Origin of the sequence: Salirhabdus salicampi, assembly GCF_024259515.1 — a bacterium.
GTDB classification, from domain to species: Bacteria; Bacillota; Bacilli; order Bacillales; family Alkalibacillaceae; genus Salirhabdus_A; species Salirhabdus_A salicampi.
Genome location: NZ_JANBWE010000008.1, coordinates 1 through 49464, shown reverse-complemented (window position 1 = coordinate 49464; position 49464 = coordinate 1). Strand labels below are relative to the sequence as shown.

Genomic DNA, 49464 nt, shown 5'->3' with positions numbered 1-49464 from the left:
GCTCGTTCCACAATCGTCACTCCGAAGAGATCAAATTGCTTCCCGCGCTCGACTTGCATGTATTAGGCACGCCGCCAGCGTTCGTCCTGAGCCAGGATCAAACTCTCCATAAAAGTTGGAAAACTTGTTCTCTAGCTAAATAATAAAAAATCGAAATTGACATTACTGGTCGTTTTGTTCAGTTTTCAAGGTTCGAAATCATTCGAAATAAGTTGTTTGTCGCTTCAAAATGGCGACTTTATTAATATAACATTTTCGATGTCTTTCGTCAACATCTTTTTGAAAAAAATGTTTTTTGTTGCCGCGTTGTTTTGTTTCGCTATCAGCAACGTTTAATAATTTATCATGGATTCTATCATTAATCAAGTATCTTTTTTAAAGTAAGTATATTCAGAAATATTTATGACTATCGACAGTGAATTGTGTCGAATTTTATATTACTCTCTTCTATAAAAAGAACCTTGTCACGTTCCCGCAACAAGGTTCACATTGTAATATTATTTGTTTTTCATTTGCGGGAATAGAAGTACGTCTCGGATAGACGGTGAATTTGTTAATAACATAACGAGACGATCAATCCCTATACCTAAACCACCTGTTGGAGGCATGCCGTACTCGAGTGATTCAATGAAGTCTTCATCCATTAAGTGCGCTTCATCGTTTCCTTCTTCTCTTTCTTTTAACTGCGCTTCAAAACGTTCTTTTTGATCAACTGGATCATTTAACTCTGAAAAGGCATTTGCATGTTCCCGGCCCACAATAAATAGCTCAAAACGATCAGTAAACCGTGAATCTTCTTCATTCTTCTTTGCAAGTGGGGATATTTCGACTGGGTGACCATATACGAAAGTTGGTTGGATTAATGTGTCCTCTACTTTCTGCTCAAAGAACTCATTTAAAATATGCCCATAGGTCATTGTTTCCTTAATTTCAACACCATGTTCTTTTGCTAGTTCGCGAGCACGATCATCACTCATACGTTCCCAGAAGTCAACTCCCGTTTGTTCCTTAACTGCATCTACCATATGAAGGCGACGCCATTTTGGTTCTAAGTTAACCTCTTCTTCTCCATACAATACAGTAGTCGACCCTAGCACTTCTTTTGCAACATGGGCAATAACGTTTTCCGTAAGTTCCATAATATCATGGAAATCTGCATACGCTTCGTAAAGTTCAATCATCGTAAATTCAGGGTTATGTCTTGTAGAAACACCTTCATTACGGAATACACGTCCAATTTCATATACTTTTTCAAGACCACCGACGATTAGTCTTTTTAGATGTAATTCGATAGCTATTCGCATGTATAAAGGTATGTCGAGTGCATTGTGGTGTGTTATGAAAGGTCTCGCAGATGCTCCACCAGGGATGGAGTGCATCATCGGTGTTTCTACCTCTAAAAAGCCCTGATTATCTAAGTATCTTCTCATTGATTGAATGATTTTACTTCTCGTAATAAATGTATCCCGGCTATCAGGACTCATAATTAAATCAAGATAACGTTGACGGTACCTTTGTTCAATATCCTTTAAGCCGTGGAACTTTTCTGGAAGCGGTCGTAAAGATTTCGTTAAAATAATAAATTCATCCGCTTTTACAGAAAGTTCCCCTACTTTTGTTTTAAACATTGTTCCCGAAACACCGACAATGTCACCTAAATCGACCGTATTAAAAATCTCGTAAGCATCTTCGCCCACTTTATCTTTACGAACATACAACTGGATTTGTCCAGTTAAATCTTGCATATGAGCAAAGCCCGCTTTTCCTTTCCCACGCTTTGTCATTATACGTCCAGCTATCGTTACGCGAATTTCTTTTTCTTCTAATTCTTCTTTTGAATACTGATCATATTGTTCTTTTAGTTCGTTGGATAAATGTGTTCGCTCAAACTTATCACCGAAAGGATTGATACCTTTCTCCTTATAAGTATCAAGTTTTTCTAATCTCGCGCGCATTAAGTCATTCATTTCATCGGTCAATTCCACCACTCCAATTCAAAGTTCAATTCCATAAATAAAAGGACCACCAGCAATAACTGGCAGCCCTTAATTCGATAAAATAATCAAATATGTCAATTATGCCAGCATTCTTTCTTTCTCTTCTGCTTCATTAACAAAATCCGTTAATATCTTCACCAATTCAACTCTTGTTTCACATTCGTTTATACGTTTCCTTACTTTACCATTACCACGTATGCCTTTCAAGTACCAAGCGGCATGCTTACGCATTTCTAGTAGTGCTACTTTTTCACCTTTAAGTTGAATTAATCGTTCCATATGAAGTAAACACACGTCAATTTTTTCTCTTACAGATGGTTCGCCAATAAGCTCACCTGTTTCTAAATATTTAACTGTACTATAAATAATCCAAGGATTTCCTAAAGCAGCTCGACCAATCATCACTGCATCTACGCCCGTTTCTTCTAAACGACGCTTCGCATCTTGTGGTGTACTAATATCACCATTCCCTATAACAGGTATGTTTACACTTTCTTTTACTGTCTTTACGATGCTCCAGTCCGCTTCACCTTCATACATTTGGACACGGGTTCTTCCGTGTAACGCGACCGCCTTGGCACCTGCAGCTTCAATTGCTTGTGCATTTTCTACTGCCAGAATATGATCCTCGTCCCAACCAGTACGCATTTTTACTGTAACCGGCTTCTCTACAGATTCAACAACAGCTGATACCATTTCATGTATCTTCTCAGGATCCAGCAACCATTTTGCCCCTGCATCAACTTTTGTAATTTTCGGAACTGGGCAACCCATATTAATGTCAATAATATCAGCGTTTGTGTTTTGATCTACAAATGAAGCAGCTTCCACTAATGTTTTCTTTTCTCCACCGAAGATTTGTAAACTTAATGGTTTCTCTTCTTCATCTATATAAAGCATGTTCATCGACTTCTCGTTTTTGTTGACAATTCCTTTATCACTAACCATTTCCGCACATACTAAGCCTGCCCCAAATTCTTTCACCGTTAACCGAAAGGCCGAGTTACATACACCTGCCATCGGTGCTAGCACTACCTGATTCGGTATTTCGATGTTTCCGATCTTAAACATATTTATTCCTCCTTAATTATTGTCTTCTGGTGCTAGTTCCTCCAAAGGAATATCAAGTACTTCAGACACTTTACGAAGAAGTTTTTCATCAGGTTGTCTAGATCCTCGTTCTACTTCTCCGATAATAGAGGTTGAATATCCAAGTGCATTGGCAAATCCAACTTGTGTGAATCCCTTTAACTTTCGATATGCCCGAATTCTTCTTCCCCACTTATCTGTCCCCATATTGATACTCCTTTTCGTTCTTCCTCACTTAAATCCTTTATATATAACGATAGTCGCCTACCATTGATGACAAGATCGTCCGCTAGTTCAATGAGCGGTATAAGAACAAACGCTCGCTCCCACATACGAGGGTGGGGAATTTGCAGATGCTCTGTAACAATATTCTCTTGATTATACAGTAAAATGTCAAGGTCTATTGTTCTTGGCCCCCATTTTATTTCCCGTTTTCGGCCTAACTTCATTTCAACTTGTTGGCAAACGGTAAGCAATTCATCAGGCGTGAGATGAGTTTTAACCTTAACCACCATATTTAAAAAGGCATCCTGTTCTGTGTAGCCTACCGGTTCTGTTTCATAAACAGAGGACATCTTCTCTACCCTAACACCCTGCGCATGATTTAAAAGGTGAACAGCTTTTTGTAAATAGTTTTGTTTAGGGTTAATATTAGACCCTAATCCTATTATAGCTTCATTCATTATGAACGCTCCCTACGTATTTCAATTCCAACTGTATCAAAATAACCTTTTATTGGTGCTCCCGGCTTTGATATTTTTACGGTTACAGCTTTCAATCGTTTAAATTCGGTTAGCAGTTTATCACATACATCCTCAGCAACTGCCTCAAGAAGCTTTCTCGGTTTCCCTTCTACAATACTACGGGTTACCATATAAGCTTCCCCATAATCTACACTGTTTTCTATATTATCATGTAACCCTGCATCCTTTAATGGGAGTTCTAAAATTAAGTCAACGAAAAACTTCTGCCCTAATTTGTTTTCCTCTGGAAATACACCGTGAAAACCGAAAAACTCCATTCCACTTAAAAATATTTTATCCATACTGATTATTCCCCTTTGCCAATCATGGCATCTGTCATTTTTGCTATTCGGGCCATTGACTTCACATCGTGAACCCGTACAATATGTGCACCCTTTTCAATTCCAATACATACAGTTGCACCTGTACCTTCAACACGTTCATCCACACCCGCATTTAATACATGACCGATAAACGATTTTCTTGATGTACCTAACAAAATTGGATACCCCATTATTTGCAGTTCATGTAAACGTCGTATAACAAGTAAGTTCTGCTTCATTGTCTTGGCAAATCCTATCCCTGGGTCGAGTATAATATTATGATCAGGTACTCCTGCTTTTTTCGCAATGTTGATACTTTCATACAAATCCCTTTTCATATCTTCCATAAGATCATCGTAATGTTTGTTTTCACGGTTGTGCATTAATACAATTGGAGCATTATGATTAGCAGCAACATCGGCGATATCGGGATCCTTTTTCGCTCCCCATACATCGTTAATTATATCCGCACCGTGCTTCAGCGCCGCCTCCGCCGTTTTGGCTTTATATGTATCAACGGAAAGAGGGACTTGGACCTTATTTGATAAGGCTTGAAAAACCGGAACAATTCTCTCCGTTTCTTCCTCAGCAGAAACCGGTTTGTGTCCTGGCCTCGTTGATTCTCCACCGATGTCAATGATATGTGCACCATTTTGAACCATTGACTCTGCTTGTTTTACCGCATTCCCTTCCCGCAAAAACTTTCCTCCATCTGAAAATGAATCCGGGGTAATATTTAATATCCCCATTACAAGTGTTTCTTTCAAAAGGTCGTATTTTTTCTTGTCCGTATGTAGCAACATATAGAACCATCTCCTTTCTGACGTACTATTTCTCCTCAATCCATTTTACACAATGTCCTGTACAATTTCATTTTAGGCATAAAAAAGCCATACACGCTTTTCCGTGTATGGCTCTTTGATTTGTTTTTTTATTAGTCATCAAAATTGTAAAGTGGTGTTGATAAGTAACGTTCCCCATTACTCGGGAGAATTGCGAGTACTTTTTTCCCTTTACCTAAGTTAGCCGCGACTTGTCTCGCTGCGTGAATTGCAGCGCCGGAGGAAATACCTCCCAGGATTCCTTCGTTTTTTGCCGTTTCTCTTGCAGATTCAAAAGCTTCATCATTTGATACTGTAATTACTTCATCATATATTTCAGTATTTAAAATTGAAGGAACAAATCCTGCACCGATTCCCTGAATTTTGTGTGGACCTGGATCTCCTCCGGATAAGATAGGAGAAGCCTCTGGTTCTACGGCATAAATCTTTATGTTGTCGTAGTTTTCTTTCAACACTTTTCCAGCTCCTGTGATTGTACCACCTGTTCCAATCCCAGAAACAAAAGCGTCAAGTTGTTCCCCCATTTGGGCAACTATCTCTTTTCCTGTTGTTTGTTCATGTATTTTTGGATTGGCTTCATTGTCGAATTGTTGAGGCATAAAATAGCCGTTTTCTTTTTGAAGTTCTTCTGCTTTTCGGATTGCACCTTTCATACCTTCACTACCTGGGGTTAACACTAGTTCCGCACCGTACGCACGTAGCAAATTCCGACGCTCTTGACTCATTGTGTCAGGCATGACTAGAACCGCTTTATAACCTTTTGCGGCAGCAACCATTGCTAAACCAATTCCTGTGTTCCCACTCGTAGGTTCAATAATCGTATCACCTTGCTTTAATAATCCATTTTCTTCAGCGTCTGTAATCATTGAATAAGCGATACGGTCTTTTACAGAACTGCCCGGATTCATGTATTCAAGCTTCACATAAACATCAGCACTGTTGTCATCAACTTTCTTCAATTTTACAATTGGTGTATTTCCGATAACTTCTGCAATGTTCTCAAATACTTTCATCATGCTCACCTCTAATTCCCAGTATTTTGATTGGTATTATCAATTTAATACTACTTTATGTAATTTATTCCAATCTGTCAATGAAAATGCTTTCTTTATGAATATTTTGAATGTAGACCAATGTTAATCGTTATAGTTCCATTCAACACCAACTTCATCCCAAAGCACTCTGGGTGACATAGGGTTGTTTCCCATCTTGTTTTTGGCAATCCGCCGACGAATCTCTCCTCTAACCTCGTTTAACGAAAAGCTAATTTCCGGCAGAGTGGTATGCAAGTATAAGATAGCGTACCTGTTCCCAGTTTGAAATGGTTCACTGTATGTATCACTTTCTAAAGAACTTGCTATATCATAATACTGTTCCGGTAAGTACAAGTTTCCGTCAGCCAAGTAACCTAGGTATCCACCTTGATCATTCGTATTGTCATCAATAGAATATTCTGCGGCTAGTGATGGAAAAGATGCACCTTCTTCTAAGTCCGTTATAACTTCATTTGCTGTAGCATAATCTTTTACTTCTATATGTGATAATTGATACGTCCTTGGGAAGGTAAGTCTGCCACGATTTTCGTTGTAATATTGCTCGATTTCTCGATCTGACACAACAACGTCTCTTGTTAATAAATCTTCCAAATAATGTTGATAACGCACCTTGTCGTCCCATATGTTGCGTTGCTCTATACGCTCCGTACTGTTTAGAAGAGTGGAAGCCGTTTCAATGACAGATACTTCTCGTTGTACCCATTTTTCGTTAAGGGATAAATTATTTTGCTCAGCAAGTTCCATCACAACTATCTCATTGATTAAGTCTTCTAAAACTTTTTGCCCATACTGATCGTGTAAAACTGTGTTTAACTTTGCAGCAGTAATCGGTTCGGTGCCGACAATTGCCGGATGTTCCTCTTCACTTACATCTTGATTACTATTCCCTTTTATAATAAATGTTACAGTTGCGATATTGGTAATAAGTAAAACGAGTACCATACCTAATAGCAAGCGTTTCGACAATGTCGGTCACCTCTCGACTGCTAACTTTTTAATTGTTCTAATTCCTCAGCAGAAAACTGATATATTTCATTACAGAAATGACATGTAGCTTCTGCTCCTTTGTCTTCATCAATCATACTTTGAATTTCTTCATTACCGAGTCCCGTAATAGCATTGGATATTCTTTCTCTTGAGCAACGACATTTAAATTCAATTGGCATCTTTTCTAATATGTTCATATCTCCGCCAGCTAGAAGTTTTTCTAATATTACTTCCGGACTATGACCTTCTCTGATTAACGTAGAGATAGGAGGGATATTTGCAATATGCTTTTCTAATCGAGAAATTGTTTCCTCAGTTGCCCCTGGCATCATTTGTATGATAAATCCACCTGCTGCCAAAATGGATAAATCAGGGTTTACAAGTACTCCAGCACCAACGGCTGATGGAACCTGCTCGGAATTTACAAAGTAATACGTAAAGTCTTCACTGATTTCTCCTGATACAATCGGTACTTGTCCTGTGAAATGATCACGCATTCCCAGGTCCTTTACAACACTAATTGTACCTTCCGTTCCTACAGCACGACGAACATCTAATTTCCCTTTTTCATTTAGGTCAAAATCAACATGTGGATTTTTTACATAGCCACGGACTTCTCCTTTAGCGTTACTATCCGCTATAATAGCCCCAATGGGTCCATTTCCTTCCACTTTAACCGTAATTTTATCTTCACCTTTTACCATTGCCCCCATCATGGCAGCTACTGTAATCGTTCTTCCTAATGCTGCAGAAGCAGTTGCCCATGTATCTTGTCTTTTACACGCTTCATTTACAGTCTCTGTTGATGTAATCGCGTATGCACGTACCGTATGATTAAAAGCGGTTGCTTTAATTAAATAGTCACTCATCATTATCTATCTCCTTTGTTATTCTCGTTGCGCTTATAAATACAATAAAGACCCTTTAGTGTAAGGTAGGGATCTACAATATCAATAGCAGGGGATTCCTTAGCTATTAATGATGCTAATCCTCCCGTTGCTACTACTTTAGGCGCTTGTTTAGCTTTCGTTTTCATTCTTGAAACAATTTCGTTTACTTGACCAACGTACCCATAATATAAGCCTGTTTGCATCGCTCCAACAGTTGAAGTTCCGACAACCTCAGATGGTTTTGTAATCTCTATTCGTGGTAACTTAGCCGCCTTAGCATATAGCGCTTCTGTAGCAATGTTAATTCCAGGAGAGATTGCTCCACCCTCATATTCTTTATCTTCATTGACAAAGCAATACGTTGTGGCAGTACCAAAATCAATAATTATTAATGGTGCCCCGTATTCTCGAATTGCTCCGACAGCATTTACAACCCGGTCCGCTCCAATTTCATGAGGATTCGGATAGGCCATCTTCAATCCTAAGTTCACGGAAGATTGACCGACAATTAACGGCTTTACATGGAAATAGATTTCGCACATGCGTTCTAATGCATACATGATTGGGGGAACTACAGAGGAGATAATCACTCCCTTAACATCGTTTATCTCTATCTCATTATGATCAAATAAACTTTTAATAAGCATCCCATATTCATCTTCTGTCTTATATCGATCAGTAGCAATTCTCCATTGATATACTAACTCATCGTTTTCAAAAACACCTAATACAGTGTTTGTATTACCTACATCTAAAACAAATATCATAGAAATCACATCGCTCTCTTCTCTTTCACTTTTACATCATATCATATTTACCAAAGATTACACACAACTGCAAGTTTCACAAACAAAAAGCTTCAGCCAACTTATTCTGGCTGAAGCTCTATCTTTAAATAATAACTATTTTTTTGGTTCATCATCATTTTTCGAATCATTATCTGTTTTCGTTTCATCAAGGTTTGGTTCGTGTTCGTCTTTTGACTTAATGTTAACCTTCACGTCACCATCATCCTTTGATTGGGCATTGCCTTTTTCTGAAACTTCAACGTTGCTTTCCTTTGGTGCATCGATAGCGGCTGTCGTTCCCTCAGGCATTTTCCCTTCTTCAAACAATGACTTAATTTGTGAAGCGTCTAATGTCTCTCTTTCGAGTAATGTTTGTGCAATCAATTCAAGTTTATCCTGGTTCTCCGTAAGAATTGTTTTAGCACGCTCGTAACACTCTTTAATGAAACGTTGTACCTCTTGATCAATATCATATGCAATTTGGTCACTATAGTTTTGTTCGTTTTGAATGTCACGGCCTAAGAATACTTGACCACCTGAGGTACTACCAAACTGTAGTGGCCCGAGTTTTTCACTCATGCCGTATTCTGTAACCATTTTTCTCGCGATACCTGTTGCTCGTTGGAAGTCATTATGGGCACCTGTACTTACTTCACCAAAAATAATCTCTTCTGCAACCCGGCCTCCGAGAAGACCCGTAATTTTATCCAATAATTCAGGTTTTGTCATAAAGTAGCGATCTTCCTTAGGTAACATCACTGCGTATCCTCCAGCTTGACCACGAGGAACAATTGTTACTTTATGAACCATATCGGCTTCATCTAATACCATACCAATGACCGTGTGACCACTTTCATGGTAGGCAACAATATTTCGCTCTTTATCGGATATAACACGACTTTTCTTCGCTGGACCAGCAATTACCCGGTCAATCGCCTCATCGACGTCGTCCATATCCACTTCTGCTTTATCCGCACGAGCCGCTACAAGCGCAGCCTCATTTAATAAGTTCTCAAGATCTGCACCAGAAAATCCAGGTGTACGTAATGCAATCGTTTTTACATCAACAGAATCACTTAACGGTTTATTCCTCGCATGTACTCTCAGGACGGCTTCACGTCCCTTTACATCTGGACGGTTAACTGTAATTTGACGGTCAAAACGTCCCGGACGCAGTAATGCAGGGTCTAATATATCAGGTCGGTTTGTTGCAGCAATGATAATAATTCCTTCATTGGCATCAAATCCGTCCATTTCAACTAACAACTGGTTTAAGGTTTGCTCACGTTCGTCATGGCCTCCACCTAAACCTGCGCCACGTTGACGACCAACCGCATCAATCTCATCAATGAAGATGATACAAGGAGCGTTTTTCTTAGCGTTTTCGAACAAGTCACGTACCCTTGATGCACCAACACCTACAAACATTTCCACAAAATCAGAACCACTAATTGTGAAGAATGGTGTTCCTGCTTCACCTGCAACTGCTCTCGCTAATAATGTTTTACCAGTACCCGGAGGTCCAACTAATAAGACACCTTTCGGGATCCGTGCTCCCAATTGTGAAAACTTACGAGGGTCTTTTAAGAAATCAACAACTTCAACAAGCTCTTGTTTCTCTTCATCCGCCCCGGCAACATCTTTAAATTTCACTTTCTTTTTCTCTTCGCTGTACATTTTCGCCTTACTCTTACCAAAATTCATTACACGGCTTCCGCCACCTTGCATTTGGTTAAGCAAGAAGAAGAATAGGATGAAGAGAATAATGAAAGGGATAATGGAAGTGAAAAACCTCACCCATCCATTGGGTTCCTCTGCTTCTTCAATGTGTAAAATAACACCTTGATCTTCAGCAATGGTTATTACGCGGTTATACACTTCATTGTTTTCCGGTATTTGTGTAAAAAACGGTGTTGTTGAATCGTCATTGACCAATTCACCCGTCACGGCGTGGGCAAAGTTTGTATATTGAATGGTCATTTCCTCGATTTGACCATTATCCAACGCGATTATGAACTCATTGTAGCTTAAGTCTTTCGTTTCTTGGTTCGGGCCCTTAAAAAGTCCAACGATTCCAATGACAACTAAAAAGATAATTAAATAAAAGATTGTATTACGAAAAACACGATTCATTGCTTACCTCCTCCCAAGCGACAAAAACTAAATTAAATACTACCATAATAAAAAGCTTCTACTCAACTAAAAGCCCTTATGAATAATGAATGGAATAAATCCAAAAAAAACGTGTTTAAAACCTTATTCTTGGCCGGAATACACCTCAGGTTTTAAGATGCCGATATACGGAAGATTACGGTACCTTTCCTGGTAATCTAAACCGTAACCAACTACAAATTCATCTGGAACTTCAAAACCAACTACGTCAGCTTCTACACCTGCTTGTCTTCCTGCTGGTTTGTCCAACAGGGTTACAATTTTAATTGAGTTTGCTTTGCGGTACTTAAAAAGGTCAACTAAATAGCTTAAAGTTAGTCCGCTATCAATTATATCTTCAATAATTAACAGGTCTCTTCCTTCTACTTTCGTATCTAAATCTTTCACAATTTTTACTTCACCAGATGATTTCATTCCGCCTCCATAACTGGAAACATCCATGAAATCCATCTCAATAAACGTATCCATGCGTTTTACTAAGTCGGCCATAAAAGGCATAGCCCCTTTTAACACGCCGATAGCCAGAGGAAATTTACCATCGTATTCTTCCGTTAATCGTGTAGCAATTTCCTCAGTCTTTGCAAGTATTTGTTCCTCAGATATTAAAACTTCCTTAATGTCGTTCTGCATTGTTGCATCCTCCTATGTATGATCATTTTGGCTTAATGTAATTCGAACCCACTTTCTAGACGCGTTGTTCTCTATAGGTTCACCTTTTTTTAAGCCGGCAACCCAAAGCACTTGATCCTCCTGATCACATACAATTGGCCACTCATCCCTTAAGTGTTTTGGTACTTTTTGATCAATAAATATATCTTTTACTTTTTTATGACCATTAAGTCCCCTTACCTTCATTTTATCTCCTTTTTTTCTCGTTCGCACAATTAATGGGAAAGTTAATGATTGTGCACCACATACAAATTGGTCATCCCCTAATTCATTAGGAAACGTTTCTTCCTCAATATATTCCAAAGTAAGTCTTGATCCATTTGGAAGTTGTACTGGCTTATGAGGATTAAGTTCAATATGATATGGTTTGAAATGGGAGTGGGAAAAACGAAATACCAATTCGTTATATGCCTTGTTAACACTTAAACCATTCGGGAAATGAAGTGTACTATTCGGCTTATCCATTTCAAGCAAAGAAAAAATGTCATCAATATGAAGAGAAGTTACGTTTTTTACCATGTTATTGTAAAGATAGTTTAATATTAGATGAAACACCCTCCTTTGTAAAGGTCGTGGATAAGTGGTAAAATGATTAATTTTCACCTTAGCCTCTTTCGGATTAGACGAAAATTCAACAACATCCGTCATAACCTTCTTTGCTTCCTCTAACAGAAAACGTTCATCTTCTTGTTTTGATAGACTGACCTGTAATAAATTTTCACTTATGGAAGGGTTTAGGTCCTTCAAAAACGGAAGTACGGTTTTCCTTATTGCATTTCTCGTGTATGTTGTTTCTTCATTTGATTCATCTCGCCTTGGAACAATGTCGTTTTCGACACAATAATGTTCAATTTCATCTTTTTCCAGGCATAACAGTGGGCGGATGATCCAACCGTTAGCAAACGTTCTTTTCACTGGAATTCCCTTAGGACTCATCCCTCTGCCTAATTGCATAAACATTGTCTCCACTAAATCATCACCATGGTGACCCATAGCAAGCTTTGGTAATTCGCTTTTCTCCATCATTTGTTGAAAAAACGCATAACGTAATTCCCTAGCTGCTAACTGTGTACCCTTCTTCATTTGTTCCTTATAAGAAGCAACGTCTAAACTCGTTCCTTTAAAAGGAATATCCCATTGATTACACATCGCTTCTACATACTGCAAATCATCTTTCGAACTTTGACCACGTAATTGATGATCAATGGATAACACAATAATATGTAATGAGTACTGTTGTTTAATCGTTGTTAACCAATGTAACAATGCCATTGAGTCAGGTCCACCTGACACAGCTACAAAAATTGTATCCCCTTTTTCGATTAATGTATGCTTTTGAGCGAATCGTAGAACTTTATCTTTCAGCATTAGGGACACCCCGATTTCTCTATCACCTTTAACCTATATCCTACCATGATTTAAAGGGGTACTCAAAATGATAATAACGATATTATTTTACTGTAACAGAACAAATATCATGTAGAAAATAAACATAATAATCCCGATTCCGGTAGTTTCCATAAATCTTAACTTAAGATCACTTCTGTTTCCGTTTGTCACATTTGTTCCAACTGAATTGTTTACGGGTATTTTTTGCTCTTTTCTTTTCTTTCTAGAGAGTAATAAACGTGAAATATCGTCTTTCATTTCTTTTCCAGATGTATATTTCCCTAGTAGTGCTTTTTCCAAACAAGAAGAATATAATCTCAGTCCCGGTGCTCGATTGATATAATAACGCAAGGTTCTTAATGGGTCTTTCCCTTTTAAGAAGTAATTAGGATAAAAAATTTGAATCACAACCATAGCTAATGCAAATAAATCATAACTAGGGTCGGCCTTGCGACTCCCAAGCCCCCAGTATCCTCGATCATAAAATTCTGTATATTCTTTAACAGCTCTTCCGATTTTCGTCGTGCCACCTACATCTATCCACCTTAATCGAGGAGGAGATTGGGTGACAATTAAATTTTCCCTTTTTAAGTCTCCAAAAATCCAACCTTCACGATGTAAACGATCGAGGTCATCCAATATTTGTAATAATAATATTCCAATCCACTCATAACCCCGCTTTTTCAGAAACGTATTTAAACCTGTACCGTCTAAATACTCCATAACGTAAAACGAAATTTGCTTTCCATTTCTCAACTGCCAATCATCTACATCTAACAAAGAAGGCCCAAGGCGTTTTCCCTGGACCTTCTGTAAAGCCTTTAACACATTAACCTCTGTCGTTATGGAGGCTTGTTGTTCACTCATCTTAATCGCTACTAGCTGATTTTCCTTTTTTGCTAGAAATACTGTTCCAATAGCCCCATAACCTAATGTTTTTACAACCTCGTAATGATTATGATGCCACTTCCCACTTACGGTTGTACCAGGGCGAACTTTAAGACCCTGACTCTTCAATGAATTCTTCATCTTGCGGACTCCATTCTTTCAATCGTGGTACTACCTTAAAACGGTTCATAACTGCTTTAAGTGCTGGGCCAGTTGGTGTAATACCTCCACTTGTTAGCTTTGGAAAAATGGATGCAATCTTTTTCATATCAGGTGTCCAAGACATAACTTCGGTTACATCTTGTTTTTTTCCTGGAAAGGTGTAAATGGAAAAACGATTTTTTCCAGTTCGGGCGCCCATACTTAGTGACAAGTCTTCTAATGACTCTCTAACCGTCGGTAACTTATCACTCATACTTGCACTTGTATCTACTAATACGAGTACTTCTAAATCGCTTGTCTCTCCTAAATCCTCGACGACTTCCATCACTTCCCCACGTTTCTCTGGAGGTAGGTCTTCCATTGTTTGTTTATCACCTAATATTTGTTTCAGCTCTTGATTTACAACACCTTGAAGCGTTTGCGTCATGGCTTGCTTGGTTACCATTTGTACAGTTTGCGGCAACGTTTCAGCATAAACAATTCGACTCACTCCACCACCCGCTGAAGCAATTTCTTCTACTTCTTTTAGTCCTTCTGGATCCTCAGAATGGTCATCATCTAATATGCCAATTACATTTACTGTAATACCTTGTTGATAGATTAATTCACTTACGGCTACTGGATCTTCTCCTTGGTTGGAACATCCGTCCGTAATTAAGAGAATTTGTTTAAGCGTACCTTTTTTCATTAATACCCCTCCTTATGAACCTATCACCATTGTTGCCGATTTGCCTGGCTCTTATACCTTTTTCATAGAATCGATATGAAATCTATTGGGCCTTATGAACAGCAAAGGACGCCCATGGAGGGTTATGATTTTCTATTTTAGCTACTAAAACCGTCATATCGTCATCGATATCACCTGATTTTGTCCGAATCACCTCTTCTAAAATTAAATCAGCGATATCCTGCGGATCTTCAGTTTCAATTTCCTTTATTTTACGTTTCATCCAAACATCTACATTTTCAATATGCTTCGGACCTTCAAATATACCATCACTCATCATAATGAGTAAGTCATTCGCCTTTAATGTATCACTAACGACGTCTACATCAAATTCTTGTATTATACCTATTGGTAGATTACTTGCTTCTACTTTATTGATTTGTTCCCCGCGTTTAATAAAACTTGGCGTAGACCCGATTTTCAAAAATTTTACTCCTCCGTTTTGTGTATCAACCACTGCTAAATCTAACGTGGAAAATACTTCATCCGTTGTGCGTAGCGATAATATCGAATTAATGGATTTTATCGCTACCTTTTCGTCAATTCCCGACTGTAAAATTTGTTGTAATAAATTTAGCGTTTCGGTACTCTCCATATACGCTCTTTCCCCGTTACCCATACCATCACTTATAGCTAAAGCATACTTTCCACTACCTAACTCTTTTACTAAATAACTATCTCCCGATATAAATCCGCCACCTTTTGCAGCGTGTGCTACGCCTGTTTTTACAATGTATTGATGCGCAGAAGCAAAAGAGAAATATCCATACCCATTCGGAAATGGTGATACCTCTTCATTTTTGACAACAATTGTCTCATCCAAGATATCCGACAGAACAGGAGCAATGATCTTTTGTGCTTCCCCATGGTAATCATACAATGATAGATTCATTTCAATGTCTACATTTCCAGCTTCTAAGCTATAGATGTCTAGTTGCTCAATCTCAAACCCTAATTCCTGCAAGGCTTGTATGATATCCATTTCTTGTTGTTCATGAATCTCCCGTTCCTTCACAATTTCTTTCGCGAAATCTTCCATCACTTCAGAAACACCTTTTAATTGTTCAGCTACAAATCGTCTGCTTTCTTTCACTTGCATTTTTAATCGTTGGTTCGCTTTGTAGTATGACAACTCATAATTCATCGTGTCGAACATTTTTTTCGATTTTACACAATATTTCTCAAAGTCCCGAATCACTTTTTTCCGATGATTCACTTCCCCTGTTTCCATTTCTTCCATAACATTTTTCATGTAATCATACGTTTGATCAAATTGTTTCACCCAACATCTTTCTTTCATGAAGCAGGACTGACAAGTTTTTTCAGTAACATTGCTTAAAAAATAATCTGTTTCCCGATTGTCTTCTTTCTCTATATGTAAAGCATCTACCTTTGTAAAGCTTTTCGATAATGCCTGGAACATATCGGAAAACTGCTCTACTCGATTTGCTGTTACATCTCGAACTTTTTGTAAATATTGTTCTTGTTCCATGGAATGTTCACTTGTTCCCGGAATATATCTGGCAATTTTCCTTATCCACTTTTCTGGTGTAATGAGGAAAAGCGCAACTGCTAATGTCGATTCAATTAACGTCTCCCGAAATAAGGACCCGCCTTCTCCATATATACCAATTAAAACTGTGGCTACCATAAGTCCTAGTCCTACTCCAATTTTCTTTCCATCTTTTAGCAAGCCGCCTAACAAACCCGCAAAAGCTAATAAACTCATTTGATGTAAGCTTGCAACATCTGCCAAACTTAACACTAGTCCTGTAACAACACCAACTGTTGAACCTATAGCGGCACCTGCAACGAATGCCAACCATAATACAAAGTACCGTGATAACACTTGCTCCATTGAAGCATCTAGGAAGACCCAACCAATGGTCCCAGTTAAAATCGATGCCAACAAGATAATCATACAAACGATTTCTTCATTTTTTAACTCTTTTCTCACTTTATTAGGTGATATTAACGGAACACTTTGCATAAAAATTAAAACGAGGACAACGCTTAGTCCTGATTCAACGATTGTAAAAATCCATTGGTAAGGCTCTATCGTCCCTAAGTACATATAGCCGGTTAAACGGGGCGTTAAGCAAGCGATAAAAACATATATAGGGATCATTTTTTGTTGCCTTTTAATATGACTAAATAAAGCCGAAAGAATACAAAAAATTAAAATTGCACTCAATTGAAAGGTTGTATGTGACCATGAAACGGTCATGGCTCCGGCAAGTACAGCCAATCCTGCTTTGTGAAATAACTTTCTTCTGAGTACCCAAATAGATGCAAAGAAAGCTATAGCAAATGGAGAAACGGATGTTAAGATGATTGCTCGTCCAAGAAGAAAACCCGCAATAAACACCATCCACCCTTTATCCATCAATAACTTTCTCGTTCGATCTTTTATCACTCTTTTCGAAGCTAAAAAAGAATAGGGTAAAGTTTTCGAATGACTCTTTGGATATGACTCCATCATTGCCTCTCACTCCTTCTATGTTTTATTGAAGCATAGATAGAGTATGTAATTTGTCAAAACAAGTGGACGAACGATAAAAAGTGTTCGACGGATTTCTAACTATGAACAGTTATTTTTACAATTCACAATGATATGATTCGATAAAAGAACGGGAGGATGTCAAAATTGAAAACATTCTCCCGTTCTTTGCTTACATCATTTGTAATAAAAAATAAAATTCTTTCGCAAAAAATGTTGACACTTATGACATCCTGTTATATTATATTTCTTGTGACTTTCAACAAATACAACGTGGCGGTGTAGCTCAGCTGGCGAGAGCGTACGGTTCATACCCGTGAGGTCGGGGGTTCGATCCCCTCCGCCGCTACCATTTTATGTTGGCCCGTTGGTCAAGTGGTTAAGACACCGCCCTTTCACGGCGGTAACACGGGTTCGAATCCCGTACGGGTCACTTAACTTAACCTTGTCCTGTCCGCACCTTATGGTGTGGGCTTTTTTATTATTATCGCATTTTTTGTAGTTATAAAAAGAAGGCATCCTCAACGGATACCTTCTTTTTTTCTATATATTTGAATTTTTTACGAATGGTCATCCTGCGAATAGACAGCAAGTTATCCCTTCCGTGCGCCTCGACCTCCACGCTTGGACTCTGTTTGTTTCCTTAAGGACGCTAAACGGTCCTCGCTTTCCTTTAGGAAGCGATTCATTTTTTGTTCGAAAGATTCCCCACGCTTTTTTGGGCGTTGGTTTTTTTTCTGAACGTTTTCTTTTGCTTTTTTAATGGAAAGTCCAATTTTTCCATCTTTCTCTACATTAATAACCTTGACTTCGACTTGGTCACCGACTGTTAAGTGTTCATTAATGTCTTTTACATATTTATCTGCTACTTCACTAATGTGGACTAATCCTGTAGATCCCTCGGGTAATTCTACAAAAGCCCCAAAATTCGTGATGCCGGTTACCTTGCCTTGCAACTTGCTGCCTACTTCAACTGACATAAAAAAAATGCTCCTCCTTAAAATTATTAAAAAAGATTATATACTTATATATTATATATAAGGCTTCAAAAAAGTGTCAATAAGACGTCTCTTCATCTGGTACTTTGAAGATAATTTCTCCTTCTTTTGAAAGAAAATAATCTTTTCGGGCAATCTGTAAAACGTAGTCGGTATCCTTCAACAGTTCGATTTCCTCAGTTAATTTTTTCTCTTCTGATTGAAGTTTATCCATTTCTGCTTGCAGATTTTCATAAATTTCCTTTTTTTCTTCATATAATGCTCTTTGTTTCATATGGTATGAAGTTAATGACCAAAAAACAGCAATGAGGATAATCGCAAAAAAGGTTAACCGGCGAAACAATCTTTTTTTCTTTTTTAACTGCCGCTCCTTATATGCATGATGTTCTTTTACGTAGCTTGAGTTAATTTTGGTTACCCGTTTTTGCTGAGATTCCATCCTCCGATTACCTCCTTTTTTGCAACATTGACTTGTACCATTTTTGAACCATATATATCATTTTACTACAATATTGCCATAAGGAAAGAATATATTTTTTTATTATCTTTGGGACCATACCCCAAAGTAGTTTCCCTAAAACTTGAATTGGTCTTTTTATTAAACGCCATGGAAGGATAATTAACCATATGACCACTCCCCACAAAAGAAGGAGGATAGATTTCAAAACCATTAGCATCCAACGTAACGGGGCAAAAATAAAGGTATTACACAATTGTTTACAAAAACGATAAATTGTAGCGGCCCAACGAATACTGATTTCTAGTATTTTTAAAAATGTTGTTCGAAACATAGATTGATAAGCTGCATATCCACATATTACCGCCAGCAATATATAAAATCGTATTTCTCCGTAATTCACTAAATATAAAATGTAGAAAAGTATTAATCCTTGAAGGACCCAAAACAGTCCTTCGTTTATATATCGAAAAATTTGCTGATATCTTTTCCGGTTGTAGAAGCGATAAAATGTCTCAACAGCCATTCCTAAGTAAAAACCGCTACCAATCATCGTAACGATGGTGACAAATTGTACGGTTAAACTCATTTAAAGAGCTTGCTAAAGAATCCTTTAGCTTTCTCTCCTTGATGATCATCTATATAGGAGATTTCGTATATTCGCCCCTTAATGGATACTATTCCTTGCTCTACATCTAAATTTTTCATATGCAAGTTTTCTCCTCGTATGACCAAGTACCCCATCGATGTTTGCATTAAAAACTCTTCATTGTCAAAACTATCAACTTCTTTTACACCGGAGATTTCTAAGCTTCTTCGATTAACCATCTTTATACGATGTTCTTGTTCCCGTTGTGACGAATTTAAATTTGACTCATAGTTCATAGTCCGCCCCTCCTTTATCATTACAAATTTATGAAAAAAGGGACAAGACTAGAACATATATTTGAAAAAAGTTGTCTATGATTCTTGTTTCACTTGTTCTTCCTTTAATACTTTATATAAAGTAGATGCCTCTTCTTTTTTGACCGTCTCCGTTATTCTTTGAATACTTATCGTAATCCATTTTTGACCTAAACGGATTGTAAGCTCATCGCCTACTGATACTTTTGTCGATGCCTTAGCGGGGTTACCGTTAATTTGTATTCGCCCTTGTTCCGCTACTTCTTTTGCCATTGTGCGCCGCTTAATTAAACGGGAAATCTTTAAAAATTTATCGAGTCGCATACTAGCCATCACTCTTTCTCAAGAATTCTTTTGCTTTTTCCCAATAACGATTCAGCTCTATCAGACTCAATTTTTGAAACTCAAGTCCTTCTTTTTGAATTTCGTTTTCCATATAACTGAATCTTCTCTCAAACTTTCTGTTTGTCTGTTGCAGGGCTATTTCCGGGTTTATTTTATAATAACGAGCAACATTGACAAGTGCAAAGAAAATATCTCCTAATTCAATCTCTGCATCGTGTGTATCTTTATTCGTGACAGCATCTTTAAATTCCTCTATCTCCTCGGTGATTTTTTCGAACATAGGATCCGCCTCGTCCCAATCAAAGCCTACCTTCCCAGCTTTCTTTTGAAGTTCATAAGCATACAACAGGGCAGGGAACGACCTCGGGATTCCTTCTAGAAAGGATCTGGACTTCTCCCCACCCTTTTCCTGTTGTTTTATCTTCTCCCAATTTGCCATTACTTCATCTGTTGTAACATTGGACTGATCTTGAAAGACATGTGGATGGCGACGTATCATTTTCTCTGTAACCGAACGTATAATATCGTCTACCGAAAAGTAGCCTACATCCTCTCCAATTTGACCATGAAGCATAACTTGTAGTAAAACATCACCGAGTTCCTCTATTAAAGCTTCGTCATCTTCATCATCAATTGCTTCTACCACTTCATATGCCTCTTCTATTAAATATTGTCGCAAGCTTTCATGAGTTTGTTGGCGATCCCAAGGGCAACCATTCGGCCCCCTTAAGCGGGCTACTACATTACGGAGCACATCAAATTGGTGATGTAACGCATTCACATCTGCCGGTGGTACATACACTGATATTAAGTTGTTTAGTGAAACTTCCCTATCAAGTTCATACAGAGGCAACTTTTTTACCCATTCTTCTTCACTTCCGGCTGCATGAACAACGAACACTTCATAATCGTCAGGCAAATCTTCCATTAACGTTAACTTTACCTCCGAAGCGACATGCTGGTCGTATACTTGGCAAAAGATTACGTGGGATTGATACTGAACGTTTCCACGGTTAAAGGAAGTTGCATCAAGGAATTGAAAACCTTCTATTGGATCAATTTGCAATGTAGTGAATAAATCATCTAAATAGCTTTGGCCCCCAATAACACGAACAGACAGATCGTTACGTTCCCTTTCTTCTTTTAGCAGCAATTGTACCGTCTTCTCTGCAAGCATAGGATGACCTGGAACTGCATACACAATACTCTCTGATTTATGTTCTAGTTCTTTTAACAGTTGTAGAACAATCTGTTCATATACATCTTCAAATTGATCCCTCTGTTCATAAATATAATCAAAAGATTGATATGAAATGTCTTCTTTCTTAAGTGATTGTATAACAGGGTGCTTTTCTGTACGTAAATACAGGTTGTTTGTCTTTACTAACTCTCGATAGAGTCCTAATGGTAATTGCTCTATGTCACCAGCACCTAGTCCTATTACGTTTATCTGTTTACTCATCTTCTCTTCCTCCTAAACAAACCTCGAACAGGAAAAGAGGCCATTTCCCGTTTCGTGAACACCCCATAATTCCATAGGGATAAACTGTATGTAGTGATACCAACAACAATCGTAATGAACGTTGTCCCTAAATAGTTTAAACGTGTTTCAGGTTCAAACAGGTCGTGTAATAAAGCTTGAATAACAAGAACAACTACGGTCATAGTCAATAACGAGAGCCCAAACGGAACCCAACGTATGACATGGGCGAAATGCAATTTTAACTGCTGCTTTATGTAGATATAAAAACATACGCACAGCACTATTAAAGCAATAACAGTGGCTATTGCCCCGCCCAACAAACCAATATATGGGATAAGTGCTAAATTAAAAAGAAATTTAATAACGATACATCCAGAAAAAATGATGAATTGTCGATACAAAATCCCCAGTTCTTGTAAAATGACAGACAGGGTCATTGCAACGGAAGCAAAAAAGATGGTTAGCGAATACACTTGAAGTGCCAATGTTCCTTTATTCGTCTCAAACAAAAGAATATTAACCGCTGGAAAAACTAATATTAGTCCAATTGATGCAGCGGATGCTAACATAATCGTATATTTAAGAGCTGTTTTTATATTTCCCATCCATTCCTTTGTCGCTTCATGTCTAGACAATGCTGGAACTAAAGACAGGGATAACGACAAGCTAAAAACGACACCAAGCTGAACGAGGGGTTGACCTCTATCGAATACACCTTTTGCCTCTTTTGCATCCTCAAAACTTAACCCGTATTGCTGGAGATTCGGTATAAATGTAAAAACATCAACCATTTGCAATAATATGAGAAGTAAATAGTTTAAACTAAAAATAAGGCTTGTACTAAACAATACTTTTCCAATTGAAACATAGGAATACGCGTTAACGTTTCCTGCCTCTGCCTTCTTACTACGCTTGCGTATGAGCAAACTGACTATACATAAAAAGAAAAAAGCCACAATGGCCCCAAATGTAGAGGATAATGCAGCACCTGCCCCAACGTCATACAAGCTTTTCCCATGTTGGAGAAGTATATGTGTGATAACTAAAATCCCTATAACGCGAACGAGTTGTTCCAACGTTTGAGAGAAAGCAGATGGTCGCATATCTTCTCTTGCTTGAAACATACCGCGAAGGAAAGCAGTAAAGGGTAAAAGTAAGTACATGAACGCAGAAAAACGAATAGGTTTAACCATCTGCGAATCGCCCATTAGGCTAGCAAAAAAACTCGCTCCGAAATATATGACGGAGAAGGAAAAAGCACCAAACAACAACAGAATAAGAAATAAAGGATTTAATTTTAATTTATTTAAATATGTATACCGATCATCATTCAAAATTTTGGATATAGCTGCAGGAAAACCATATATAGATAAAATCCAAGCAAGTGTTAAAAACGGATACACTTGTTGATATATATAAAAGCCGGTATCACCTGTTAAATTTTGAAGGGGTACGCGGTAACTAGCACTTAATAATTTACTTATCATGCCGGCCACCATCAAGATAACGGCTCCTGATAAAAACGTCTTCTTCTGTTTCATAGCGGACTCCTTATGTACAGCATCATCGACCATTATAGCATAGGAACCCTGCAGAAAGATAAAGTTTGAAAGGCTGCCTCCCCTATTAGGTGACAGCCTTTCGTTCTCCGTTAATCCATTTGTCTCGCTAAAAATCCGGCTGCTGTTTCTACTGCCTTTTTCTCGGCATCATCCATATTTTTATCGTTAGAAATCATAATGACACAACCGACAGGGTCACCGTTTGCCACGATCGGTGCCATTACATATGAGGAGAACGTTTCTTCCCTACCGTCTGTAACTTCAATTGTTTGTTCATTTTTCTCCATTTTAACGGTACGTTCATCCATTGTTTTTTCAATTTGCGTACTAATTTTTTTATTTAAAAATTCCTTTTTTCGTCCCCCAGCCACAGCAATAAATTCATCACGATCTGAAATAAGCACTGTATGACCTAATGAATCAAACAAGGCATCCGCATATTCTTTCGCAAAATCCCCTAGTTCATTAATTGGTGAATATTTTTTAAGTATAACCTCGCCTTCTCGGTCTACAAATATTTCTAGAGGATCTCCTTCACGAATACGCAACGTTCTGCGAATCTCTTTTGGAACAACAACCCTTCCTAAATCATCGATGCGACGAACAATTCCTGTTGCCTTCATATCCTTAAATCCTCGCTTTCTTTGTTGTTGTTTCTCGATGGTCCTTTTTCCTTTAAATGAAACCACCATCTAGTAAAGTTAGTATCTGACAACTTGACCAAAGTATACATCAACACAGATAAATTTAAGGAGTTTAGGCATTTTTTGTATTTTCTAACTTAGCAAGGAACGTTTCAAGTACATCATATCTTTGGCTGTGATTTCTCCGATCAAACTGGAACGTAATCTTCAACTGATTGTTTTCCGTGCCAAGTCGTACGATTCGATGATAATCTTCTGTAATTTGAAACAGTTTTTCTCCATCAATCCTTTTACTTTCACTTTCCTCCATGAGAAGTTCAATCTTCTTATTTTGCTCATTAATCGATTCGATTTTTTCTCTTTTAGCATAAATTTTGATACGTGAAACCTTCAGTAAGTTTTCAACCTCTTCTGGATAATTCCCAAAACGGTCTAACAATTCCTCTTTGATGTCATAGATTTCGTCCATCTTTTGTACTGCTTGGAATCGTTTGTACATATCAATCTTCTGCTTTTCATCTTTTATATAAAAGGAAGGAATATATGCATCAATATCTAAATTCATTTCCACTTGGAATGGTTTAACCTCTTCATAATCTTTCCCTTGTTTTTTTGCTTCAATTGCATCGGTTAACATTTGGGAATACATATCAAAACCAACGGAATCAATAAATCCATGTTGTTCTGCACCTAATATATTCCCCGCACCTCTAATAGATAAATCACGCATAGCAATTTTAAATCCAGAGCCGAGTTCGGTAAATTCCTTGATTGCTTGCAATCGCTTTTCGGCAACCTCGGTTAATACTTTATCCTTTTGGTACGTAAAGTAAGCATAAGCCACTCGGTTGGAACGCCCAACACGCCCGCGCAGTTGATACAACTGACTAAGTCCCATTTTATCTGCATCATAAACAATTAACGTATTTACATTCGGAATATCTACACCGGTTTCGATGATCGTTGTGCTTACTAGCACGTCAGATTGGCCTTCTAAAAAATCAAACATAACACTTTCCAACTGTGCTTCACTCATTTGGCCGTGAGCATAGGTAACCCTTGCTCCTTCCACTAACTGATCAATTTCTCCTGCCACTCGCTCAATGTTCTCGACCCGATTATATAAGAAGAAGACTTGACCACCTCGAGCTAACTCACGTTCAATTGCTTCCCGAATGAAAATGGGGTTGTACTCTAACACATATGTCTGGATTGGAAACCTGTTTTCCGGTGGTGTTTCAATTACGGACAAATCCCGAACACCGAGCATTGACATATGTAACGTTCTCGGAATTGGAGTCGCCGTTAGTGTCAGTACATCAACATTCGTTTTTAACTGCTTAATTTTTTCTTTATGTTTTACCCCAAAACGTTGTTCTTCATCTACGATTAATAGTCCTAAGTCTTTAAATTTCACGTCGGAAGATAATACTCGATGCGTTCCGATAACAACATCAACTAAACCCTTTTCCAAGTTCTCCAACGTTTCTTTTTGTTGTTTTCTCGTTCGAAAGCGGCTCAATAGACCTACGTTTAATCCAAATTCCTTAAAACGTTCTATAAACGTTTCATAGTGCTGTTGAGCTAAGATTGTTGTTGGCACAAGAACCGCTACTTGCTTCTCATCCATTACCGCTTTGAATGCAGCACGTATAGCAACTTCTGTTTTTCCGTAACCAACGTCCCCACATAATAACCGATCCATTGGTTGAGGGCGTTCCATATCATGTTTAATCTCTTCAATACAACGAATTTGATCCTCCGTTTCTTGATAAGGAAAGGCTGCTTCAAACTCCCTTTGCATTTCAGTGTCTTTGGAGTATTGATGACCTCTTGCGGCCTCACGTTCCGCATACAGTTTAATTAAATCTTCGGCGATATCCTCTACTGATGACTGAACACGTCGTTTTACCTTCTTCCACTCACTGCCACCTAGCTTATAGATTTTCGGCTCTTTTCCTTCAGATCCTACATATTTTTGTACTAAGTCTATTTGGTCAATTGGGACAAATAATTTGTCATCGCCAGAGTAATTAATAAGCATATAGTCTTTATGAACACCATTCATTTCCAGCGTCTCTATGCCAATATACTTACCAATACCATGATTTGCGTGTACAACATAGTCACCAACTTTTAATTCTTGGTAACTTTTAATTCTTTCCGCATTGGATATTTTTTGTTTTCGTTTTGGACGCTTCGCCTTTTTATTAAACAGTTCAGCTTCCGTCAAAACAGCAATTCGATACATCGGCATTTCAAAACCACTACTAATACTTCCTTTGATGATAGAAGGAACAGTTACAGGTAGTTGTACATCGCCCGACTTTATATCTGATTCCATGCCGTAATCTTCTAACACAGCCTGTATCTTTTCCATTCGTTTTCTCGTTGGTGCTACAATTAGTACTGAAAATCCACCTGTTTTCCAACGATCTAATTCATTCTTTAATAAATTCATTTGCCCATGGAACTGTTGCATTACCCGAGATGAAAAATTGACGATATTCTCCGGTTGAGTATTCGGTATATGACGCAAAAACACAGATAAATATAACTTCGAATGTTGCATTTTATCTTGTAATTGATGCCAATCAAATGACATTGACATATCTCTTACAACTTTTTGTTGTTCTAATAGGCTTTGAATCCATTCCCCTTCTTCTCGATCCAACTGTTGGACTGTTTCTTGAATTCGACTCATCTCATCAAAGACAATTAGACCATCTTTAGGGAGATAGTCTACTAAACTAGCAGGTTCTTCATAAAATAAGGAAATGTATTTGTACATTTCGGTAAAACGCTCACCGCTTTGTAAGCGGTCGATATCATGTTCTATATTCTCCAAAAATAATTCCCGTAATGATTTATCCGTAGTTTTTTTGACTGTTTGTTGTAACAAGTTTTCTAATTGATGAACACCTTTTGTTACATCCTCCTCAGTTAGTAACATCTCTTCTGCCGGACCCACAACAACCCTATTAAGTTCATCCAATGAGCGTTGATTATTTGAATCAAAATAACGTATAGATTCTACTTCTTCATCAAACATTTCAATCCTAACAGGGTTTTCCTCCGTCAAAGGATAGATATCAATTATGCCTCCACGCATACTAAAATCACCAGGAGACATGACCATATCTTCCCGCTTGTATCCTAGCTCTACTAATGTTTGTAAATAATCTTCATATGGAATTTCCGTTCCTACCTCAAACGATAACTGTGCCTCCCTCCATCTGCTAGGAGGCGGCAATATCCGCTTACATGCAGCGATAGGGGCGATAAAGATTCCATTCCCTTCTTTCACCCAGCGATTAAGGGAATCTATCCGCTGACTTCGCATTTCGGGACTAGCAGTAGCGATTTCTGAAGCCATTAGTTCATTTACGGGATACAAGTAAACAGGTGCGTCTGAGCTTAATTCCAAAAGGTCTTCATATAATTTCTGTGCCTGTGTTAATTGGTGAGTAATAATAAATAGAGGTTTATGTAATGATTGCTGTAATAGAGAAATGAGCACACTTCTAGCTGCACCAGTTAAACCAGCCACAAGTTGTTCCTGCATGCCTGACGCATAGCCCGTTACGATTGTTTCTATATCTTCCTGTTCTAATAAATAATTCTTTAATCCTTGCAACGAATACTCCCCCAATCTTCCTACCTCAATGCAAAAACGCTTTGGTAAAACTACCAAAGCTTTGTTTTTCAGTTACTGTAAAAAATTGTCTAACTCATGATACTCTGGATTTCGGTTTAACGCTTCATGGCAATGTTCACAAATCGTCTTAATCTCAATATCTCCATTTCCATTATACTCAACCATTTCTAAACGTTCTTCATTTGTTAATCTATCTAATCCTAACTGTTGTTCTTCTACAACAGGTTCTTGAATTTCACCGACGGTGTTACCACAGTAACGGCAACTGTAGACAACGGCCATGTAAACCCTCCTCGAACAATACTTATTACAAGTTTGTCCGAGCAGTTTCATTCTTATACTACGAATTAAAATCATTCATCACTTCTAAAAACGATTTATGCAACCAATGCTCACAGGCATCTGCACTCCGTTGAATACTTTCTTTTACTTGCGGCATTTGTTCATCGGAAAATTTCCCTAGTACATAATTCGGTACAGGCATCGGTGTTTCTGGCCTTCCAATTCCAACCCGCACCCTATTAAATTGTTTCGTATTTAATTGATCAATGATGTTACGTATGCCATTGTGTCCTCCATGTCCCCCTTTTTGCCGCAGACGAATTTTGCCTGGGGGCAAATCAAGGTCATCATAAATGACAACAATATCAACTACATCTAAATCGTAAAACTCCATGAGTGGTCGAACTGCTTCTCCTGATAAATTCATATAAGTCATCGGTTTCACTAAAATAACTTTTTCTCCATTTAGTTGTTCGATAGCATAATGGGCGTGAAACTTTGTTTTATTTAATTCCCAGCCGTGCCGTTTCGCAAGTTCATCAATTACCATAAAACCAATATTATGTCTTGTCTGTTCATATTTAGCCCCTGGATTACCAAGTCCAATAATACATTTCATTTTATGTCAATCCCTCTTTCTTAATGACATTTCTACACTTCTTTATATTTTACCGAAAATTGGCCCGAAAAGAAAATGGAAGACGCAACCATTCGGTTGCGTCTTCGTATTATCCTTCATCGTTATTCTCGTTGCCCGCTCCTGATTCTTCAGCAGGTGCTTCTGCTCCTTCTTCCCCTTCCTCTTCAACCTTTTCGTTTTGAGGAGGTAAAACCGTAACAATTGTTGTTTCTGCATCGTCTAGTATTTCATACCCTTGGTCTGGCTTAATGTCTCCTACTGTAATGCTGTCACCAATTTCAAGACTGCTTATATCAATCGTAATTTCATCGGGTATCTTGTTTGGCTTTGCTCGTACATGCAACTGGTGAAGTGTTTGTTGTAGTACACCTCCGCCAGACGTAGTATCTCCTTTTAGATTGATGGCTACTTCTACATCTACATCAGAAGACATATCTACTTGATAAAAATCAGCATGAAGAAGTTCATCTTTGATGGAATCTTGTTGATAGTCGTAAAGCATGACATCAAGGGGCTTTTTTCCTTCTACTTTAAGAGAAAATACTGCATTCTTCCCTTCATCACGTACTGTCTTTAACAATTCAATTGTGTTAACAGCTAATGTTGAAGGTTCCTTCCCTTTACCATATACCACAGCTGGTATTAAGCCTTGGAGTCGTAATTCTCTAGTTGCAGAGCGTGTTAAGTCCTTTCTTTCTGTTGCTTTAATGGTTGCTACCATAAACTATCACCCTCCATTTGATTTCACAAAGATTAGTTTTCCCTATTTATGTAGGAAAAAAACATCTCCATTACCTAATTATAACATTAATCAAATAGAACGCTTATAGATTTCAATTCATGGACTCTTCGAATTGCCTCACCAATTAAAGGCCCAACCGATAATTGTGTAACTTTATCAATACGTTTATCGTCTGTTAACGGAATCGAGTCCGTTACAACTAATTCTTTAATTTTCGAGTGATCAATTCGCTCAATAGCTGGCCCAGATAAAACCGGGTGTGTACAGCAAGCGTAGACATCCTTTGCTCCATTTTCAATAAGAGCATTAGCGGCTAATGTAATGGTTCCTGCAGTATCGATTATGTCATCTATTAAAATAGCCGTTTTTCCTTCTATGTTCCCTACAATATTCATAACTTCCGCTACATTTGGTCTTGGCCTGCGCTTATCGATAATAGCAATTGGTGCTTTTAATATATCAGCCATTTTTCTTGCACGTGTCACTCCACCGTGATCTGGTGAAACGATGACAATGTCTTCTAAGCCTTTGCTTTCAAAGTAATCGGCTAAGATAGGAACACCTAATAAATGATCAATCGGAACATCAAAGAAACCTTGGATTTGCGGTGCATGTAGGTCTAATGTAATAAGTCTGGTCGCACCAGCAGTTTGTAATAAGTTCGCTACAAGCTTTGATGTAATCGGCTCACGAGACCTAGCTTTCCGATCTTGTCGAGCATAACCATAATAAGGTATAACAACGTTAATTGTTCTTGCTGATGCACGTTTTAGGGCATCAATCATAATCAGTAATTCCAAGATATGATCATTTACAGGCTGGCATGTTGATTGAATAACATAAACGTCACAACCTCGAATACTTTCCTCGATATTAATTTGGATTTCACCATCACTAAACGTTGTAACAGAACATTTTCCTAACTCCGTACCAATGTTTTGAGCAATTTTTTCTGCCAGCTTCGGATTAGAGTTTAAAGAAAACACCTTTAGTGAAGGATCTGCATATTGGTTGGGCATAGCTTTCGAAACCTCCATTAAGTTAATTTCTTTTATTTTTTTAGTTTATCAACATATCCCTCTTTATTTGTCTGTCGGGAACGTGCTATCGACAACGCCTTTTCGGGTACATTCTTTGTTATGGTTGACCCCGCTGCAACATATGCTCCCTTTTCAACCTTAACAGGAGCAATTAAGTTAGCATTGCAACCAATAAATGACCCCTCCTCTATGATGGTTTTATATTTATTTTTTCCATCATAATTGACCGTTATGGCTCCACAGCCTATGTTTACATCCTTACCGACCTCTGCATCGCCTATGTAACTTAAATGTGATGCTTTACTCCCTTGGCCCATGGAGGATTTTTTCACTTCTACAAAGTTACCCACTTTCACTTCATCTTTAATCTCAGAAAGAGGCCTTATATGTGCAAATGGACCAATTTGTACTTTATCTCCTACTTGGCTATCATGTACAACACTTTGCTTAATGACTGTGTTATGCCCAATTTCACTATCTTTAATTTCACTGTTTGGACCAATCTCTGCTCCTGTTCCGATTTTTGCATCTCCTGTTATCGTCGTTCCAGGATAGATGATAACGTCTTGGTCAATCTTCACATCTGGTCCAATATATGTGTTATCTGGATCAATGAATGTGACTCCGTTTTTCATATGTTCGCGATTAATTCTTTTTCGCATTATAGCCTCTGCTTTTGACAGGGCTACACGATCATTTACTCCAAGTGTTTCCTCAAAATTCGGTGTTATATAAGCACTAATTTTTTCCCCTTGGCTTTTTAGTATTTCTATAACATCCGGTAAATAGTACTCACCTTGAACATTATCATTAGAAACGTGGTTTAACGACTCAAATAATGCTTCATTGTCAAAGCAATATGTTCCCGTATTAATTTCGCTAATTTTTCGCTCGTCCTTATTGGCATCTTTATGCTCAACAATTTTTTCTACTTCGTCATTACTGTTTCGAACAACCCTTCCATATCCTGTTGGATCTTCTGGCTGTGCAGTTAGTACTGTTACTTTGGCATTTTCGTTCTCATGTTGTTGTATCAAAGACTCCAACGTATTCGAAGTAAGCAATGGGGTATCACCACATATTACGACCGTTGTTCCCTTTTTTCCACTTAATGAAGAACTTGCTTGCATTACTGCATGACCAGTACCTAATTGTTCTTCTTGCAGAACAAACTGTGTTTGATTGCCTAATTGCTCCTGGACTTTTTCTGCTCCGTGTCCAACAATTGTATAGATTTCTGATAAATTAATATCTATTAATTGATCTACCACATGTTGAACCATAGGCTTTCCGCATACAGGATGAAGTACTTTGTAAAGGGAGGACTTCATTCTCGTACCTTGACCAGCTGCTAATATAACTGCATAACGATTTGACATTAGCTCCCACCATCCTTTTATTCCAATTAAGAATATATCTTAAATTATACTGTATTTCAAACATGTTGACACATGACCAATTCGTGAACTTTTTTCTATACACAAAAAAGAAGCCCAATCATATTTGATTAGACTTCTAGCTTACATCCGTTCTTGTTTTAAGAAGCACCAGCTTCTTCATACTCGACATTTTCCTCTCCGGCACGGTGATACTCTGCTAAAACCGCATCTTGAATCTTCGCACGGGTGTCGGAATTGATCGGGTGTGCAATATCTCTGAACTCACCATCAGGAGTACGTTTGCTCGGCATAGCGACGAACAAACCGTTGTTTCCATCAATCACGCGGATATCATGAACAACGAACTCTTGGTCCAAGGTAATAGATGCAATTGCACGCATTCTTCCGTCTGTGTTTACGCGGCGTAATCTTACGTCTGTCACTTCCATTATGTCTCACCACCTTTTCCCTTAGAACTTATATCAATATTTCCACATACGGAACAGGAAATCCTTCTAAATATTTAAAAAACTTTTATTTTTACTAAAAAAATACATCTACCTTCCGAGGTGATGTATTTTCTATCATAAATCGTTTAATTTTGAAAGTAATTCCCTTTTAACACTTCAATTTTGCGGTTCTTTATATCAACATCTTTGATTTGAATTAAAGAGATATAGTCATCCACTACTCTGTCTTCGTCCTCATCTTCAGCTTCCGCAAGCACTCCAATCCCCGATACGTTAGCATTAAACTCTGCCAACAAACTTTTCATCCCGTTAATTGTACCTCCAGCCTTCATAAAGTCATCAATGATACAAACATTTGACCCTTCAGGCAGACTTCTCTTTGCTAATACCATTGTCTGAATTTTTTTGGAAGACCCCGATACGTAATTAATACTAACAGTAGACCCTTCTGTAACTTTAGGGTCACGGCGAACAATGATAACAGGTACATTCATAATTTGAGCGGTGGCATATGCAAGAGGTATACCTTTCGTGGCAACAGTTACGATGTATTCCACACCTTTTTGCGCAAAGGCTGTCGCAAATATTTTCCCGATATTACGAATTGTCTCTGGGTCACCCAACAAATCGCTCATATATAAGTAACCACCAGGAAGTAAACGGTCAGGATCTTCAATTCTATTACATATATGATCGATAAATGCCTTACTATTTTTATCCGAGTATTTCGGAATATATTTTATTCCACCGGCAGCTCCTTGAACAGTTTCTAAAAAACCAATTCCTTGCTTTTGAAACATATCATTTACAATATCTAAATCTTCACTAATAGATGATTTTGCTGCATCAAATTCCTTCGTAAAATACGGTAAAGGAACTAATACTTGTGGATGGTCTAGCAAATAGTTCGTCATCGCAACAAGCCGTTCACTTCTTTTCATGGCAACCACTCCAAAATCCGAATATTTACTAGAAACTATACCACTAAGGTACGGTTTTACGCAAGCTCTAATGGCTTTCCTAACATTCTTACTACGTATACCTCTTGACAAAAACCTCTTAGGCTATTGTAAATACGCTCAGCTCTAGTTTCCTGACGGGTTAAGCCGAACACCGTTGGGCCACTTCCACTCATAAGGACACTGTCTGCGCCTGCACGTCTCATATGTTCTTTCAACTGTAAAATTTCTGGGTGTAGTTTGCATGTAACCGATTCAAGGACATTCCCCATATGGTTACACATGCGGTCGTAATCTTCGTGTTTCAAGGACTGTACCATTTCTTCTGTATTAGGATGTTGAACATGTTGCAGATTCAACTGTTCATAAACCGTTTTCGTTGAAACACCGATTGAGGGTTTGGCTAGTACAACCCAGCAAGATGGAGGGGGGGTCAGTTCCGTTAATCGTTCCCCTCTCCCTTTCGCTAAAGCTGTTCCACCATAAATACAGAAAGGTACATCTGACCCGATTTCAGCTCCAATCGACGCAAGCTGTTCAAAGGGCTTTTGTAATTGCCACATTTTATTTAAGCCACGTAATACTGCAGCAGCGTCGCTACTTCCCCCAGCTAAACCGGCTGCAACAGGAACTTGTTTATTAATTTTGATTGCTACACCCTTTTTAATTTGAAAACGTTCCTTGAATTTTGCAGCTGCTTGAAAGGCCAAGTTCCGGCTGTCGTTGGGAACGTAACGGTTTTCCGAAATAATTTTAATAACATTCTCCTTTAGTGGAGTCAATTCAATATGGTCAGACAAATCGATTGTTGTCATAACCATTTCAATTTCATGGAACCCATCATCTCGCTTATATAATACATCTAACGATAAATTAATTTTTGCTGGAGCCTTTTCCAGAAGCATTCTGCACACCTTCGCTTTCCTTAGCATCTAACAAATTGTAACATATATTAAAAAAAAGAGCAGACCTTTTAAGATCTGCCCTTACTTAGATGTTCTTCCGCTATTTCAATCGCTCGTTTCGTCATATTACCTGCATCTCTCGCACGAATGCCGCCCCATCCTTCTTTCTGGACAGTGTCGTAAAAACCTAAATCCTTAGCTAGTTCCTCTTTAAATTGGTCTGACATAACACCTCTACGTCTACCCATAAGGTAACAGCTCCCTTCCTTAGGTTTTACGACAATCATATTATTACCATTCACGTTTTATTTTATCCGATCTATAGGCTTCTGTTTTATGTAAAAAACAAAGCAGTAAACTAACGTCTACTGCTTCCTTTAAGCCATCTTACTCATATCATCAAAGAAAGTTAACTCCACTGTCTCGGTCAACACGTCAGCATAGCTGTATGACACTCTCTCAAACGCGTTTTCATCTTGATCTAATTCGACGATAAATACGGAAGGATATGTCTCTGCCAACACGCCGCTTCTTTGAATTGTCTTTCGACGACCCCCATTAGCCTTTAATGTTAACCGCTTACCAATATTACCATCTAACGTTTCCTTAATTTCTGATAAAGTTTTTGGCACTTCACTCCACCTCACTATTGATAAAATACCACATTTCGAAGAAATTGTCAATCAAAAAAACTAATAATTATAACAATCAAATATGCCCGGTGTCAATAATTTATTTACGCTAAAAATTCATATTTAATGTTATTTTTCCGAATGTAAAGAAAAAAATGCATAAAATATTCCGCCCATTACAAACATGGGCGGAAATTATACTCTTCTGATTCAATTTCATCATCAGGAAAAGGCATTCCTGTCCGAAATAAACCTCGAGTTTCTAAGCCTCCAATTCCTTTTTCACCGGTAATGGTATTTCTTAACACATCCCATACATTAATTTTTTCCATAAAGGATGTGTAGCCAACTTTCGCTACAATGTATACTGGGTCTAAAGCATGAATGTTTATTCTTGATGGGGAACTCGCAAAATTTGCTCCTGCTTTAATTAACGATTCAAAATGAGACTGACATGCCCCGGCAAAAATGATCAATTGATCTAAGTGTGGCGCATAGTTTCTTGCTTCTCGAACTGTGTCGGCAAAATGTTTTGAGTTGCGGTATGCCCGTATATCGTTTTTGTTCCCTTTCGTTTTGGAAAAGGAATCATGTCCCGTTATAACTAAAATATCTGGTTGAATTTTCTCTAATAGAGCTTTTATTTCTAATGGCATTGTTTTCTCGTGAAGATGTACACCATGGACTTGCATGCCTAGACGTTGATATAAACTTACACATTTTTTTAAATACAATTGGTCACCATCAACATGTAAAACCCTTGGTGGTATTTGGAAGTACTTTAAATCCGGATTAAAGTTAATATGGGTGTCATACTCTTGTTTTTTTCGCATCAATTGATAATCTTGTTTAAACAATCGATATGAATAGTCCTCTTTTTCTCGTTCTTCTTTTTTACGTCGCGTTAATTCTCCTTTATTCACGAGGGAAAGATCATCCAGTGGGGAATCTGCCTCTAAACGATAATCTTCTCCATAAAGTTGTGCTTTACCATTTTCTACTGTCTGAATCCTAAATAACAAATCATGATTATGGGATACTCTCGTTACAATATCCCCTCTTTGAAATTGCATGATTGTTCCTCCTCGTTATAAACACGCTGCTATAATAGCGTATTTTTTCGAGGTGCAGTGTGTTCCTACCTACCACCAGTTTGAGTAAAGAAATTTGCTAAGCCAGCAAATTCTTCAATTGATAGGGATTCGGCGCGTCGTGACGGTTCGATATTGCTTTCCTTTAAAATTGACAATATTTGTTCCTTGTTTAACTTTTCTTTATAATGTCGACTTAAATTGTTAAGAATCGTTTTTCTTCTTTGTCCAAAACAAGCTTGAACAATTTCAAAAAAGAGGTCCTCATCTTTCACATGTACTAGTGGAGTCTCACGACGTTTTAAATGTAGTACAGCTGAATCAACATTTGGTTGAGGACGGAACACGGTTTTAGGTACAGTCATTACAACTGAGGGTACTGTATAATACTGAACAGCGATTGATAATGATCCATACTCTTTTGTATTGGGATTTGCAGCCATACGGTTTGCTACTTCTTTTTGAATCATTACTGTAATGTCTTGAAGAGGTAGTTTCTCTGTTAATAATTTCATTAATATAGGGGTTGTAATATAATATGGCAAATTCGCTACAACTTTTATCTTCTCACCTTGGGATACGTAGCGCTCTATTGTGGCTTTTACTTCAGCTTTCAGTACATCCTCATTAATAACGGTTACATTATCATAAGATTGCAAGGTATCATCTAAAATGGGGATTAGCCGCTGATCTATTTCAAAAGCAACAACGTGTTTTGCAACAATAGCAAGCTGCTCCGTCAAAGCACCTATCCCTGGACCGATCTCTACTACAGTTGAATCAGGTGTCACACCTGCATGTTTCACAATATTTTTTAACGTATTAACATCAATAATAAAATTTTGACCTAAACTTTTTTTGAAGGATAATCCGTATTTTGCCATAATTTGTTTCGTTTTTGCTGGGGTTGCTATTGCCTTTTCATCAATCATTTTTCTCTTCCTCTCGCAAGATCTGCTCCATTACGCTTGTAAACTCATCTCGTTCAATTTGAAACATGTTTAACCGCTTTTCTAGCTGTTTTCCGTTCGTAAAACCTATATTTAGTCGCTCTCCTAACTTTTTTCTCCGCTCCTTTGCTTCACGGGTACCTAATAATCCAAACTGTAATAAATCCTCTTTTGTTATATATATTTTCTGATTGCTTGTAAGCTCATATACACTTTTAAGAGCATTTTGGATTGCTTCAGGTGAAGCATGCTCAATTCCAACACCATTCCCTTGCTTTTGTAACGCTTCTTTCTTTGGCAAAAAGGCATGCTTACAACCAGGGACTTCTCTATCAATAATTGCTCGTATCCTTTGACCAGGATAGTCCGGGTCGGTAAAAACAATAACTCCTCTTTTCTCTTTTGCATGCTTGATTTGTTGGATGGTTGATTTATTAACAGCTGAACCATTCGTTTCGATTGTATCCGCCTCTACGGCTCTCTTTACCGCTGTTGTATCATCTTTTCCTTCTACTACAATAATTTCTTTTATGCGCAACCTGTTGTTCCTCCTATGGTAATTCTACATGCCTTCCATTATATACGATAAAACAGTATAAACGGAAATTGTATCAAAGACATAGACCTTCTCATAAAATAAAAAAGCAGAGGTTAGAACCCCTGCTTTACATTAGCGAAATACTTTCACTTGAACTGTTTTCCTTCCAAATCTTAATGCCTCATCTTTGGATGGTATAAACACATCAATTCGATTTCCTTTAATATGACCGCCCCTATCAAGTGCCAAAGCGTATCCATAGCCCTCCACCCACACGAGGGAACCTATCGGGATGACGTTTGGGTCAACGGCGACGACTTTTGCGTCACTGTTAACTCGAAGGTCTACACGTTCACCATTATAAGCATAGGCAGTTTTTCCACTGCATCCATCACAATAAGCTGTATAAGCCGTAGCATTCATGACGAACTCGTCAACTAGCTTTTTATCTCCTCTTGAGAGTAAGAGGTTCGTTTTACCGATAGCTACAATGCGGTTTACACTTTCCTGTTCGGTTTCTTCTTTTATCAATTTTCTCGATACTTCTTCACCGTTTTCCATTGTTACTTCATAATGTTTCGCGACGATACCTTTTTGCCCATTTTGAACAACGCGGCTTTTACCACTTGGTAAATTGTCATCCAATCTTGTTACCGTCGCATAACCAATTTCTTCTTTAATTACATCTGTTATTTTTTCAACTCTTGTAATGGAAATATCCATGTCGTTTGTAACTTCTTCATCAAGTTCCACATTTAAATGATCATGTTCGTTCAGTTCTATATCTTGTTCTTGTAACAATTCCTCGACCGTGTTGGCTAACGTCCAATATTTTTCCGTTTCGCCTCCGTCATTCAATGTTACTTGAATTGCAGAACTTATCGTAACTTCTAAACCATCCTTTACTGACGTTTCCACACTAGGTAAAACTTGATCATGTTCTGTTACTACAATTTCGTCTTCAGTATGAATAAATTCCTCAATTGTATTTGCCGTAGTATAGAATGATTTCGTTTCGTCATCGATTGTTACCACAACTTGCTGAGCTGGGATATATGTTATCTCCATACCATCTTCAACTGTTTCTGATCTACCAGGTAATATTTCATCATGCTCAGTGGCTTCTATATCTAGTTCAACCAATAAATCTTCGACTGTATCTGCATGTGTACGAATCGATAGCTCTTCACCATTATCCATGACAATGACTTCAGCCTTTGTAGTTTCATAGAGTAAAATTCCGAGTGAGGCAAAAAGCACTAGTAATCCTAATGTATACATAGCCCATTTTTTACTTCCTAATAATAAGGAAGAACGTAGATTTGTTTCTTTTTCGGCCATCATCTTTGCCTCCTTTGCTCGCAGTGTATTATAAAGACTGCATCCATCCTTGTCAATCAGCTAATCGTATCATCTATTAACATACGAAAAGCAGCAAATTGGCTCCTCTATATTTTAGGGGGTTTTTTAAAGATTAAAACCACTACACCGAAACTTTAATCTATTTGTAATATAATTGTAACAAACTATAGGCGGAAAAAACGCTTTGCGTTATCTGTTGTTTTCGTAAACACCTCTTCTACAGACAAACCTCTTAGTTCCGCAATTTTTTCTCCCACCAATGTTACGTAACTCGGTTCATTTCTTTTTCCGCGGTGAGGGTGAGGCGCTAAAAAAGGGCAATCTGTTTCGATTAATAACCGGTCCATCGGAACCATTTGAGCCACTTCCTTTGGGTCTTTTGCATTTTTAAATGTGACAGGTCCCCCTAATGAAATGTAGAAATTCATATCTAAACATTGTTGTGCTATGTCTGGAGTACTACTGAAACAGTGCATAACACCGCCGACCTCTGCAGCATTTTCTTCACGCAATATGTCTACGATATCTTCTGAAGCTTCACGATTATGGATAATAATTGGCATATTCACTCTCTTCGCAAGCCGTATTTGCTTACGGAACACTTCTTTTTGAACATGAACTGGTGACTTATCCCAATGATAATCGAGCCCCATTTCACCTAAAGCGACAACTTTTGGATGTTCAACTAACTCCTCTAGCCATTGTAAATCATCCTCTGTCATGTCAATTGCATCAACTGGATGCCACCCAACTGCAGCATAAATGTGTTCATGCTTCTCTGCAATTTGTAAAGCTAAAGGGATTGTTTTACGATCAAACCCAACAACTGTCATATACGTTACACCTGCATCTTTTGCTCTCTGAATAACTTCCTCTTGGTCTTCTTTAAATTGGTCTGCGTTCAAATGTACATGGGTATCAAAAACCATTCTTTCATCTCCTTCAACATGGTAAAAAAGGGTGCCTCAAGAGGCCCCCTTTATATTTCTTTATTATTTTACTTTTGCTCCGTTTGGCAATGTTTGATCAACTGTTGCTAATGCTAATGATCCGTTTTCATCTTCTCCGGCCAATATCATGCCTTGGGACAATTCCCCCCGGAGCTTAACTGGTTTTAAATTCGTGACACAAATCACTTTTCTACCAATTAGTTCATCTGGTTTATAGTACTGAGCAATACCTGAGACGACTTGTCTCTTTTCAAAACCTAAATCAAGTTGGATTTTTAATAATTTATCTGTTTTTGCTACCTTTTCTGCAGCTAAAACTTCCGCTATTCTCAAATCAACCTTCATAAAGTCATCAATAGCAATTTCTTCAGATTCAGGCTTAGCTACTTCTTTTTTCTCTTCTTGCTTCGGTGCAGTCTTTTTCATCATTTCCACAATCGTCGCCACTTCTTTTTCGACTTCTAGACGAGGGAACAATGGTTCACCTTTACTTACTTTTTTACCTTGTAGGAGGCCAAATTCATCTAAACTGTCCCAAGTTGTTAAATTATCTTCCTCAATACCAAGTTGGTGAAATAGCTTTTGTGGTGTTTCTGTTAAAAATGGCTGTAACATAATCCCAATATGACGTAATGATTCTGCAAGATGCGCCATTACGTTCCCTAAACGATCTTTTTGGCTCTCATCCTTCGCTAATACCCAAGGTTCTGTTTCATCAATATATTTATTTGTTCTGCTTACAAATCTCCATAAATCAGTAAGGGCTACGGAAAACTCCATATTTTCCATTGACTCTTCTACTTTAACTTTTGTTTCTTTCGCAAAAGTTTGGAGGTTTTGGTCAAATTGTGTTTCTGCCCCCATTACTTGCGGGATGTTGCCATCGAAATATTTGTTAATCATAGCTACTGTACGATTTAATAAATTCCCTAGGTCGTTTGCTAAATCAAAGTTTGTCCGCTCTACAAATCCTTCGGGTGTAAACACTCCATCTGAACCAAATGGAACTTCTCTTAGTAAGTAGTATCGTAAAGCATCTAATCCGTAACGATCAATTAAGTCAACAGGGTCAACTACATTTCCTTTTGACTTAGACATTTTGCCATCTTTCATTAATAGCCAACCGTGAGCAAATACTTTCTTCGGCAAAGGTATATCTAAAGCCATTAGCATAATTGGCCAATAAATGGTATGGAATCGAACAATTTCCTTACCTACTAAATGTACATCTGCCGGCCAATATTTTTTGTATCTTTCATCATCATCTGTTCCATATCCTAATGCAGTGATATAGTTTGTTAAGGCATCGATCCATACGTAAATGACATGCTTAGGGTCACCAGGCACTTTTATTCCCCAGTCGAATGTTGTTCTAGAAACTGCCAAGTCTTCTAAGCCCGGTTTAATAAAGTTATTTATCATTTCATTTTTACGGCTTTCTGGTTGGATAAATTGAGGGTTATCTTCATAAAACTCCAACAGTCTATCAACGTATTTACTCATTTTGAAAAAGTAAGATTCTTCTTTAACCTTTTCCACCGAACGTCCGCAATCAGGACAATTTCCCTCTTCTAGCTGACGGTCAGTAAAGAAAGATTCACAAGGTGTACAATACCATCCTTCATATTCATCAAGGTATATATCTCCTTTTTTTACAAGCTGGTCAAATACTTTCTCGACAATGCGCTTATGGCGTTCTTCCGTAGTTCGAATAAAATCATCATTTGAAATATCGAGTTTCTTCCATAGACCTTGGATACCACTTACAATGTCATCAACATACTCAATAGGCGTTACCCCATTTTCTTCCGCTTTCTGTTGAATCTTCTGTCCATGTTCATCTGTACCTGTTAAATACATAACATCAAAACCACGTAATCGCTTGTATCGTGCCATTGCATCACCAGCTACTGTTGTATAAGCATGGCCGATATGTAGATTTCCGCTCGGGTAATAAATCGGTGTTGTGATATAAAACGACTTCTTTTCCTCTGGCATGATTACTAGACCTCCTCTATGTATATTGCCATTAATAACATCTTTGAGAAATGCTTCTTCTACCATTCTATACGATTTATTAACATGATTTCCATAACTATCAAAAAACTATACCGAAATGGAAATATTCGTGTCAAGAATTCGTAAGAAAACATGTCTAAGTAACTGTAAAAAATTATCATAAAAAGGTTTCAGCCATTAATTTACTGGGTAATGTAACTATAGATTATTCGGCATAATGTTGCCTTAAAGTAATTGACACCTTTGGGAAACAATGGTACTATATGTGTCGAAACCTGACGAATATAGATATAGAGAAAAAAATTGATCGAGAGGGGAAATATCATAATGAAATCTACAGGTATTGTCCGTAAGGTAGATGAACTAGGGCGTGTAGTTATTCCAATCGAATTGCGTCGTACATTGGACATTAAAGAAAAGGATGCACTTGAAATTTATGTTGATGACGATCGTATCGTTTTAAAGAAGTACAAACCAAACATGACTTGTCACGTTACTGGTGAAGTGTCCGACGAGAACATGTCCTTAGCAAACGGGAAACTTGTTCTAAGTAAAGAAGGCGCTGAACAGTTAATCGACGAAATTAAGCAAAACTTAAAATAATTGTAAAAGGTTGTCTCAAATGAGGCAACCTTTTTTATGTTTTATGATAAATTGCATAAACTTCCCTCTTTGGGACGGTTCGGTCTTTGGCTGTTTGTTTGATCGCATCTTTACTTGAAAGCTTCTTTACATTAACATAGTAATCTACATGTTCAGATACACTCATATCCTCCCACCAAGCGTTATCTTTCTCAACTTTTTGGCTTCCTTCTACAACAATACAATATTCCCCTTTAATCACTGAATCAGTGGATCTTAACCAATCGGACACTTCTTTCACTGTTCCACGAACGAATTCTTCATATTTTTTTGTTAATTCTCTGGCCAATACAATGCTTCGGTCATCACCAAAAATGGTTTGAATTTGTTTGACCGTTTCTTTAATTCGGTGAGGTGATTCATAAAAAAGAAGTGTTGCCCGTTGTTTTTTCAATTCTTCCAATGTCTCTTGTATTTTCGATTTTTTCCTAGGTAAAAAACCGTAAAAGTAAAATTGGTCAGATGGTAAACCCGATCCTACTAAAGCACATAAAGCTGCATTTGCCCCTGGTAAAACAACAATATCAATGTTTTCTTCAGTGCATTGCCGAACGAGTTCATAGCCTGGGTCGGAAATAACAGGCATTCCTGCATCACTAACAATTGCAATCGATTGTCCAGAGAGCATCTTTCCAATTAGTTGTTCACCTTTCAGTTCCTTATTATGGTCATGATAGCTTAAAAGTGGAGTAGTAATGGAAAAATGGTTCAATAATTTTTGGGTTTGTCTCGTGTCCTCGGCAGCAATAAGGTCAACCGTTTTTAAAATGTGTATCGCACGATATGTTATATCTTCTAAATTCCCGATGGGTGTTGGTACTACATAAAACTTCCCTTGATCATTCTTTTCTTGGAAGCTCTTTTGAATTTCCACACTTGTTCAAACCCTTCTTTATTCTTTTTCTGTTTTCCCATACAAAATGTCATGAACTTCCTCAGTATACTCATTATGTTCATTATACACATATAAAGGAGGTAATATTTTCAAGTCTGGTTTTCCGTCCCGAATCCCTTCAATCAATAACGTATTTGCTTCTTTACCTCGTTTAGGATAAACAAATTGCACCCTTTTGGGCTCTACTCTATATTTACGAAATAATGTAATAATGTCTACTAAACGACTCGGCCGGTGAACAATAGCTACTTTTCCGCCTGGGCGTACGAGGCGACTGCATGATTGAACGACATCCTCTAAGTTACAATAAATCTCATGCCTAGCAATAGCTAAATGGTCATTTATATTTTGCTCACTCTTTTTTGGTGTAGGAAAGTATGGCGGATTACATGTTACTACATCATAATGACTAGGACCTAATACTTTATGCACATCCTTTAAGTCTCCATGCACCATTTGAAGTTGATTGTCGAGCTTATTCAACTGTACATTTCTTATGGCCATATCATACAATCTTTCCTGAATTTCAACTCCAGTAATGTTGGCATATGATCTCCTAGATAGTAACAATGGTATAACACCGTTTCCTGTACATAAATCAAGTATATTCCCTTTCTTTATAGGAACATAGGCGAACTTTGCCAACAGTACTGCATCCAGTGAAAAAGCAAATACAGTTGGACTTTGAATAATGCGCATGTTTTCATCAGCTAATAAGTAATCAAGTCGCTCATCATCTTTGAGTATTGTCACGGTACTTATTCCCTTCTTCATGATGTTCAAAAAGAGCCCTTACCTATAAGAAATAGGAAAGGGCTATATCTTCTTATTTTTGTTTATTTAAAAACAATAAGCAAAATAAGCAATCTTCTTCATCTCTTGGACTACCAAAGTGAACGTTACATATATGAAAGCCTTCTTCATAAATTCTTGCTAAATTGTCATACCCTTCACCTATAACCTGTTTCCCGTCAACTGCATCTTCATCACCATTGGAATCAGTTCCATTTTGAAAGTCTGTACTATTCTCTAGCCTTTTTCGTAAATGGTGATTTTCAAGGGAAAGGTGATGGTTTTCCTCGATGACTTGAACTAAATTACCTTTTAACTCTTCAAATTCCTTATGAAGATCACCTATTTGTTTCTCCAAAAAAGTAAACCGCTCAAATAATTCTTTATTTTTCACGCTATACTCCACCCCATTACTCTGTGGCTTGCGTTGGAACGACCCCTTCAGCAATTAATTCGTCCAAGGTATACTCCAATACACGTTCATTTTCGAAAACTTCTATTTGTACTACCCGTTCTAATATATTTAAACCTACAACTTTTCCTGCTCCGACAGGGGTTTTAATATTTTCCCCAATATCCGGCAGTTCTCTCTTTGCCGTTTCATAATCATCGTTTTCATATTTCAAACAACACATGAGACGGCCGCATAATCCTGAAATCTTAGCTGGATTTAATGATAAATTTTGATCTTTTGCCATTTTGATTGAAACAGGTTCAAAATCACCTAAAAAGGTAGAGCAGCATAACATCCGCCCACAAGGGCCAATGCCCCCTAACATCTTCGCTTCATCTCTGACACCGATTTGCCGTAGTTCAATTCTTGTTTTAAACACGGCTGCGAGATCTTTTACAAGTTCCCGGAAATCTACCCGTCCATCAGCTGTGAAGTAAAAGATAACTTTATTACGGTCAAACGTATATTCTACATCGACCAGTTTCATATCCAGGTTATGCTCGTATATTTTCTTTTCACAGACTTGAAAAGCTTCCTCTGATTTATCCTTGTTTTCTGTAACCGTAAGTTTATCTTTGTCCTCGGCAATTCGAATGACTTTTTTTAGTGGTAACACGATATCTTCTTCGTCCACTTGTTTATTTGCAATTACAACTTTACCGAACTCGATTCCTCTTACTGTTTCTACAATGACATAGTCACCTGTTTGAACCATAAATGATCCAGGATCAAAATAATATATTTTACCTGCTTGTTTAAATCGTACGCCAACAACTTCAACCAATCAGTATCACCTCTGTAATTGAAGCACTAGTTTTTCCATGACAAGCGTACTATTTACGTTTGCCTGAAGGTTCCTTTTTGCTTCTAAAATTGCTTTTATTGCATAAGTTGTGACCGTCTGAGACATAATATATGATAATTTTTCGATAAAACGAAGGTTTCCTATATTCACGATCGCTTCTTCCCTGTCTATATGATAGTAAATAAGATCTTTATACCAAATGAGCAACAAATCTAAACCTACTTGTGCTTGCCCCTTCTCTTTAAAATGGGGAAGCCACTTTGAATGAAGTAATAAATATGCTTCATCCGGTTGTTCATAAAGTACCTCCATTAATTTTATCACTATTTTTCGTGCCTCTGCAAACCACTCGTCCTCATTTAATTGAAGTGCTTCCTGCAAATTATTTGTTAAATGAGCGTACAAACCCGCTAATGACGGGGGAATCTCCTTATTTTCTAACTGTTCTTTAAATTTCAAAAAATTTAATGGTTGAAATGTTAAGATTTGGCATCTGGAGCGAATCGTATGAATAATACCATGAATGTTTTCTGTTAACAGCAATGCAATCGTCCGTTGGCTTGGTTCTTCTAAAAATTTTAAAATTTGATTGGCAGCATTAGGCGTCATCGTGTCTGCATGTTCTACTATATACATTTTTTGGTTTGATTCTAACCCTGTATAATGAAACTCTTTTTGCAGATGAGCAATTTGTTCCTTTTTAATTGATTGACCATCCGGGGTAATGAAGTGAAGATCAGGATGATTCCCAGAATCAATTCTTTTGCAATCTAGACAAGTATTACAAGGATTAACATCATCTTTTCGCTCCCTGCAAAAATAACTCTTTGCTAATAAGGTAGCGGCATCTTTTTTGCCTGTCCCTCGAGGGCCATGAAATAAATAGGCGTGTGACACACGGTTCTTCGATAAACTATTCTGTAATATTTTTGTAGTGATCGGTTGATATTCATCTAATTCTGTCCATGTATTCAACTTTTGTCACACCTTTTTTACGCATATAAATTAATGAGCATCCCTTTTATTTCCCCGATTTTATGCAAAATATCTACGGAATTATTTTCTTTATTTAATACCATGTCGGTTAATTCCACTAACTCTTTATCCACCGTTTCAATCAACGTGTATTGGCGATTTTCCCCTTGAAAATTCCAACCCCTACTTTGCTTTAAATCGAGACCTTGTTTTACGGCCTCTTGCACAAACTGTTTTACTAATGATTTATAACGTCCTACATCACGTAACGACCGGAATTTTGCAATCTTTTCCCCTTGGCTTGTAATTTCCTGAAGAAGTCTGGATAACTCCCCTTCACGCAATTTTGCCGTCTCGTTTTGTATCGAATTTGCAAAACTATTAGATTGACGACCTTTCGCCATTTGATTATGTTTTTGAATATCAAAATGTTTTTGAGTATCTTGGGTAATTTTCAACAGATGTCTCTCCTTTTACCTGTTCCACTTCTAAAATTGAAAGAATGACTCTACAGGCAATACAAATACGGTAGCTCCACCAACTTCGATTTTCACTGGTTTCGGGATGTACGAGTCAGCGTTACCTCCCATCGGTGAAATCGGTGCAACCATTTGATCACGATGACTACAATTGTTTTTAATAATTTCTAATGCTTGATCGACTGCATCATCATCACAACCAATCATTAACGTTGTATTCCCCTCACGTAAAAAACCACCTGAAGATGAAAGTTTCGTCGATTTGAAATCACCTTCATTAAGTGCCTCAATTAGACGATTCGTATCCTTATCTTGGACGACCGCAAGAATTAACTTCATGGTTTTCCTCCTTTATACGTACTAATATAATACATATCTTTATTATAATGCAGTTTTACCTTTCTACCAAATGGAACAATGAATTTTTTTCAAGCAAACATTTCATAAGTAATCATTTAATAGATTGGTTTCCTATTTATAACAAAAAAAACCCTTCCAATTTGTGATTGGAAGGGAACATAAACATTAGATATGTAACGTTTCCTCAATAACTTGAATAGTTTTTTGAACAACTGATTCAATCGGTTCATTCGCATTTACCTTTTTGATCCGTTCTGAATACTGCTTCGCCAATTGTTGGTATGCGCTATATACTTTATTATGAAATTCAATCTTCTCTAAATCTAAACGATTTTGTTCTCGATTTTTATTGTTATGGATTCGCTCTAAACCTATTTGTGGATCTAAATCTAATAAAATCGTGAGTTGGGGCATAAAATCCTCGATAGCAAATTCATTAATTGTAAGTACTTCATCCATCCCAAGCCCTCTTGCAAATCCTTGGTAAGCTAAGCTACTATCAACAAACCTGTCACAAAGTACTACTTTACCCGCCTTCACTGCAGGAATTACTTTTTCAACTAAATGTTGCCTGCGGGCCGCAGCGTATAATAGTGCCTCTGTTCTTCCGTCCATATTCGTATGAGAGCGATTTAATATTACATTCCGAATTTGCTCTGCTATATCGATACCACCTGGCTCCCTTGTAACAATCGTTTCATACCCTTTGTTCAAGAAGTATTGGTCAATTTCTTTTATGACAGAAGTTTTGCCAGCGCCTTCTACACCTTCAAACGTAATAAACAGTTCATTCAATGGTTTCGTCCCCTTTTACTTAATCTAATATATATATGCCTTCATCTAACCCTTCTCCACTATAATGTATATTTAAACGCAAATGAATAAGCTCCTTTAATACTTTCACATGTTCAGTTGTAATGACCTCTCCTTTAATTAAAAATGGAATTCCAGGAGGATATGGTGTAACGGATCTTGCAGCCATATGACCTATTGCCTTATCCCACGGCATCCACTTTTCTTTCAAATGAATGATTTTTTCATAGGAAAGTTGGAAAGCGCTGATTTCCGAAAAATGAAGAGATGAGTCTGCACTTACAAAGCTGCTATGTTCGTCTTCTAGAAGACGATTTATATCGAAAACAGCCTGCCTTAATTGATTCTGTTGATTAAATGGTGTAAGGCCATGAATAAATAATATTTGGTCCTTCGTATGTAATTCTGGATAAATATTATACCTCTCAAACAATCGTGCAATTTCTTTTCCATTATTCTTAACGTGCAATGTAACTTTGAGTGGATCATGAACTGTTGGCAATGTATTTTCTACATACCAATGTTTACCCTCTTTAAATATTTTACGTACGCTTTCTATACTTTGGAGAGTGGCTTCAATATCCTTATTCGTTAAATTGGCTAAGAAATATCTTGCTAAGTCAAGAGATGCTAATAACGGATAAGAAGGACTGCTTGATTGTAACATCTGTAAGTATAGCTTTACAGTGTCTAATTGTACGAGTTGACTGTTAACATGTAGATAAGAAGACATTGTCATAGAAGGTAAAATTTTATGGGCTGATTGAACTACAATATCCGCTCCTAATTTTAGGCTTGATGTCGGAAATGGATTACCTAATATAAAATGAGGCCCATGTGCCTCATCAACTAACACAGGTATATTATGCTCGTGGGCGACCTTTATCATATTTTTTATAGGATAGGTTGAGCCAAAATAATCAGGGTATGTTAATATAAGTGCTTTTGCATCGGGATAATTTCGTATAGCCCCGGTAACAACAGGCTCTGGAATATGGCTAAAACGGCCTGTGTTTGAATCTATAGTTGGAGAGATTAATATCGGCTGTAACCCTCTAAGTTCTATTGCGTTAAATATTGATTTATGACTGTTCCGTTGAACTATAATTTGATCACCTGGTTGACAAGTGGCAAATATCATCGTTAAATTTCCTACTGTACTACCACCTATTAAAAATGCAGTATAGTCTACCCCATATAATTCTGCCGCTAAATTTTGGGCTTGTTCAATAACTCCTTCTGGTTGATGTAAATCATCCAAATGTGGCAGCTCCGTGAGATCATATTTTAATAGTTGCCCAAAAGCGTATTTGCCTCTGTTCGGGAATATCATACCATGTTTATGTCCAGGTACATGAAAGGATAACGTATGTTCTTCAGCGTGTAATTGTAGTTGGTTCCACAAAGGTGTATCCATTTGGTTCACCATAGTTTGTTTCTCCTTCAGTTTGTTTCTCTTTCAAAATCATTATCATCTTATCGAATTATTGCTGTGATGTACAACAAAAACCGAACTAGAAGTTCGGTTTTTGTCTATGAATATTGTTTTTTTTGATTAATTCCTTTTAATTTATGAATAAAAAACTTGTATTTTTCATCTTCAGGCTCTGTCTTTACAATTTCTTGTTCACAAGAAATACAAATAAACATATTATAAATAGTTATTCCTTCTAATTTTGTTTCATTACACACTGAACAATGATTCAAATATCTTTCATTTTTCAAATTCCCCACCTCCATTTTTCTATCATCTCCTAATCTAACAATTCTATACGTACGAACGGTCAATTTTTTAGAATATAATAATGTAGTGTATTACGGTGAGGAAAAATTGATACTATCATTTGAGCTATGTAAACATAAAAAAGTCGAGAAATAATAATACTTCTCGACTTTTGCCCGGCAGCGTCCTACTCTCGCAGGGGAAGAACCCCAACTACCATCGGCGCTGGAGAGCTTAACTTCTGTGTTCGGAATGGGAACAGGTGTGACCTCTCCGCCATCGCCACCGGACTTACA

At 37.6% G+C, this 49464-nt stretch carries 52 protein-coding genes, 2 tRNA genes and 2 rRNA genes; 3 read left to right on the top strand and 53 right to left on the bottom strand.

Features of this window, described 5'->3' with window-relative positions; all coding sequences use genetic code 11:
• From NLW78_RS15430 to spoIIE, 17 genes are all read right to left on the bottom strand, one after another.
• A 16S ribosomal RNA gene (locus NLW78_RS15430) occupies nt 1-113 on the bottom strand; the annotation flags it as partial.
• 384 nt (nt 114-497) lie between these two features.
• A complete protein-coding gene (lysS, locus tag NLW78_RS15425; RefSeq protein ID WP_437181990.1) occupies nt 498-1967 on the bottom strand; it encodes a lysine--tRNA ligase in 1470 nt (489 codons plus the stop codon).
• A gap of 108 nt (nt 1968-2075) precedes the next feature.
• The gene (dusB, locus tag NLW78_RS15420; protein ID WP_254498032.1) at nt 2076-3068 is read right to left on the bottom strand and encodes a tRNA dihydrouridine synthase DusB; all 993 of its coding nucleotides are present in this window, start codon (nt 3066-3068) and stop codon (nt 2076-2078) included.
• 12 nt (nt 3069-3080) lie between these two features.
• Nucleotides 3081-3293, bottom strand: coding sequence for a helix-turn-helix domain-containing protein (locus NLW78_RS15415; RefSeq protein ID WP_254498031.1), 213 nt, complete (start codon nt 3291-3293; stop codon nt 3081-3083).
• Entirely contained in the window at nt 3245-3772 is a 528-nt protein-coding gene (gene folK, locus NLW78_RS15410) for a 2-amino-4-hydroxy-6-hydroxymethyldihydropteridine diphosphokinase (RefSeq protein ID WP_254498039.1), read from the bottom strand. The genes NLW78_RS15415 and folK overlap by 49 nt, the downstream gene beginning before the upstream one ends.
• Entirely contained in the window at nt 3769-4131 is a 363-nt protein-coding gene (gene folB / locus NLW78_RS15405; RefSeq protein WP_254498030.1) for a dihydroneopterin aldolase, read from the bottom strand. The genes folK and folB overlap by 4 nt, the downstream gene beginning before the upstream one ends.
• 5 nt (nt 4132-4136) lie before the next feature.
• Complete coding sequence (gene folP, locus NLW78_RS15400) at nt 4137-4955, bottom strand: dihydropteroate synthase (RefSeq protein WP_254498028.1); 819 nt, start codon at nt 4953-4955, stop codon at nt 4137-4139.
• A 131-nt stretch (nt 4956-5086) separates the two neighbouring features.
• Complete coding sequence (cysK, locus tag NLW78_RS15395) at nt 5087-6007, bottom strand: cysteine synthase A (protein ID WP_254498037.1); 921 nt, start codon at nt 6005-6007, stop codon at nt 5087-5089.
• Nucleotides 6008-6130: 123 nt separating this feature from the next.
• On the bottom strand, nt 6131-7015 hold the full coding sequence (locus tag NLW78_RS15390; RefSeq protein WP_254498027.1) for a peptidylprolyl isomerase: 885 nt from the start codon (nt 7013-7015) through the stop codon (nt 6131-6133).
• Between the two features lie 20 nt (nt 7016-7035).
• Nucleotides 7036-7905 carry an Hsp33 family molecular chaperone HslO gene (gene hslO / locus NLW78_RS15385; RefSeq protein ID WP_254498026.1) on the bottom strand — a complete coding sequence of 290 codons (870 nt, stop codon included), beginning with the start codon at nt 7903-7905 and terminating at the stop codon, nt 7036-7038.
• A 2-nt stretch (nt 7906-7907) separates the two neighbouring features.
• A complete protein-coding gene (locus tag NLW78_RS15380; RefSeq protein ID WP_254498036.1) occupies nt 7908-8693 on the bottom strand; it encodes a type III pantothenate kinase in 786 nt (261 codons plus the stop codon).
• A 135-nt stretch (nt 8694-8828) separates the two neighbouring features.
• Nucleotides 8829-10847, bottom strand: a complete 2019-nt coding sequence (gene ftsH, locus NLW78_RS15375) for an ATP-dependent zinc metalloprotease FtsH (protein WP_254498025.1) — start codon at nt 10845-10847, stop codon at nt 8829-8831.
• 123 nt (nt 10848-10970) lie between these two features.
• Nucleotides 10971-11516, bottom strand: coding sequence for a hypoxanthine phosphoribosyltransferase (gene hpt, locus NLW78_RS15370; protein ID WP_254498024.1), 546 nt, complete (start codon nt 11514-11516; stop codon nt 10971-10973).
• A 12-nt stretch (nt 11517-11528) separates the two neighbouring features.
• A complete protein-coding gene (gene tilS, locus NLW78_RS15365) occupies nt 11529-12923 on the bottom strand; it encodes a tRNA lysidine(34) synthetase TilS (protein ID WP_254498023.1) in 1395 nt (464 codons plus the stop codon).
• Nucleotides 12924-13010: 87 nt separating this feature from the next.
• Nucleotides 13011-13973, bottom strand: coding sequence for a serine/threonine protein kinase PrkT (gene prkT / locus NLW78_RS15360; protein WP_254498022.1), 963 nt, complete (start codon nt 13971-13973; stop codon nt 13011-13013).
• Complete coding sequence (locus NLW78_RS15355; RefSeq protein WP_254498020.1) at nt 13942-14682, bottom strand: vWA domain-containing protein; 741 nt, start codon at nt 14680-14682, stop codon at nt 13942-13944. The genes prkT and NLW78_RS15355 overlap by 32 nt, the downstream gene beginning before the upstream one ends.
• Nucleotides 14683-14764: 82 nt before the next feature.
• Nucleotides 14765-17203: a stage II sporulation protein E gene (gene spoIIE / locus NLW78_RS15350; protein WP_254498019.1), complete on the bottom strand. Its 2439-nt coding sequence runs from the start codon at nt 17201-17203 to the stop codon at nt 14765-14767.
• 293 nt (nt 17204-17496) lie between these two features.
• Between spoIIE and NLW78_RS15345 the strand changes: the two genes are divergently transcribed.
• Both NLW78_RS15345 and NLW78_RS15340 read left to right on the top strand, forming a co-directional pair.
• Nucleotides 17497-17573 (top strand) — tRNA-Met (locus tag NLW78_RS15345).
• Nucleotides 17574-17582: 9 nt separating this feature from the next.
• Nucleotides 17583-17654: transfer RNA gene (locus tag NLW78_RS15340), tRNA-Glu, on the top strand.
• 160 nt (nt 17655-17814) lie between these two features.
• Here the strand turns inward: NLW78_RS15340 and NLW78_RS15335 are convergent.
• From NLW78_RS15335 to metG, 25 genes are all read right to left on the bottom strand, one after another.
• The gene (locus tag NLW78_RS15335) at nt 17815-18201 is read right to left on the bottom strand and encodes a S1 domain-containing RNA-binding protein (protein ID WP_254498018.1); all 387 of its coding nucleotides are present in this window, start codon (nt 18199-18201) and stop codon (nt 17815-17817) included.
• 76 nt (nt 18202-18277) lie between these two features.
• On the bottom strand, nt 18278-18658 hold the full coding sequence (locus NLW78_RS15330; RefSeq protein WP_254498016.1) for an FtsB family cell division protein: 381 nt from the start codon (nt 18656-18658) through the stop codon (nt 18278-18280).
• 7 nt (nt 18659-18665) lie between these two features.
• Nucleotides 18666-19265 carry a spore cortex biosynthesis protein YabQ gene (gene yabQ / locus NLW78_RS15325; RefSeq protein WP_254498015.1) on the bottom strand — a complete coding sequence of 200 codons (600 nt, stop codon included), beginning with the start codon at nt 19263-19265 and terminating at the stop codon, nt 18666-18668.
• Complete coding sequence (yabP, locus tag NLW78_RS15320) at nt 19262-19561, bottom strand: sporulation protein YabP (RefSeq protein WP_254498014.1); 300 nt, start codon at nt 19559-19561, stop codon at nt 19262-19264. Before yabP ends, yabQ begins: the two co-directional genes overlap by 4 nt.
• A 75-nt stretch (nt 19562-19636) precedes the next feature.
• Nucleotides 19637-19903: an RNA-binding S4 domain-containing protein gene (locus NLW78_RS15315; RefSeq protein WP_254498035.1), complete on the bottom strand. Its 267-nt coding sequence runs from the start codon at nt 19901-19903 to the stop codon at nt 19637-19639.
• A gap of 1 nt (nt 19904) precedes the next feature.
• Nucleotides 19905-21386 (bottom strand): bifunctional methyltransferase/pyrophosphohydrolase YabN, encoded by a 1482-nt coding sequence (gene yabN, locus NLW78_RS15310; protein WP_254498013.1) that lies wholly within the window; start codon nt 21384-21386, stop codon nt 19905-19907.
• Nucleotides 21383-22948 (bottom strand): putative polysaccharide biosynthesis protein, encoded by a 1566-nt coding sequence (locus tag NLW78_RS15305; RefSeq protein ID WP_254498012.1) that lies wholly within the window; start codon nt 22946-22948, stop codon nt 21383-21385. The genes yabN and NLW78_RS15305 overlap by 4 nt, the downstream gene beginning before the upstream one ends.
• 110 nt (nt 22949-23058) lie before the next feature.
• Nucleotides 23059-23592, bottom strand: coding sequence for a stage V sporulation protein T (spoVT, locus tag NLW78_RS15300; RefSeq protein WP_254498011.1), 534 nt, complete (start codon nt 23590-23592; stop codon nt 23059-23061).
• Between the two features lie 133 nt (nt 23593-23725).
• Nucleotides 23726-27250 (bottom strand): transcription-repair coupling factor, encoded by a 3525-nt coding sequence (gene mfd, locus NLW78_RS15295; protein WP_254498010.1) that lies wholly within the window; start codon nt 27248-27250, stop codon nt 23726-23728.
• A 72-nt stretch (nt 27251-27322) separates the two neighbouring features.
• Entirely contained in the window at nt 27323-27553 is a 231-nt protein-coding gene (gene fin, locus NLW78_RS15290) for an anti-sigma-F factor Fin (protein WP_254498009.1), read from the bottom strand.
• A 58-nt stretch (nt 27554-27611) separates the two neighbouring features.
• Complete coding sequence (gene pth, locus NLW78_RS15285) at nt 27612-28172, bottom strand: aminoacyl-tRNA hydrolase (RefSeq protein WP_254498008.1); 561 nt, start codon at nt 28170-28172, stop codon at nt 27612-27614.
• Between the two features lie 109 nt (nt 28173-28281).
• The gene (locus NLW78_RS15280; protein ID WP_254498007.1) at nt 28282-28914 is read right to left on the bottom strand and encodes a 50S ribosomal protein L25/general stress protein Ctc; all 633 of its coding nucleotides are present in this window, start codon (nt 28912-28914) and stop codon (nt 28282-28284) included.
• A gap of 86 nt (nt 28915-29000) precedes the next feature.
• Nucleotides 29001-29954 carry a ribose-phosphate diphosphokinase gene (locus NLW78_RS15275; protein WP_254498006.1) on the bottom strand — a complete coding sequence of 318 codons (954 nt, stop codon included), beginning with the start codon at nt 29952-29954 and terminating at the stop codon, nt 29001-29003.
• Nucleotides 29955-29986: 32 nt separating this feature from the next.
• Nucleotides 29987-31354, bottom strand: a complete 1368-nt coding sequence (gene glmU / locus NLW78_RS15270; RefSeq protein WP_254498005.1) for a bifunctional UDP-N-acetylglucosamine diphosphorylase/glucosamine-1-phosphate N-acetyltransferase GlmU — start codon at nt 31352-31354, stop codon at nt 29987-29989.
• A 158-nt stretch (nt 31355-31512) separates the two neighbouring features.
• The gene (gene spoVG / locus NLW78_RS15265; protein WP_254498004.1) at nt 31513-31803 is read right to left on the bottom strand and encodes a septation regulator SpoVG; all 291 of its coding nucleotides are present in this window, start codon (nt 31801-31803) and stop codon (nt 31513-31515) included.
• A gap of 146 nt (nt 31804-31949) precedes the next feature.
• Nucleotides 31950-32765 carry a pur operon repressor gene (gene purR / locus NLW78_RS15260; RefSeq protein WP_254498003.1) on the bottom strand — a complete coding sequence of 272 codons (816 nt, stop codon included), beginning with the start codon at nt 32763-32765 and terminating at the stop codon, nt 31950-31952.
• A 56-nt stretch (nt 32766-32821) separates the two neighbouring features.
• Nucleotides 32822-33688: a 4-(cytidine 5'-diphospho)-2-C-methyl-D-erythritol kinase gene (gene ispE, locus NLW78_RS15255; protein ID WP_254498002.1), complete on the bottom strand. Its 867-nt coding sequence runs from the start codon at nt 33686-33688 to the stop codon at nt 32822-32824.
• A 68-nt stretch (nt 33689-33756) separates the two neighbouring features.
• On the bottom strand, nt 33757-33936 hold the full coding sequence (locus NLW78_RS15250) for a small, acid-soluble spore protein, alpha/beta type (protein ID WP_254498001.1): 180 nt from the start codon (nt 33934-33936) through the stop codon (nt 33757-33759).
• 129 nt (nt 33937-34065) lie between these two features.
• On the bottom strand, nt 34066-34320 hold the full coding sequence (gene veg / locus NLW78_RS15245; protein ID WP_254498000.1) for a biofilm formation stimulator Veg: 255 nt from the start codon (nt 34318-34320) through the stop codon (nt 34066-34068).
• A 176-nt stretch (nt 34321-34496) separates the two neighbouring features.
• On the bottom strand, nt 34497-35393 hold the full coding sequence (yabG, locus tag NLW78_RS15240; RefSeq protein ID WP_254497999.1) for a sporulation peptidase YabG: 897 nt from the start codon (nt 35391-35393) through the stop codon (nt 34497-34499).
• A 65-nt stretch (nt 35394-35458) separates the two neighbouring features.
• The gene (rsmA, locus tag NLW78_RS15235; protein WP_254497998.1) at nt 35459-36343 is read right to left on the bottom strand and encodes a 16S rRNA (adenine(1518)-N(6)/adenine(1519)-N(6))-dimethyltransferase RsmA; all 885 of its coding nucleotides are present in this window, start codon (nt 36341-36343) and stop codon (nt 35459-35461) included.
• A complete protein-coding gene (gene rnmV / locus NLW78_RS15230; protein WP_254497997.1) occupies nt 36336-36899 on the bottom strand; it encodes a ribonuclease M5 in 564 nt (187 codons plus the stop codon). The genes rsmA and rnmV overlap by 8 nt, the downstream gene beginning before the upstream one ends.
• 132 nt (nt 36900-37031) lie before the next feature.
• Nucleotides 37032-38240, bottom strand: coding sequence for a resuscitation-promoting factor (locus NLW78_RS15225; protein WP_254497996.1), 1209 nt, complete (start codon nt 38238-38240; stop codon nt 37032-37034).
• A gap of 185 nt (nt 38241-38425) precedes the next feature.
• On the bottom strand, nt 38426-39190 hold the full coding sequence (locus tag NLW78_RS15220) for a TatD family hydrolase (protein ID WP_254497995.1): 765 nt from the start codon (nt 39188-39190) through the stop codon (nt 38426-38428).
• Between the two features lie 63 nt (nt 39191-39253).
• Nucleotides 39254-41209 carry a methionine--tRNA ligase gene (gene metG / locus NLW78_RS15215; protein WP_254497994.1) on the bottom strand — a complete coding sequence of 652 codons (1956 nt, stop codon included), beginning with the start codon at nt 41207-41209 and terminating at the stop codon, nt 39254-39256.
• Nucleotides 41210-41551: 342 nt separating this feature from the next.
• Here metG and abrB point away from each other — a divergent pair, with 342 nt between their 5' ends.
• The gene (abrB, locus tag NLW78_RS15210) at nt 41552-41833 is read left to right on the top strand and encodes a transition state genes transcriptional regulator AbrB (protein WP_254498034.1); all 282 of its coding nucleotides are present in this window, start codon (nt 41552-41554) and stop codon (nt 41831-41833) included.
• Between the two features lie 34 nt (nt 41834-41867).
• Here the strand turns inward: abrB and rsmI are convergent, their stop codons facing one another.
• The 11 genes from rsmI to rrf all read right to left on the bottom strand — a co-directional run bounded on the left by rsmI (nt 41868) and on the right by rrf (nt 49458).
• Nucleotides 41868-42746, bottom strand: coding sequence for a 16S rRNA (cytidine(1402)-2'-O)-methyltransferase (gene rsmI / locus NLW78_RS15205; protein WP_254497993.1), 879 nt, complete (start codon nt 42744-42746; stop codon nt 41868-41870).
• 18 nt (nt 42747-42764) lie between these two features.
• A complete protein-coding gene (locus NLW78_RS15200; RefSeq protein ID WP_254497992.1) occupies nt 42765-43520 on the bottom strand; it encodes a tRNA1(Val) (adenine(37)-N6)-methyltransferase in 756 nt (251 codons plus the stop codon).
• 73 nt (nt 43521-43593) lie between these two features.
• Complete coding sequence (gene yabA / locus NLW78_RS15195; RefSeq protein WP_254497991.1) at nt 43594-43953, bottom strand: DNA replication initiation control protein YabA; 360 nt, start codon at nt 43951-43953, stop codon at nt 43594-43596.
• 16 nt (nt 43954-43969) lie between these two features.
• A complete protein-coding gene (locus tag NLW78_RS15190; RefSeq protein WP_254497990.1) occupies nt 43970-44797 on the bottom strand; it encodes a PSP1 domain-containing protein in 828 nt (275 codons plus the stop codon).
• A gap of 6 nt (nt 44798-44803) precedes the next feature.
• Complete coding sequence (gene holB, locus NLW78_RS15185) at nt 44804-45793, bottom strand: DNA polymerase III subunit delta' (RefSeq protein WP_254497989.1); 990 nt, start codon at nt 45791-45793, stop codon at nt 44804-44806.
• 17 nt (nt 45794-45810) lie between these two features.
• Complete coding sequence (locus tag NLW78_RS15180; RefSeq protein WP_254497988.1) at nt 45811-46251, bottom strand: YaaR family protein; 441 nt, start codon at nt 46249-46251, stop codon at nt 45811-45813.
• A 30-nt stretch (nt 46252-46281) separates the two neighbouring features.
• Complete coding sequence (gene darA / locus NLW78_RS15175; RefSeq protein ID WP_254497987.1) at nt 46282-46611, bottom strand: cyclic di-AMP receptor DarA; 330 nt, start codon at nt 46609-46611, stop codon at nt 46282-46284.
• A 186-nt stretch (nt 46612-46797) separates the two neighbouring features.
• Nucleotides 46798-47427 carry a dTMP kinase gene (tmk, locus tag NLW78_RS15170; protein WP_254497986.1) on the bottom strand — a complete coding sequence of 210 codons (630 nt, stop codon included), beginning with the start codon at nt 47425-47427 and terminating at the stop codon, nt 46798-46800.
• A gap of 19 nt (nt 47428-47446) precedes the next feature.
• Nucleotides 47447-48874 carry an aminotransferase class I/II-fold pyridoxal phosphate-dependent enzyme gene (locus NLW78_RS15165; protein ID WP_254497985.1) on the bottom strand — a complete coding sequence of 476 codons (1428 nt, stop codon included), beginning with the start codon at nt 48872-48874 and terminating at the stop codon, nt 47447-47449.
• Nucleotides 48875-48978: 104 nt separating this feature from the next.
• Nucleotides 48979-49170 carry a sigma factor G inhibitor Gin gene (locus NLW78_RS15160; protein WP_254497984.1) on the bottom strand — a complete coding sequence of 64 codons (192 nt, stop codon included), beginning with the start codon at nt 49168-49170 and terminating at the stop codon, nt 48979-48981.
• Nucleotides 49171-49342: 172 nt separating this feature from the next.
• Nucleotides 49343-49458 (bottom strand): 5S ribosomal RNA (gene rrf / locus NLW78_RS15155).
• Nucleotides 49459-49464 lie beyond the last annotated feature (6 nt).

Excerpts from the sequence above, each read along its gene's own strand:
- NLW78_RS15305 (WP_254498012.1), bottom strand. The coding sequence starts at position 22,948 with ATGAAACAGAAGAAGACGTTTTTATCAGGAGCCGTTATCTTGATGGTG.
- lysS (WP_437181990.1), bottom strand. The coding sequence starts at position 1,967 with ATGAATGACTTAATGCGCGCGAGATTAGAAAAACTTGATACTTATAAG.
- metG (WP_254497994.1), bottom strand. The coding sequence starts at position 41,209 with ATGCCAGAGGAAAAGAAGTCGTTTTATATCACAACACCGATTTATTAC.
- NLW78_RS15315 (WP_254498035.1), bottom strand. The coding sequence starts at position 19,903 with ATGCGACTCGATAAATTTTTAAAGATTTCCCGTTTAATTAAGCGGCGC.
- tilS (WP_254498023.1), bottom strand. The coding sequence starts at position 12,923 with ATGCTGAAAGATAAAGTTCTACGATTCGCTCAAAAGCATACATTAATC.
- purR (WP_254498003.1), bottom strand. The coding sequence starts at position 32,765 with ATGAAAAGAAGTGAACGGCTTGTTGCGATGACGAACTATTTGCTAGAC.
- hpt (WP_254498024.1), bottom strand. The coding sequence starts at position 11,516 with ATGCAGAACGACATTAAGGAAGTTTTAATATCTGAGGAACAAATACTT.
- NLW78_RS15225 (WP_254497996.1), bottom strand. The coding sequence starts at position 38,240 with ATGGCCGAAAAAGAAACAAATCTACGTTCTTCCTTATTATTAGGAAGT.
- pth (WP_254498008.1), bottom strand. The coding sequence starts at position 28,172 with ATGAAATGTATTATTGGACTTGGTAATCCAGGGGCTAAATATGAACAG.
- darA (WP_254497987.1), bottom strand. The coding sequence starts at position 46,611 with ATGAAGTTAATTCTTGCGGTCGTCCAAGATAAGGATACGAATCGTCTA.
- yabG (WP_254497999.1), bottom strand. The coding sequence starts at position 35,393 with ATGCAATTTCAAAGAGGGGATATTGTAACGAGAGTATCCCATAATCAT.
- NLW78_RS15380 (WP_254498036.1), bottom strand. The coding sequence starts at position 8,693 with ATGATATTTGTTTTAGATGTAGGTAATACAAACACTGTATTAGGTGTT.
- NLW78_RS15280 (WP_254498007.1), bottom strand. The coding sequence starts at position 28,914 with ATGGTAGCAACCATTAAAGCAACAGAAAGAAAGGACTTAACACGCTCT.
- spoVG (WP_254498004.1), bottom strand. The coding sequence starts at position 31,803 with ATGGAAGTGACAGACGTAAGATTACGCCGCGTAAACACAGACGGAAGA.
- NLW78_RS15330 (WP_254498016.1), bottom strand. The coding sequence starts at position 18,658 with ATGGAATCTCAGCAAAAACGGGTAACCAAAATTAACTCAAGCTACGTA.
- spoVT (WP_254498011.1), bottom strand. The coding sequence starts at position 23,592 with ATGAAGGCAACAGGAATTGTTCGTCGCATCGATGATTTAGGAAGGGTT.
- prkT (WP_254498022.1), bottom strand. The coding sequence starts at position 13,973 with ATGAAGAATTCATTGAAGAGTCAGGGTCTTAAAGTTCGCCCTGGTACA.
- yabQ (WP_254498015.1), bottom strand. The coding sequence starts at position 19,265 with ATGAGTTTAACCGTACAATTTGTCACCATCGTTACGATGATTGGTAGC.
- NLW78_RS15415 (WP_254498031.1), bottom strand. The coding sequence starts at position 3,293 with ATGGGGACAGATAAGTGGGGAAGAAGAATTCGGGCATATCGAAAGTTA.
- NLW78_RS15335 (WP_254498018.1), bottom strand. The coding sequence starts at position 18,201 with ATGTCAGTTGAAGTAGGCAGCAAGTTGCAAGGCAAGGTAACCGGCATC.
- NLW78_RS15220 (WP_254497995.1), bottom strand. The coding sequence starts at position 39,190 with ATGGTTTTTGATACCCATGTACATTTGAACGCAGACCAATTTAAAGAA.
- hslO (WP_254498026.1), bottom strand. The coding sequence starts at position 7,905 with ATGAGTGACTATTTAATTAAAGCAACCGCTTTTAATCATACGGTACGT.
- NLW78_RS15355 (WP_254498020.1), bottom strand. The coding sequence starts at position 14,682 with ATGAAAAAAGGTACGCTTAAACAAATTCTCTTAATTACGGACGGATGT.
- ispE (WP_254498002.1), bottom strand. The coding sequence starts at position 33,688 with ATGCTTCTGGAAAAGGCTCCAGCAAAAATTAATTTATCGTTAGATGTA.
- fin (WP_254498009.1), bottom strand. The coding sequence starts at position 27,553 with ATGGCCGTTGTCTACAGTTGCCGTTACTGTGGTAACACCGTCGGTGAA.
- NLW78_RS15275 (WP_254498006.1), bottom strand. The coding sequence starts at position 29,954 with ATGCCCAACCAATATGCAGATCCTTCACTAAAGGTGTTTTCTTTAAAC.
- yabP (WP_254498014.1), bottom strand. The coding sequence starts at position 19,561 with ATGAACTATGAGTCAAATTTAAATTCGTCACAACGGGAACAAGAACAT.
- dusB (WP_254498032.1), bottom strand. The coding sequence starts at position 3,068 with ATGTTTAAGATCGGAAACATCGAAATACCGAATCAGGTAGTGCTAGCA.
- NLW78_RS15250 (WP_254498001.1), bottom strand. The coding sequence starts at position 33,936 with ATGGGTAGACGTAGAGGTGTTATGTCAGACCAATTTAAAGAGGAACTA.
- spoIIE (WP_254498019.1), bottom strand. The coding sequence starts at position 17,203 with ATGATGGAGTCATATCCAAAGAGTCATTCGAAAACTTTACCCTATTCT.
- glmU (WP_254498005.1), bottom strand. The coding sequence starts at position 31,354 with ATGTCAAATCGTTATGCAGTTATATTAGCAGCTGGTCAAGGTACGAGA.
- NLW78_RS15165 (WP_254497985.1), bottom strand. The coding sequence starts at position 48,874 with ATGGTGAACCAAATGGATACACCTTTGTGGAACCAACTACAATTACAC.
- folB (WP_254498030.1), bottom strand. The coding sequence starts at position 4,131 with ATGGATAAAATATTTTTAAGTGGAATGGAGTTTTTCGGTTTTCACGGT.
- cysK (WP_254498037.1), bottom strand. The coding sequence starts at position 6,007 with ATGAAAGTATTTGAGAACATTGCAGAAGTTATCGGAAATACACCAATT.
- rsmA (WP_254497998.1), bottom strand. The coding sequence starts at position 36,343 with ATGATTGATGAAAAGGCAATAGCAACCCCAGCAAAAACGAAACAAATT.
- ftsH (WP_254498025.1), bottom strand. The coding sequence starts at position 10,847 with ATGAATCGTGTTTTTCGTAATACAATCTTTTATTTAATTATCTTTTTA.
- folP (WP_254498028.1), bottom strand. The coding sequence starts at position 4,955 with ATGTTGCTACATACGGACAAGAAAAAATACGACCTTTTGAAAGAAACA.
- yabN (WP_254498013.1), bottom strand. The coding sequence starts at position 21,386 with ATGAGTAAACAGATAAACGTAATAGGACTAGGTGCTGGTGACATAGAG.